Origin of the sequence: Actinomyces sp. HMT897 (genome assembly GCF_016626125.1) — a bacterium.
GTDB lineage: Bacteria > Actinomycetota > Actinomycetes > Actinomycetales > Actinomycetaceae > Actinomyces.
The window spans coordinates 1,321,237-1,378,907 of record NZ_CP067336.1; the positions used below are offsets into that span (position 1 = coordinate 1,321,237).

The 57,671-nt window shown below is 67.5% G+C and carries 49 protein-coding genes, 3 tRNA genes, 1 other RNA gene and 2 pseudogenes (1 of these 55 running past the window's edge); 29 read left to right on the forward strand and 26 right to left on the reverse strand.

From position 1 onward, the window contains the following. Window positions 1-358: 358 nt before the first annotated feature. The 3 genes from JJJ15_RS05300 to JJJ15_RS05310 all read right to left on the reverse strand — a co-directional run bounded on the left by JJJ15_RS05300 (window position 359) and on the right by JJJ15_RS05310 (window position 4,186). A complete protein-coding gene (locus JJJ15_RS05300) occupies window positions 359-1,522 on the reverse strand; it encodes a hypothetical protein (protein ID WP_200511690.1) in 1,164 nt (387 codons plus the stop codon). Between the two features lie 4 nt (window positions 1,523-1,526). After that, window positions 1,527-2,918, reverse strand: a complete 1,392-nt coding sequence (locus tag JJJ15_RS05305) for a TadA family conjugal transfer-associated ATPase (RefSeq protein WP_200511938.1) — start codon at window positions 2,916-2,918, stop codon at window positions 1,527-1,529. An 89-nt stretch (window positions 2,919-3,007) separates the two neighbouring features. Next, window positions 3,008-4,186, reverse strand: a complete 1,179-nt coding sequence (locus JJJ15_RS05310) for a cobalamin biosynthesis protein CobQ (RefSeq protein WP_106109796.1) — start codon at window positions 4,184-4,186, stop codon at window positions 3,008-3,010. Window positions 4,187-5,570: 1,384 nt separating this feature from the next. Between JJJ15_RS05310 and JJJ15_RS05315 the strand changes: the two genes are divergently transcribed. Then, on the forward strand, window positions 5,571-5,798 hold the full coding sequence (locus tag JJJ15_RS05315) for a helix-turn-helix transcriptional regulator (RefSeq protein ID WP_246742159.1): 228 nt from the start codon (window positions 5,571-5,573) through the stop codon (window positions 5,796-5,798). Between the two features lie 316 nt (window positions 5,799-6,114). On the opposite strand, the gene JJJ15_RS05320 is transcribed toward JJJ15_RS05315, so the two are convergent. Continuing rightward, entirely contained in the window at window positions 6,115-6,339 is a 225-nt protein-coding gene (locus JJJ15_RS05320) for a hypothetical protein (protein ID WP_200511692.1), read from the reverse strand. Window positions 6,340-6,929: 590 nt separating this feature from the next. Between JJJ15_RS05320 and JJJ15_RS05325 the strand changes: the two genes are divergently transcribed. The 3 genes from JJJ15_RS05325 (at window position 6,930) to JJJ15_RS05335 (ending at window position 7,688) form a co-directional block, all read left to right on the forward strand. Then, window positions 6,930-7,160: a hypothetical protein gene (locus tag JJJ15_RS05325; RefSeq protein ID WP_200511693.1), complete on the forward strand. Its 231-nt coding sequence runs from the start codon at window positions 6,930-6,932 to the stop codon at window positions 7,158-7,160. 137 nt (window positions 7,161-7,297) lie between these two features. Then, window positions 7,298-7,447: a hypothetical protein gene (locus JJJ15_RS05330; RefSeq protein WP_200511694.1), complete on the forward strand. Its 150-nt coding sequence runs from the start codon at window positions 7,298-7,300 to the stop codon at window positions 7,445-7,447. A gap of 64 nt (window positions 7,448-7,511) precedes the next feature. Beyond that, a complete protein-coding gene (locus tag JJJ15_RS05335; RefSeq protein ID WP_200511695.1) occupies window positions 7,512-7,688 on the forward strand; it encodes a hypothetical protein in 177 nt (58 codons plus the stop codon). Between the two features lie 170 nt (window positions 7,689-7,858). Here the strand turns inward: JJJ15_RS05335 and JJJ15_RS05340 are convergent. From JJJ15_RS05340 to JJJ15_RS05350, 3 genes are all read right to left on the reverse strand, one after another. Next, window positions 7,859-7,934: transfer RNA gene (locus tag JJJ15_RS05340), tRNA-Thr, on the reverse strand. Between the two features lie 186 nt (window positions 7,935-8,120). Then, window positions 8,121-9,074, reverse strand: coding sequence for a thioredoxin domain-containing protein (locus tag JJJ15_RS05345; protein ID WP_200511696.1), 954 nt, complete (start codon window positions 9,072-9,074; stop codon window positions 8,121-8,123). 332 nt (window positions 9,075-9,406) lie between these two features. After that, window positions 9,407-11,482: a serine/threonine-protein kinase gene (locus tag JJJ15_RS05350; protein WP_246742160.1), complete on the reverse strand. Its 2,076-nt coding sequence runs from the start codon at window positions 11,480-11,482 to the stop codon at window positions 9,407-9,409. A gap of 219 nt (window positions 11,483-11,701) precedes the next feature. Between JJJ15_RS05350 and ugpC the strand changes: the two genes are divergently transcribed. Further along, on the forward strand, window positions 11,702-12,829 hold the full coding sequence (ugpC, locus tag JJJ15_RS05355) for a sn-glycerol-3-phosphate ABC transporter ATP-binding protein UgpC (protein WP_106109805.1): 1,128 nt from the start codon (window positions 11,702-11,704) through the stop codon (window positions 12,827-12,829). 195 nt (window positions 12,830-13,024) lie between these two features. Then, on the forward strand, window positions 13,025-14,401 hold the full coding sequence (locus JJJ15_RS05360) for a DUF4032 domain-containing protein (RefSeq protein WP_200511697.1): 1,377 nt from the start codon (window positions 13,025-13,027) through the stop codon (window positions 14,399-14,401). An 83-nt stretch (window positions 14,402-14,484) separates the two neighbouring features. On the opposite strand, the gene JJJ15_RS05365 is transcribed toward JJJ15_RS05360, so the two are convergent. Then, window positions 14,485-15,480: a Fic family protein gene (locus JJJ15_RS05365; RefSeq protein ID WP_246742161.1), complete on the reverse strand. Its 996-nt coding sequence runs from the start codon at window positions 15,478-15,480 to the stop codon at window positions 14,485-14,487. Between the two features lie 35 nt (window positions 15,481-15,515). Here JJJ15_RS05365 and JJJ15_RS05370 point away from each other — a divergent pair, with 35 nt between their 5' ends. The 5 genes from JJJ15_RS05370 (at window position 15,516) to JJJ15_RS05390 (ending at window position 20,467) form a co-directional block, all read left to right on the forward strand. Continuing rightward, window positions 15,516-16,412 (forward strand): hypothetical protein, encoded by an 897-nt coding sequence (locus JJJ15_RS05370; RefSeq protein WP_200511698.1) that lies wholly within the window; start codon window positions 15,516-15,518, stop codon window positions 16,410-16,412. A gap of 260 nt (window positions 16,413-16,672) precedes the next feature. Then, entirely contained in the window at window positions 16,673-18,253 is a 1,581-nt protein-coding gene (locus tag JJJ15_RS12975; protein ID WP_246742162.1) for a hypothetical protein, read from the forward strand. Window positions 18,254-18,302: 49 nt separating this feature from the next. After that, window positions 18,303-19,052, forward strand: a complete 750-nt coding sequence (locus tag JJJ15_RS05380; protein WP_200511942.1) for an AzlC family ABC transporter permease — start codon at window positions 18,303-18,305, stop codon at window positions 19,050-19,052. Continuing rightward, window positions 19,042-19,362 (forward strand): AzlD domain-containing protein, encoded by a 321-nt coding sequence (locus JJJ15_RS05385; protein WP_106110741.1) that lies wholly within the window; start codon window positions 19,042-19,044, stop codon window positions 19,360-19,362. Before JJJ15_RS05380 ends, JJJ15_RS05385 begins: the two co-directional genes overlap by 11 nt. 187 nt (window positions 19,363-19,549) lie before the next feature. Beyond that, entirely contained in the window at window positions 19,550-20,467 is a 918-nt protein-coding gene (locus tag JJJ15_RS05390) for an alpha/beta hydrolase (protein ID WP_200511699.1), read from the forward strand. Between the two features lie 55 nt (window positions 20,468-20,522). Here JJJ15_RS05390 and nth read toward each other — a convergent pair whose 3' ends face one another. Beyond that, window positions 20,523-21,233, reverse strand: a complete 711-nt coding sequence (gene nth, locus JJJ15_RS05395) for an endonuclease III (protein WP_200511700.1) — start codon at window positions 21,231-21,233, stop codon at window positions 20,523-20,525. A 145-nt stretch (window positions 21,234-21,378) separates the two neighbouring features. On the opposite strand from nth, the gene JJJ15_RS05400 reads away from it, so the two are divergent. Beyond that, window positions 21,379-22,056 (forward strand): Crp/Fnr family transcriptional regulator, encoded by a 678-nt coding sequence (locus JJJ15_RS05400; protein ID WP_106109810.1) that lies wholly within the window; start codon window positions 21,379-21,381, stop codon window positions 22,054-22,056. 406 nt (window positions 22,057-22,462) lie between these two features. Here the strand turns inward: JJJ15_RS05400 and JJJ15_RS05405 are convergent, their stop codons facing one another. Both JJJ15_RS05405 and JJJ15_RS05410 read right to left on the reverse strand, forming a co-directional pair. Next, window positions 22,463-22,621, reverse strand: coding sequence for a DUF4177 domain-containing protein (locus JJJ15_RS05405; RefSeq protein WP_106109811.1), 159 nt, complete (start codon window positions 22,619-22,621; stop codon window positions 22,463-22,465). A gap of 18 nt (window positions 22,622-22,639) precedes the next feature. Further along, entirely contained in the window at window positions 22,640-22,963 is a 324-nt protein-coding gene (locus tag JJJ15_RS05410) for a WhiB family transcriptional regulator (protein WP_200511701.1), read from the reverse strand. Between the two features lie 393 nt (window positions 22,964-23,356). On the opposite strand from JJJ15_RS05410, the gene JJJ15_RS05415 reads away from it, so the two are divergent. The 4 genes from JJJ15_RS05415 (at window position 23,357) to JJJ15_RS12980 (ending at window position 28,345) form a co-directional block, all read left to right on the forward strand. Beyond that, window positions 23,357-25,831, forward strand: a complete 2,475-nt coding sequence (locus JJJ15_RS05415) for a transglycosylase domain-containing protein (RefSeq protein WP_200511702.1) — start codon at window positions 23,357-23,359, stop codon at window positions 25,829-25,831. A 91-nt stretch (window positions 25,832-25,922) separates the two neighbouring features. Further along, complete coding sequence (locus JJJ15_RS05420; protein WP_246742163.1) at window positions 25,923-27,035, forward strand: metallophosphoesterase; 1,113 nt, start codon at window positions 25,923-25,925, stop codon at window positions 27,033-27,035. Between the two features lie 68 nt (window positions 27,036-27,103). Further along, window positions 27,104-27,180 (forward strand) — tRNA-Pro (locus JJJ15_RS05425). A gap of 769 nt (window positions 27,181-27,949) precedes the next feature. Beyond that, window positions 27,950-28,345, forward strand: coding sequence for a hypothetical protein (locus JJJ15_RS12980; protein ID WP_246742164.1), 396 nt, complete (start codon window positions 27,950-27,952; stop codon window positions 28,343-28,345). Between the two features lie 854 nt (window positions 28,346-29,199). Here JJJ15_RS12980 and JJJ15_RS05440 read toward each other — a convergent pair. From JJJ15_RS05440 to JJJ15_RS05465, 6 genes are all read right to left on the reverse strand, one after another. Next, window positions 29,200-30,012 (reverse strand): replication-relaxation family protein, encoded by an 813-nt coding sequence (locus JJJ15_RS05440; protein WP_200511704.1) that lies wholly within the window; start codon window positions 30,010-30,012, stop codon window positions 29,200-29,202. Window positions 30,013-30,198: 186 nt separating this feature from the next. Beyond that, entirely contained in the window at window positions 30,199-32,349 is a 2,151-nt protein-coding gene (locus JJJ15_RS05445) for a type IV secretory system conjugative DNA transfer family protein (protein WP_200511705.1), read from the reverse strand. Between the two features lie 222 nt (window positions 32,350-32,571). Further along, window positions 32,572-32,760, reverse strand: a complete 189-nt coding sequence (locus JJJ15_RS05450; RefSeq protein WP_200511706.1) for a hypothetical protein — start codon at window positions 32,758-32,760, stop codon at window positions 32,572-32,574. A gap of 12 nt (window positions 32,761-32,772) precedes the next feature. Then, a complete protein-coding gene (locus tag JJJ15_RS05455; RefSeq protein ID WP_246742165.1) occupies window positions 32,773-33,468 on the reverse strand; it encodes an MT-A70 family methyltransferase in 696 nt (231 codons plus the stop codon). Window positions 33,469-33,844: 376 nt separating this feature from the next. Then, complete coding sequence (locus JJJ15_RS05460) at window positions 33,845-34,162, reverse strand: hypothetical protein (protein WP_200511707.1); 318 nt, start codon at window positions 34,160-34,162, stop codon at window positions 33,845-33,847. A gap of 123 nt (window positions 34,163-34,285) precedes the next feature. Continuing rightward, window positions 34,286-34,585, reverse strand: a complete 300-nt coding sequence (locus tag JJJ15_RS05465) for a hypothetical protein (RefSeq protein ID WP_200511708.1) — start codon at window positions 34,583-34,585, stop codon at window positions 34,286-34,288. Between the two features lie 249 nt (window positions 34,586-34,834). Between JJJ15_RS05465 and JJJ15_RS05470 the strand changes: the two genes are divergently transcribed. Next, window positions 34,835-35,716, forward strand: a complete 882-nt coding sequence (locus JJJ15_RS05470) for a hypothetical protein (protein ID WP_200511709.1) — start codon at window positions 34,835-34,837, stop codon at window positions 35,714-35,716. Between the two features lie 266 nt (window positions 35,717-35,982). Here the strand turns inward: JJJ15_RS05470 and JJJ15_RS05475 are convergent, their stop codons facing one another. Beyond that, entirely contained in the window at window positions 35,983-36,363 is a 381-nt protein-coding gene (locus JJJ15_RS05475; RefSeq protein ID WP_200511710.1) for a hypothetical protein, read from the reverse strand. Between the two features lie 171 nt (window positions 36,364-36,534). On the opposite strand from JJJ15_RS05475, the gene JJJ15_RS05480 reads away from it, so the two are divergent. Further along, a complete protein-coding gene (locus JJJ15_RS05480) occupies window positions 36,535-40,320 on the forward strand; it encodes a hypothetical protein (RefSeq protein WP_200511711.1) in 3,786 nt (1,261 codons plus the stop codon). A gap of 80 nt (window positions 40,321-40,400) precedes the next feature. Next, window positions 40,401-40,715 (forward strand): annotated as a pseudogene (locus JJJ15_RS05485) (hypothetical protein); the annotation flags it as partial. Between the two features lie 16 nt (window positions 40,716-40,731). On the opposite strand, the gene JJJ15_RS05490 reads toward JJJ15_RS05485, so the two are convergent. After that, window positions 40,732-42,339 (reverse strand): IS1634 family transposase, encoded by a 1,608-nt coding sequence (locus JJJ15_RS05490; RefSeq protein ID WP_200511712.1) that lies wholly within the window; start codon window positions 42,337-42,339, stop codon window positions 40,732-40,734. 99 nt (window positions 42,340-42,438) lie between these two features. Between JJJ15_RS05490 and JJJ15_RS05495 the strand changes: the two genes are divergently transcribed. Continuing rightward, window positions 42,439-43,353: a hypothetical protein gene (locus JJJ15_RS05495; protein ID WP_246742166.1), complete on the forward strand. Its 915-nt coding sequence runs from the start codon at window positions 42,439-42,441 to the stop codon at window positions 43,351-43,353. Window positions 43,354-43,522: 169 nt separating this feature from the next. Next, the gene (locus JJJ15_RS05500) at window positions 43,523-43,768 is read left to right on the forward strand and encodes a helix-turn-helix transcriptional regulator (RefSeq protein ID WP_200511945.1); all 246 of its coding nucleotides are present in this window, start codon (window positions 43,523-43,525) and stop codon (window positions 43,766-43,768) included. 306 nt (window positions 43,769-44,074) lie between these two features. On the opposite strand, the gene JJJ15_RS05505 is transcribed toward JJJ15_RS05500, so the two are convergent. The 5 genes and pseudogenes from JJJ15_RS05505 to JJJ15_RS05520 all read right to left on the reverse strand — a co-directional run bounded on the left by JJJ15_RS05505 (window position 44,075) and on the right by JJJ15_RS05520 (window position 48,731). Continuing rightward, window positions 44,075-45,661 (reverse strand): hypothetical protein, encoded by a 1,587-nt coding sequence (locus tag JJJ15_RS05505; protein ID WP_200511713.1) that lies wholly within the window; start codon window positions 45,659-45,661, stop codon window positions 44,075-44,077. 13 nt (window positions 45,662-45,674) lie between these two features. Further along, a pseudogene (locus JJJ15_RS13425) lies at window positions 45,675-45,974 on the reverse strand (transposase); the annotation flags it as partial. A gap of 370 nt (window positions 45,975-46,344) precedes the next feature. Continuing rightward, window positions 46,345-46,530 (reverse strand): hypothetical protein, encoded by a 186-nt coding sequence (locus JJJ15_RS12990; protein ID WP_246742168.1) that lies wholly within the window; start codon window positions 46,528-46,530, stop codon window positions 46,345-46,347. Window positions 46,531-46,566: 36 nt separating this feature from the next. Beyond that, complete coding sequence (locus JJJ15_RS12995; RefSeq protein ID WP_246742169.1) at window positions 46,567-46,743, reverse strand: hypothetical protein; 177 nt, start codon at window positions 46,741-46,743, stop codon at window positions 46,567-46,569. Between the two features lie 1,295 nt (window positions 46,744-48,038). Continuing rightward, on the reverse strand, window positions 48,039-48,731 hold the full coding sequence (locus tag JJJ15_RS05520; protein ID WP_200511714.1) for a helix-turn-helix domain-containing protein: 693 nt from the start codon (window positions 48,729-48,731) through the stop codon (window positions 48,039-48,041). Between the two features lie 463 nt (window positions 48,732-49,194). On the opposite strand from JJJ15_RS05520, the gene JJJ15_RS05525 reads away from it, so the two are divergent. The 3 genes from JJJ15_RS05525 to JJJ15_RS05535 all read left to right on the forward strand — a co-directional run bounded on the left by JJJ15_RS05525 (window position 49,195) and on the right by JJJ15_RS05535 (window position 51,301). Next, window positions 49,195-49,671 (forward strand): type II toxin-antitoxin system antitoxin SocA domain-containing protein, encoded by a 477-nt coding sequence (locus JJJ15_RS05525; RefSeq protein WP_106109814.1) that lies wholly within the window; start codon window positions 49,195-49,197, stop codon window positions 49,669-49,671. Continuing rightward, complete coding sequence (locus JJJ15_RS05530) at window positions 49,668-50,066, forward strand: hypothetical protein (RefSeq protein WP_200511715.1); 399 nt, start codon at window positions 49,668-49,670, stop codon at window positions 50,064-50,066. Before JJJ15_RS05525 ends, JJJ15_RS05530 begins: the two co-directional genes overlap by 4 nt. A gap of 488 nt (window positions 50,067-50,554) precedes the next feature. Continuing rightward, on the forward strand, window positions 50,555-51,301 hold the full coding sequence (locus JJJ15_RS05535; protein ID WP_200511716.1) for a hypothetical protein: 747 nt from the start codon (window positions 50,555-50,557) through the stop codon (window positions 51,299-51,301). A 194-nt stretch (window positions 51,302-51,495) separates the two neighbouring features. Here the strand turns inward: JJJ15_RS05535 and JJJ15_RS05540 are convergent, their stop codons facing one another. Further along, complete coding sequence (locus JJJ15_RS05540; protein WP_200511717.1) at window positions 51,496-51,723, reverse strand: hypothetical protein; 228 nt, start codon at window positions 51,721-51,723, stop codon at window positions 51,496-51,498. A 78-nt stretch (window positions 51,724-51,801) separates the two neighbouring features. Between JJJ15_RS05540 and JJJ15_RS05545 the strand changes: the two genes are divergently transcribed. The 3 genes from JJJ15_RS05545 to JJJ15_RS05555 all read left to right on the forward strand — a co-directional run bounded on the left by JJJ15_RS05545 (window position 51,802) and on the right by JJJ15_RS05555 (window position 54,471). Continuing rightward, window positions 51,802-53,190: a Mur ligase family protein gene (locus JJJ15_RS05545; protein ID WP_200511718.1), complete on the forward strand. Its 1,389-nt coding sequence runs from the start codon at window positions 51,802-51,804 to the stop codon at window positions 53,188-53,190. Between the two features lie 35 nt (window positions 53,191-53,225). Then, a complete protein-coding gene (locus JJJ15_RS05550; RefSeq protein WP_281433040.1) occupies window positions 53,226-54,005 on the forward strand; it encodes a glutamine amidotransferase in 780 nt (259 codons plus the stop codon). Between the two features lie 378 nt (window positions 54,006-54,383). Further along, window positions 54,384-54,471, forward strand: a tRNA-Ser gene (locus JJJ15_RS05555). A gap of 238 nt (window positions 54,472-54,709) precedes the next feature. Here JJJ15_RS05555 and JJJ15_RS05560 read toward each other — a convergent pair. Further along, window positions 54,710-55,351, reverse strand: a complete 642-nt coding sequence (locus JJJ15_RS05560) for a hypothetical protein (RefSeq protein WP_200511719.1) — start codon at window positions 55,349-55,351, stop codon at window positions 54,710-54,712. 202 nt (window positions 55,352-55,553) lie between these two features. On the opposite strand from JJJ15_RS05560, the gene ffs reads away from it, so the two are divergent. Both ffs and JJJ15_RS13430 read left to right on the forward strand, forming a co-directional pair. Beyond that, window positions 55,554-55,649: signal recognition particle sRNA small type (gene ffs, locus JJJ15_RS05565), an RNA gene on the forward strand. 153 nt (window positions 55,650-55,802) lie between these two features. Continuing rightward, window positions 55,803-57,671, forward strand: the 5' end (the start) of a protein-coding gene (locus JJJ15_RS13430) for a DUF4011 domain-containing protein (RefSeq protein ID WP_200511720.1). It continues 3,840 nt past the right edge of the window; 1,869 of the gene's 5,709 nt are visible here — the first part of the coding sequence; it begins with the start codon at window positions 55,803-55,805; its stop codon lies beyond the right edge, outside the window.

Below are 57,671 nucleotides of genomic sequence, written 5' to 3' on the forward strand. Positions count from 1 at the left end.
AGGCGGGGCGCACCGGCCCGGCTGCGACCGACCCCGTAGCCCGCCGGCCACGTACACGGAGGCAGGGCGGCGTCGATCAGCACCCTCACCCACGGTCATCGCCACCGGCCACATACACGGAGGCAGGACCGTTATGGTGCACCAGGCCATGGCGCGCACCGTCCCGGATCCGGGCAGACCCGGATACCACTGCCCACCGAGGTGCTCCCCCGGGTCGAGAAGCTGACTTCGCAGACGCACGTTCTCTCTAAGCGTAAAACAAGGCGACCAACGCGGAACGCCGCTCCCCCGTGCACCGGCTCAGCCGCACGAGCCGGAGAGGCCCGGCAAGCGCGGGCAGCTGCTCCCGTGCCCCGGCTCAGCCGCCCACAAGCCCCGCCCCCACTGAGACAATGACCGGCACAATCCCTAGGAGGACGAAGGCAGGCAGGTGGCACAGCCCCAGAGGCACCACCAGGCGGACCGCCAGGCGCTGGGCCGCCTCCTCGTCCGCGGCCGCCCGCCCGTCCCTGACGCAGGCGGCGGTCGCAGCCAGGAGCGGGCCGGGCGAGGCCCCGTCCTCCCAGCCGGGGCGCAGGCACCCCTCCAGGCGGCGGTAGCGCCCACCCAGGTCGTCGTCCTCGGGCGCCCGCCAGGCCTCCTCCCAGTCAGCCCCCAGTACCAGAGCCCGCCCCACCACGCCCAGGTCATCGTCCTCCACCGCCGGTCCCAGGGCCTCCAGGACCCCGGGGACGGAGGCGCCAGCGGCCAGCGCCGCCGAGGCCAGGTCCAGGACGAGGGCCTCGTCCACGCGCGCCTGCCTGCGCTCAGCGGCCTGGACCAGGCGGCGGGTCAGGACGTGCCCCAGTCCCATGAGCCCGAGCCCGACCAGCCCCAGGGTGCTGCCCCACCCGCCGTCCAGGAGCACGTCCAGGGGCCGCGCCCCCACCATGGCCCCCAGGGCGAGTCCCAGGAGCGGCAGGGCCGCCAGGAGCCGGGCCGTGGTCCTGGGACCGCTCAGAGCGGCCGCGCGCGAGGCCTGGGCCCGGCCGGACTCGGCCACCCCCGCGGCCACGGCCTCAAGGACCCCGGCCAGGGGCGCCCCCAGCACCTGGGTGAGGCGGCAGGCCGCCAGCGCACCGGGCACGGCGGCCCTCAGCGCCCGCCGACGCTGCTCGGCCGGGCCCCGGGGCAGCTGCCACGTCCAGCGCCCGTCGTGGCGGCGCGGCAGCCAGGCGGAGGGGGTGGCCGCCAGCGACGCCAGGGCGGGAGGGGTGCCGTCGGGGCCGGGCTGGGCGCCCTGGGTGACCCCCGCCCGTTCCAGGGTGCGTCCCCAGGCACGCGACGGCGTCGCCCCGGCGCGCAGGAGGGTGGCCACCTCGGTCAGGAGCAGGCCAATGTCCACCTCGGGGGTCGAGGCGCCCCGAGAGGCCGGGGCGGGGCGCCGTCGGGGCCCGGCAGGAATCTCCCGACGCGCGGGCAGGAGGAGGACGGCGCAGGCCAGGGCCAGGAGCAGGGCCACCAGGAGGGTGTTGGCGTCCATGTCCTCACCGCCTCCCCCGGCCGGTGTCGCGTCCGCCACGCGGGGCCGCGGCCTGGGGCTGACCTCCGTTCTGGGGCAGGTGCTGGTCGCGTCCGCCACGCGGGGCCATAGGCCCGTCCCACGTGGTCTCCCGGGCCAGGCCGGTGTCGCGTCCGCCACGCGGGGCTACGGCAGGACGCACGTCAGGCGGGCGGACGGGCGGGCCCTCACGCTCACGGCGCGGGGCAGCCGCACCGCACCCGCCGCCCAGGGCGGCCTCCACCGTGTCCCGGCCGACCAGGGCCACCAGATCCTCCACGGCCGGCCCCGCCCTGAGCACGCCGTCGTCCACCCTCAGCGCCTCCTGGCACAGGAGACGGCCCCCGGCGGGACGGCGCAGGGTGCCAATGCTCGTCACCAGGCGCCGGGCCCCGCCCGGGGCCTGCTGGCGCCTGAGGTGGATGACGGCGTCCAGGGCGCTGACCGCCTGGGCGGCGACGGCGTCCTCGCTCATGTCCGCCAGCGCCCCCAGCGCCGTGAGCCGGGCGGGCACGTCCGCCGGGGAGTTGGCGTGGAGCGTGGCCCAGCCGCCCTCGTGGCCGGTGTTCAGGGCGGTCAGGACGTCACGGACCTCCGGGCCGCGGCACTCCCCGAGCACGATCCGGTCCGGCCGCATGCGCAGGGCGGTGCGCACGAGCGTGGTCATGGGGACCGCGCCCACCCCCTGGATGTTCTCACCCCGCTCCTGGAGGTGGACCACGTGGGGGTGGTCGGGGCGCAGCTCGCTGGCCTCCTCAATGCACACGATCCGCTCGGTGGCGGGCACGAGGCTGAGCAGGGCGGCCAGCAGGGTCGTCTTGCCGGTTCCCGTGGCGCCGGTCACCAGGCAGGAGGCCCGGTGCGACACCAGGGCCGCCAGGACGCCGTCGAGCCCGGCCGGGACGGTCCCGGCGTCCCTGAGCTCGGCCAGGGTGAAGGCCCGACGGCGGCCGGTACGCAGGGCGATAAGCGTCCCGTCAGCACTCAGCGGCGGCAGGACGGCGTTGAGACGGGTACCGTCGGCCAGGGTGGCGTCCACAATGGGGCTGGCGTCGTCCAGGCGCCTGCCGCAGGCCGCGGCCATGCGCACGGCCAGGGCCCGGGCGTCGGCCGGCGCGAGCCTGGCGGAGCGGACGGGCTCAAGCCCGCGGCCACGGTCGATCCAGGTGGCGTCACCGGTCACGAGGACGTCGGTGACGCCGTCGAGCTCCAGGAGCGCCTGGAGCGGCCCGGCACCCTCGACGTCGGCGTGGACGGCCCGGGCCAGACGCGCCAGGGTGCCCGCCCCCGCCGCCTGACGGGCCCCGGCGCCGATCGCGCTGCCCAGGTCCTCGCCCCGGGCCAGGGCGACCCGGACCCGGCCCACGTCGCCGACCATGTCATCGGGGTCACCAGGCAGGCTCCCCACGGTGGGCGTCATGCTGCCGACGGCGTGGCGGCCGCCGCGGACGGTCCCCGACACGGCGTTCACAACTCGTCTCCGTACTGGCTCGCGGACTCCCCCATCTCCTTCAGGAGGACGTCGGCCAGGGCCGCCACGGCCCGGTTCCACCGGCTGCGGCCGCTGGTGGGGTCCAGGCCGCGGGCGACCCGCTGGGCCAGGGCCTTGTCAGTGGGCAGCTGGGCAAGGATATCGGCCCCTGCCAGGTCCTCGATCTCGCTGCGGCTGAGGTCCTCACCGACGTCCCGCAGCAGGAAACGCACCTGGGTCCCCGACTCCTGGGAGCCCAGGGAGTAGGCCGGTCCCCGCAGGCGACGCACCAGGCTGACAGCGGCGCCCACCACGTACAGCTCACGGGAGGTCACCAGGAGCACCTGGGCCCCGGGGGGCGGGAGCTGGCCCCGGGGCAGGTCGATAATGACCAGGTCGTGGACGGCGGCCAGGGCCAGGATAGCGGCCTGGGCCTGCTCGACGGTGGCGCCGGCACGCCCGTCACCGGTCAGCAGGGCGGCACGCCAGAAACGGGGCAGGCCCGCCACCAGGCGGTCGGCCCGGTAGGCGACCTCCCCGGGGGGCAGGTCCGCCCAGTGCAGGCCCGGCCGCGCGTCGTTACCGGTGAGCAGGCCCAGGGGGCACCCGGGGTCGCAGTCGACGATGGCGACGTTGAGCCGGGAGGCCAGCTCCCTGGCCAGGCCCAGGACCAGGGTGGAGACGCCTAGGGCGCCTCGGGCGCCGACGACGGCCAGGATCTGGGCGCGCGCCGGGTGCTGGGCCGCCATGAGCGCGGCGATAAGGCGCTCAGGACCGCTGACGGCGCTGAGTCCGCGCAGGTCCAGGGTCCTGGACCCCGGTGGCAGGTTCCGGCCCTGTGGCCCCTCGATCAGGTAGAGGGTCTGCCTGCTGGACTGAGGCGCTACCTGCAGGAGTATCTCGGGGTCGTCCGGCTCCGGGAGGACCAGCGGCGGGCGGCCGGTACAGATGCGCGTCATCTCCAGGCACCAGTCCGGGGGCTCCTTCAGGAGGCTCAGGACGAGGACGTCCGGGGCGATGAGGGTGGTGTCGGCCGGGGTGTCCGGCCACTGGACGGAGGCCGCCCTGTCGTAGAGGGCGTCCTCCTCAAAGAGGTCGTACCTGCCTTGCCACCCGAGGCCGGCAGGCCCGCCCTCAGGAAGCTCGTCGTAGGTGTCTGGGTAATCGTGGTCCATGGCCCCTCCCAAGGCTGAGCCAGGCCAGGCGCCTGGCGGATGGCACCAGAGTGTGCTGCCGCATCGACAGGACGCATCTCAGTCATCAGAGCCTGTGGAAAACCTGTCGGGAAGCGGCACCTGTGTGCTGAGTGACGCCGCATGATCTCGCCAAAACACCGTCAACAAGGCTTGAGAAGCAAGGTTGACGGATGAGGCCAGGACGGCATCGGTCAGGCGATTGTAGTCTGAACCGGGGTCTCTCAGGAGCACGGGACCGCACCTCGTTCATCCCTGGTAGCGAAGCCGCTGCGAGCAGGGTCAGGAGCAGGCGCGTCCGGCACGACACGCCGGGGTGGCGTAGCGCCCCGGGAGACGCCGGGGTGGTACGACGATGACGCAACGATGGGAAACCGAGTCAAGCGGGCCCTCGTCAGGGGTGTCGTCAGGACGCTGTCAGCGGGCGCGGCAGCTGACGCCGGTGCCCTGGTGCTCCGGCGCTCTGGTGCTCCGGCGTGCTGGTGCCCGCCGGGGCAGGCGGACGCCGGACGCCTCCAACCGCTCCCCGAGCACCTTTCCCGTAACTACAATACATGCCTGTTCAAACATTACATGTTATGTTTGACATTTTTTCGTGAGACAGTATTGACGAGGTCTTAGAACGTCTGACGACACACACCGAGGATATCATAAATTATTACACACATACTAACATCTTCCGAGATTATTAAGGAGTTATTAGGTCTGCGACCGACTGAGTGGACGCCACAAATAGGAGCTGTGCGCACCGAGCACCCAGCCCACCTGGGACGACGGCCTGGACCCCGGCTGAGCCCCCGGGAGTGACGGGCCCACTGTCGACCGGCAGCGGGACGAGCTATGGGTAATAACCATATTGTGATCAGCACGTTAATCGCGTGCCCGAACGCCAGGAAGAAAGATAAACAGCCTGAAACACGAGCTTCAAGACCGTCTGAAAGACGTCCAGAAGTCCAGCGGCCATGAACAACCTCCTGTCCCGGCTCACCAGGTCCTGGAGCCCCTTGGGCGCCTGAATGACCACCTGCCCCGGGTCGGTGCTGAAGGGCGAGTAGGTGGGGATGTCGTACACGACACCAACACGTTCACACCCCACCGCTAGCGGACAGGAAGGACGTCCCCGGGGCCTTCCTAACCGCACCCGACTCGCACCCCCACCACCAGCGGGCGGGGAGGGCGAGCTGCAGCAGGTTAGGACCAGCACACCACAGGCGCGGACGACGGTCATCAGGGTTCTGGCTCGGCGGGGCATGGGGTTACCTCTCGTTGTCTGTTGGGTTCCGAGCCGACTCTAGCGGAAGTCATCGGTTCTTGTGGAAGTGATGAGTACCTGGAAGCAGTGGCTTCCGGCACTGACGATAGGAGCGTGTCAGAGCCCCTGAGGAAGCGCCTGGGCGCCAACCTACGCGCCGAGCGGCACCGCCGCGCCCTGACACAGGAGGCCCTCGCCGAGCACCTGGGAGTGACGGCCCGCTACCTGGCGGGCATCGAGCGCGGCGAGCGCAATCTGACCCTGGACTCCGTCGACGCCCTGGCCAGCCGCCTCGACCTGGACGCCCTCGGCCTGCTCACAGGAAGACCTCCGCGTCCGTAACGACCCCGGGCCGCGCCCGGCGTCAGACTCAGCGCCGAGGCCACCACGTGTTCACGAACGCCACTCCGCACACCCATCCCCGCCCCTCCTCACAGTCAAAAGACCGGTGCTGGGATGGTTGCTCCTGGCCGCCCCCTCGCAGCCCGAGAGACCGGCCCGGGCGTCCCAGCCCTAAGAGGACGCACGCAAGCAGACCGGTCTCGGAACAGGACCCGAGCTGCCGTCGGCGGTTCATACGCTATAGGGCAATTTATATACCTGCACCTCCCTTTAGGCCTATAACAGATGTCACGCGTCTACGATTACTCTCAATCCTTCAAGCGTTACGCCCACGGATGACTGCGGCACGTATCGCGCTCTTGGACAGACCCGTCTCCTGGGAGAGCCGGTACATGGTCACGCTGGCGTCGCAGGCCTTGGCCAGAGCGTCGTCGCGGGTTACAAGGACGGCGTCGGCCACCTCCCGCGCCTCTCGCTCCTTTTTCGTGAGCTCGACAGCCCTGACCAGCAGAGCTCGCACCTCAACAGTGATGTCTGCCATAACGCCCTCCTTTACCGCACCTGCATCTGATACAGGTACTCTTCTTCTTTGGCTTCGTCATAATCATATAATCCGCCTATAAACCTATGGGTGCACATCCATATTCCATGTAGTCATCTTACTCTCACCCTCGACGCCGAGCCAGGCGGCCACGTCTTCCAGGGCCGCCCAGGCCCGGGCCAGGTCGGCGCACTGGTAGCCCATGGTCGCAGCAACCGTGCCATGCCCATGATCGTGCCCCGTACGGACAGGGGCAGGAGGGTGTACCCATCGTATCCGTCCCCGCACCCGCCCTCCTGGCAGAGACGCCCAGAGGCGCCGCCAACCGCCGCACCACGATCTTCGTTGCCACCCCCTACGAACTGTGCGACGGTTACATCACGTCCGCCCTCACGGCAGGGCCCCCAGAGCGTGACATCTCCATCAGCGCCCGCCACGCCACCACCTCCAGCTGCGACCGCCTCCGCTCCCAGGTCACTCAGGCCACAGGCCCCCGCCTGGAGACCTGGATCCGGGTCACCGCTACTACCCTGGACCAGGAGCTCCCGCACCGGGCGGGAACATGACGAAGTGACAGAGGGGAGCACATGGTGACCAGGGGAGCAGGGAGGGCGAGCGCCGAGGACCGACTCGCAGCCCTCATTGAGCTGAAGCAGGCCGCCACCGCGGACAGGGCCGCCCGCAAGGACGCAGCAGCAGCGCGGGACCGGCTGCGCGCGGCCGCCCTGGCCGCCGTGGACGCGGGGGCCACCGCGGTGGAGGTGGCGGAGCTAGCCGGGGTACGACGCGCCACCATCCACGAATGGAGCCGCACCATGTGAGCGGCTCACCCCTCTAGGTAGTACGTCAACTAGACATTATAAATACGTTTAACGTACACGATAATCATCGCGAGGATGGCAAAGCCTGACCGAACAACTACATAAAATGATGGTCTCCCATCGGCACCATTGGCCTGGTGCTCACCGTGATCAGCACGGTCCTCACCGCGATCGGCCTGGTGCTGGAAACCCTGTTCCGGATCGGCCCGAGGAAGGCACGGGCGTCACTGCAAGCCGTCACCGCGAGTAGCGGCGTCAGTGACCCTCGTGGGGCGGGCTGGAAGTAGTACTAGTACCTCCAGCCCGCCCCCACCAGGCTACCCCACCACGGAGGACAGAGAGGAGGAAGGCATGAGCACGAGCAGGTGGATCGCGGTGACCGTCCTGGCCGCCACGGTCGTCATCGGCGTGGCCCTGTACCGGGTCAGCCCCGGCATCACCAGCCGGGGCCTCCTGGCCACGGTCTGGGCCGTCTGGGGCGTCAACCTCGGCGTCAACACCACCGTCCTGGTCCTGCACCGGGACTGACAGGGACTTTCTCACCGGTTCCGGTAAGGCCCTGTCAGGCGCGCTGTCCCGCGTCAGGCGCGCTGCCCTGCGGAAACGGCCGACGGAATGGCCGACGCGGCCCGGGCGGGAGGCCTCGGGATCAGGAGCGGCAGCACCCACCTCCCGGCGGAGTACCGCCGCTCCCGCCGTGGAGCCGCTTGTCGGACTCGAACCGACGACCTGCTGTTTACAAGACAGCTGCTCTACCAACTGAGCTAAAGCGGCGTGAGAGGCTCTCACCGGGGCCCGGCCACCGAGGACCCGGAGGTCACCACGACCGGCCGGACCGGGGGCCAGGTCTCCGGCCTGCGACCCCGGGGCTGCCTGCCCGTCTCCTGGCCGCCCGGGAGCAGTCTGACACACCTGACCGCCCCTGCGGAAACCGACCTGTCGGCGCGGGACCAGCCCCGGTCAGCTCCCCCCGTCGCCGGGAGCCTGCGAGGGGGTGCCCGTGCCGCCGGCCCCGTCCGTGGGCCCCGGGCTGGCCTGCCCGGGCGTGGAACTGGCCTGCCCGGGCGTGGGGCTGGCGCCGCCCGCCCCGCCCCCCAGGACCTCGGTAAAGGCCTGGGTGTTGGTGAAGAAGCTGTTGTCGAGCTTGAGCTCCTTGCCGTCCAGGAAGGCCTTCGGGGTGGAGTCCAGGTTGTAGCTGCGGAAGGTCTTGTTGCCGGCCTCGAGCCAGTCCCTGTAGGTCTCCCTGGTGACCTCCGTCTCGATCCTGTCCGCCAGGGAGGCGGACAGGCCCGCGGACTTGGCCACGGAGACCACGCCGTCCAGGGTGTAGTTGGTGGTGTCCTTGGTCTGGTAGATCCGGGCCAGGGCCTCCAGGAGGGCGCTGTGGACCGCGAGCACCTTGTCAGGCTCGTTGTCCAGGGCCAGGCCGACGGCGGTCATGCACCAGTCCGTCCACGCCTGGCCGAGGATCTTGGCCGGCTGGAAGACCAGGGTGATCTTCTTCTCGGCCACGAGCGTGGAGAACTCCTCGGCGTGGGCGACGTCGAGGTTGGCGCAGAAGTGGCAGGCGTAGTCGAAGATGATCTTCAGCTCCCGGGCGCCCTCGTTCACGGTCCCGATCCCCTCGGCGCCCACGGACCACGAGCCGTCCTGGACGACGTGCCTGGGCAGGGAGAGCCCCTGGCTCTCCCGCAGCTCCCGCCTCTCCTTCTCCTTCTTCCTCTGGTCTATGACCAGGAGCGTGCCCGCGGTGGTCCCGCCCACGAGGACCAGCGCCCCGCCCGCGATGAGGGCGCGCCGGGTGACCTTCCGACGCTGGGCCCGACGTTCTTGCTCCGCGCGCAGGGCCCGGGCCCGGGCGCGGGCGGCCTCGCGACGCTCAGCCTTGGTGGGGCGGGACTCGTATGAGGGCACTGGGCACTCCTCAGCTCTGACGTCACCAGGCCGGTGACGGCTCGATAATCCGACGACGGCGGACGCTAGCCATTGTGCCTGACCGCCACCTGGGAGGACGCCTCCGGCCGGTGCGCCACGCCTCACACCCACCCGCGCCCCGGGGATTCTGGCCCCTCCCGGCACCCCGCCGGGCGGGCCCCGCCTGCGGCCGGCCCGTGTAGGCGTCGCCGGTGGCTCCGGCGCCACGCCAGGCCAGCGCCCCAACCCCGCGTCCCCCGTCAGCACCGCACCCGCCCGCGGCCCTGAGCGTGACGAGGGGCTCAGGGGCGAGGGGCTCAGGGGCGAGGGGCTCAGGACGAGGGTGACGGGATGGTGTACAGGGGCTCCAGGGTCGCCGCGGGCAGGACCTGGCCGACGAAGAGGAGGATGAACACGCCGGCCAGCAGGAGGAAGGCGAGGACGAGGCCCGTACGCCCGCCGCTGCTGGGAGCCACCATGTCGACAATGCTGGCGGCCCCCCGCCGGGTGGCGGCCGCCCACGGGGCCAGCCAGGCGCTCAGCAGGAACAGCGCGGTGACCACCGCCATGCCGATGCCGTCTATCCGGTAGGCGACCGCCGGCTCGTAGGCGTCCGCCCCGTTGGCGTTAATGATCCCGGCCAGGACCAGCAGGACCAGGAAGCCCACGAACGCCCCCATCAGGACCGCGAAGACCGCCGAGACAATGGACCGCAGCAGGTACCAGGGCATGGCCGCCCACATGCGCGAGTCGTCGGAGCGGCTGACGCCGCCCACGCGCAGGCGGTGCCAGCGCCGGGCGTCGGTGGCGCGCCCGACGACGCCGGCCAGGAGCATGAGGACCAGCGCCAGCAGGCCGGCCACCGCCGGCCGCCACAGCCCCATGGCGCTCAGCACCACGCCCAGGGCGAAGACCGTCCCCGGACGCCTCTCGGGCTCGCGCGCCCACGCCGGCAGGACCCCCGGCGTCGGCCGGGGGGCCACCGGGGCGTAGCGGCGGACCGGTGCGGGGGCCGGGACGGGCGGGGGCACCGGTGCCGGCCGGGGGGCCATCGGCTGCTGGGAGGCGACCGGAGGCTGCGGTGCGGGGGCCGGGGCGACGGGGCGGTGCGTGGCCCCCGCCTGGGGGAACTGCCCGTAGACCGTGCCGTAGTCGGAGGCGACGCCGGGGGTCCGCGTACGGGGCTCGGGGTAGCCCTCCTGGGGGCGCTCGCCCCCCCAGGAGGGCGGGGAGCCCACGACGTCCGCGGAGGCGGTGGAGCCGCTGGGGGCGAAGCTCGGCGGCAGGGGCGCCGAGGCCCAGCGGTCCTGGTCCGTCGGCCCGGCGACGTCGTCCTCAGGTTCCTCCTCGGCCTGGGTCACCCAGTCCGGGACGGCGTCCTCCTCGGCCTCAGGGGGGAAGATGCCGTACTTGTCGGGGAAGACCCCGTAGGTCATGACCTCGTCCACGGCCTCCTGGCCGAGGTAGACGGCCAGGGCCCGCTCGCCGGTACCGCCCGCGGCCACCTCGTCCAGCACCGAGAGGACCACCCCGTGGGGCAGGCGGTAGGCGGCCTCGGGGGCCAGGGCCAGGGTGAGGCAGTGGGCCAGCACCGGGTAGGTGTCCGGGAGGCTGCCGAGCTCGGGCCGCCCGGTGTAGACGCGCCGGAAGACGCTCTGCCACGGGCCCGAGCCGAAGGGGGCGGAGCCGGTCAGGACGAAGAGCACCACCCCGGCCCAGGCGTACCAGTCCACGCCCTCGTTAGGGGAGGCGCCGTCGAGCATCTCGGGGGGCAGGTAGCCGGGGGTGCCGGTGACCTGGCCGGTCTGGGTCAGCCGGACGTCGTCGGCCACCTGGGCGATGCCGAAGTCGATCAGGACGGGGCCCTGCGCGCCGAGCATGACGTTGGAGGGCTTGAGGTCACGGTGGATGACCCCGGCCTCGTGGACCGCCTCCAGGGCCTCGGCCAGCCCGTGGGCGAGGTCGGCCAGCTCGGTGCTGTCGGTGGCGGGGTCGTAGACGCCGTGGTCGTCGATCTCGGCGCTGAGGGTGGGGCCGTCCACGAGCTCGGTGACCACGAAGGTCAGCCCGTCCCAGGAGTCCGGGTCCTCCCCCTCCCCGGTCTCGATGTCCAGCACGCGGGCCACCCGGCTGTCCTTGACCCGGGAGATGACCGAGGCCTCACGACGCAGGCGGAGCCGGGCGGTGGCGTCGGCGGCGACCTGCGGGTGGAGGATCTTCATGGCCACGCGCAGGCCGTCGGCGTCCTCGGCCTCCCAGACCGCGCCCATGCCGCCGGCGCCGAGGCGACGCACCAGACGGTAGCCACCTGCCAGACCGCCCTCGCGCAGTGCCGTCCGGGATCCGGAGGTCACGGCACTGGGCGTCTCGTGACGGCGGGGCCGGGCGCCAGGAACGGAGGTGCTCACGTGGCCCACAGTACCGGGGACACCCGACAGCCACATAGACGTGCGACACATCACAGTGTGTGATGGTAAGCTAGGTGGTTCCATTGGCGCCGTCCTGTATGTCATGATCAGCCTATGTCCTACCGGAGCCTACTGGTGGACATGTGTCAGTGCGGACACGCATTCGGCACCTTTCATGCGGATCGTCCGGCACGTACCTGCCGGTGAAGGGACAGCAACATGGCAAGCGTGACTTTCGACCACGCCACTCGTATCTACCCAGGTAATGACCGCCCGAGCGTGGACTCCCTCGACCTGGAGATCGCCGACGGCGAGTTCCTGGTCCTGGTCGGCCCCTCCGGCTGCGGGAAGTCCACCTCCCTGCGCATGCTCGCAGGCCTCGAGGACGTCAACTCCGGCCGCATCCTCATCGGTGACCGCGACGTGACCGACGTCCAGCCCAAGGACCGTGACATCGCCATGGTCTTCCAGAACTACGCGCTCTACCCGCACATGACCGTCCACGACAACATGGGCTTCGCCCTGAAGATCGCGGGGACCCCCAAGGACGAGATCGACGCGCGGGTCCGTGAGGCCGCCAGGGTCCTGGGCCTGACGGAGTACCTGGACCGCAAGCCCAAGGCCCTGTCCGGCGGCCAGCGCCAGCGCGTGGCCATGGGCCGCGCCATTGTGCGCAAGCCCAAGGTCTTCCTCATGGACGAGCCGCTGTCGAACCTGGACGCCAAGCTGCGCGTCCAGACCCGCACGCAGATCGCCTCGCTCCAGCGCTCGCTGGGCGTCACGACGGTCTACGTCACCCACGACCAGACCGAGGCCCTGACCATGGGCGACCGCATCGCGGTCCTCAAGGACGGCGTCCTCCAGCAGGTCGGCACCCCGCGCGAGATGTACGACAAGCCCGCCAACGAGTTCGTGGCCGGCTTCATCGGCTCGCCGGCCATGAACCTGGGCCGCTTCACGGTCTCCGGCGACGTCGCCACCCTCGGCGCCGCCAAGATCCAGCTGTCCAAGGCCACCCTGGACGCCATCGCCCCCGAGGACGGCGGCAAGGTCACCATCGGCTTCCGTCCGGAGTCCCTCGAGGTGGTCTCCGCCTCCGCCGAGCACTCCATCCCGGTGCGCCTGTCCTTCGTGGAGGAGCTGGGGAGCGACGCCTACATCTACGGCGAGCTCGTCGGCGCCGAGGGCTCGGAAGAGAAGCTGGGCTCCGGTGAGGACTCCAGCCAGATCATTGTCCGCGTCCCCCCGCGCACCGCGCCGGAGCCGGGCGAGACCGTCTACGTGCGGATCAAGCCCGGCCAGGAGCACATCTTCTCCGCCTCCACCGGCGAGCGCCTGCCTGCCTGACCGGCACGTACCCGGGCCCTGCCCGGCATGAGGAGCCCCGTCCCCGCGGCGGGGCTCCTGCCCGCCCCGGCTCTCCCGCCCGGGCCAGCACGCCCCGGCGCCGCGCGCCGCTCAGGGCGCGGACGAGGATGTCGCGCGCCCAGCACGCCCCGCTCCCACCCGGCACGGACCAGACTTACCTGAGACAATGACCCCATGCCCCAGTCCATACAGATCACCGCGGCGACGATCGACCCCGCCCTGCTCGACCTGCCGTGGGAGCTCCCCCTCCAGGAGTGGCCCGCCGAGGTCCTGGCCGCCCTTCCTCGTGGCCTGTCACGGCACATTGTGCGCTTCGTCAACCTCTCTGAGCGCGTCATCGCCGTCAAGGAGATCGGCGAGTCGGTGGCCTACCGGGAGTACGAGCTCCTCCGTAACCTGCTGCGCCTGGGAGCCCCCTGCGTCACCCCCACCGCCGTCGTCACCGGCCGCACGGACCTGAGCGGGCAGGCCCTCAACTCCGTCCTGGTCACCGAGCACCTGTCCTACTCCCTGCCCTACCGCGCCCTGTTCAGCCAGTACATGCGCCCCGAGACGGCCACCCGCCTCATTGACGCCCTGGCCGTCCTCCTGGTGCGCCTGCACCTGCTGGGCTTCTACTGGGGGGACGTGTCCCTGTCCAACACCCTCTTCCGCCGCGACGCAGGGGCCCTCGCCGCCTACCTGGTGGACGCCGAGACCGGCGAGCTCCACACCGAGGGGCTCACGGAGGGCAAGCGCCTGTACGACATCGACGTCGCCCGCACCAATATCATCGGCGAGCTCATGGACCTCCAGGCCGGGGCCCTGCTGGAGCCCAGCGTGGACACCATCGAGGTCGGGGACCGGATCGTCACCCGCTACACCGAGCTGTGGAACGTCCTGACCGCCGAGGAGTCCTTCTCCATGTCCGAGCGGTGGCGCGTACGGCACCGTATCGAAAAGCTCAACGAGCTGGGCTTCGACGTCGGCGAGCTCATTATGCGCACCGACGAGCGCGGTAACCACCTGGTCATCCAGCCCAAGGTGGTCGACGCCGGCCACTACCACCGTCAGGTCATGCGCCTGACGGGTCTGGACGTCCAGGAGCGCCAGGGCCAGCGCATGCTCAACGACCTGGAGGCCTACCGGGCCATGTCCGGGCGCAAGGACGACCCCATCGAGCTGGTGGCCCACGACTGGCTGGCGGAGGTCTTCGAGCCCACCATCCAGGCCGTCCCCATGGAGATGCGCCGCAAGCTGGAGCCGGCGGAGATCTTCCACGAGATCCTCGAGCACCGCTGGTACATGTCCGAGCAGCAGCGGCGGGACGTCAGCACCAAGGAGGCCGTGGACGACTACGTCGCCCACGTCCTGCCCCAGCACCGCGACGAGCAGTCCTTCCTCTCCCTGGGGGACACCCAGGAGATGGCCGCCATCTTCGACGACACCGCCCCGGTGGACGAGCCCCTGGGGGACGACGCCGAGTTCGCTGCCCGCGACGAGGAGACCGCCGCCGCCTACGAGGCCAACCCCCTGGGCTTCACCGCCGGGATGCGCTTCAAGGGAGAGTGAGCCGCCCCGGCATCCGGGCCGGGCCATTCCGCAAGGACTAACTCCTTATCGAGGAGCCGTGGCCGCCCCTGGGTGGTGCGCCGCTACGCCGTCGTCCCCGCCTGGACGGCACGACACAGCGCCTGGGCCTCGGTGACCCCCACCAGGAGCGCCTCGGCCTGCCACAGGATCCAGTCGGTGACCCCCTGAGATGTCCCCGAGGCGTAGGCCCGGGCCGCGGCTGAGTAGGCCCCGGGGGCCTGGGCGGCGTACTGGTCGGCCACCGCTGTGCCCGTGGGCTCCAGGCCGTCACGGGTCACCAGGTGCCTGACCACCAGGCGGGCCACGGCGGCGTTGCCGGAGGTGAAGGGACGGACCGTGATCAGCTCGCCGTGGACGACGGCAGCACGCACCAGGGCGGGCAGGCCGGGGGCCTCAATGAGCTCCAGGAGGGGGTCCAGGCGGGCGGCAAGAGCCCCGCCACGGGGCGCGTCACCCGGTCCCCCCTCACGCAGGGGCATCGCCTCCTCACGAGGAGCACCCACCTCACCAAGGGGGATGACCCCCGCACTCGCCAGAGGCCCGGTGACGTCACGGTGGAGGGTCGCCAGGAGGGTCCGGGCACTCGGCTGGGTCGGACGCAGGTCACCGCGCAGGTCAGGCATCCAGGCCACCAGGCGGGTCCCGGCCCGCCAGATCCCGGCGACGGCGTCGAGCGCGGGGTCCGCGCTGGTCGGCCTGGTCAGGTCGGCGGCCGCCACGTGCTCACGCAGCAGGGAGGCCGGCACGGGCGCCCCCTCGACCGCCCCGGAGGCGACGGCGCAGCGCACAGAGGCCTCAGCCCGCGCCTCCCGCCAGCGACGGCGCAGGGCCTCGTTCCAGCGCAGTGCGGCGGTCGCCTCGTCCAGGGCCTCCTGGGCCCGGACCACCCGGGGCTGGGCGGCCAGGGCACGCAGGACGGGAACCAGGGCAGAGGCGGCCCGCGGCTGCGCGGCCGTCCCCGGAGCCGACCGCGGCGGTCTCAGGGCCGACCCCGAGGCCGGCCCCGGAGCTGGCCCCGGACCTGGCAGGGGTCGTGGGCCCGTGCTAATACCAACCACGGCCCCACTGTCCCACACCACACTAGGATCAGTCTGTGACCACCATCCCCGCACCCCCGACGCCCTCACGCGGACTCCCCGCCACCCCTCCCCAGGGGCGACGCCGCGACCACCTCCTGGTCTGCGCCGAGAGCCTGGCCCTGGTAGCCCTGGTCCTGGTCGGAGCCAGGGGCGCCTTCGTGAACGTCATGACCGGGGACCACACGGAGGCGGTCATCACCATGGCGGTCATCGGCACCGCCTGCCTGCTGGCCCAGATCTCCTTCGCGCGCCGCTCCTCCCTGGGAGGGCTCGTCGGGGGGGTCGCCGCCCTGGCCACCAGCCTGCCGCAGCTCATGGCCACCTCCCCCAGGCAGCTGCCCGAGTGGTGGCTCACCACCATATCGGTGGACCACAGCCTGTACGTGGGGGCCCTGCTGCTGGGAGGGAGCCTGGGAATGCGCCAGGCACGCCGGGCAGGACGGGCCGAGGCCCGCACCGCCCGTCAGCTCGCCGCGCAGGACCGGCAGATGGGTCAGCAACCGGCGGCCCCGCCCTCGCGACGCCGCAGCCACCTGCTCTCCGGGGTGCTGACGCTGGCCGCGGCCGGTGCCGTCGTGCTGCTGCTGCGTCAGGACGGGCCCCTGGCCACCGGCTACGGCTACGTCCTGGTCTGCGCCCTCATCCTGCTCCTGGCAGCGGCGGGGACCGCCCGATCGACCCTGGGAGCGCGCGTGACCGGGACAGTCCTCATCCTGGCGGGCCTGCCCAGCCTCCTGTGGGGCTCCCTGCTCCCCAGCGGCCCGGCCGCCCCGCTCCTGCCCCAGGACCCCACCGGCACCACCCTGGTCCTCATGGGGATCCTCCTGTCAACGCTGGGATGGGGCGCCCACGCCGCCCGACGCCAGGGCCGTACCGCCCAGGCCGCCGCCCTGCACGCCCGCGAGGCCTGAGCAGGGTCGGCGCACTCCCTGGGCACCGCCGCCCTGCACGCCCGCGAGGCCTGACGCACAGCCCCGGGCCCGACCCGGGCCCCCACCTGGGCACTCGCCCCGCAGCAGGGCCCGGCACAGGGGCCAGGGTGTCGACCAGGGGGCACCGACGCACCCGCGTCAGCCCCCAGGCCACGGGAAGATCACCCACCGCCGCTCCGGCACGCCTCCCGCGCTCGCGGCCCCCGCACCACTACGGTGTCACGCAGAAGGAGGGCCTCTTGAGCACTGACAACCCGCGTACCCCCGCCAACACCCCGGACGAGCTGATCACTCCCGACATCGTGCCCGTACTGGACGAGTCCGGCCGGGTCGTTGAGACGGTCACGGCCGCCACCCCCGCCTCCCCGGGCACCGAGGCGCACGACCGGCACCTCCTGATCCAGGACGGCGACGTCCCCGGCCCCGCGCACAGCGCCGACGGGGCACCCCCCTCCTACCCGGTACGCCGTCGCCCCGCCCCGGGCGGTACCGCCTCCGCCGGCTCCACGACCCCGCCCGGTGCCGCCTCAGCCGGCCCGCGGCGTCGGCCCCGTCCGGGACCGGGGTCAGCCCCCGTGTTCACCTCCCGCTCCGCGCCCTCGGCGCCACGGGCCGGCTCGGCGGGCCCGGTCGACCCGCCCGTGTTCGCCCCGCACTCCGCGCCCTCGGCTCCCTCAGCGCCCTCGGCCACGCCGGTGGCACCGGCGGCGCCGACGTCCCTGTTCACCCCCGACTCCCCGCCCTCGGCCCCCTCGACCGGCTCCGCGCCCTCAGCGGCCCCCGTCACCCCCTCAGCGGGCCCGGGCTCCGCCCCCTCGGCCACCTCAGCACCCTCCGTCACCTCCCGGTCAGGCCGCCCGAACCCCGCCAGGGACCTGCCGGTCCAGGCCGGCGACCTGCCGGTACGGGCCGACGAGCCTCCCACCCCGGCTCCCCGCACGCGCAGTGAGCGCTCCGGGCGCCTGGCCACCACCCACTCACCGGACTCACCGGACTCCACCGCTATCCGCCGTCGGTCCCTGTTCACCGAGGCGATCAGCGACCGTGACGCCCAGGCCTCCCCCCCGGCCGAGGCCGCCATCGACCAGCTGGCGCCCGGACCTGCCAGGGCGACCAGCCACGCCGCCTCCGCCCACTCCCCGGAGCCGGGCCCAGCGGCCGCGCCCGCCGCCCCCGCCTCACCCGCTGCGGCGGCCTCGGCGGCCTCAGTGCCCGCGGCGGCCACGGACACCGCGGACACCATGCCACCCTGGCTCAGACGCACCCCCGTGCCCACCGGTGAGCGCAGTGAGGACGACGTCCTCCTTGACGGCTCCTCGGTCGTGGGCCAGCTGGCCCCGCGCACCGCCGTGCACTGGGCCTCGGTCCTGGTCGCCGTGGTCCTGGTCCCCCTGGCCTGGTTCTTCCTGCACCTGGGCGCCGCCCACCAGACCGCAGCCGCCGCGAGGCTGTCCTTCGCCTTCTCCGCCAGCGGTCTCGTGGCGCTCCTGGTCGGCGCGGCCTGCCTGGCCCTGGCCCTGTGGATGGCGCAGCGCTCCTCCCTGGGCAGCTTCGTGATTGGCGCCGTCTCCGTGGTGCTGGGCCTGCCCTTCCTGCTCCTCCCGGGCGTCATGACCAGTGTGCTCACCCCGACCCTGGAGCACCTGAGCACGCACTCCGACCTGGGGGTCGACCTGGCCACCTACCTGTGGCACGACGCCGCCAGCGGCAAGTTCGTATCCTTTGGCGTCTTTATGATCATGGTGGGACTCGTCTCACACACTGCCCGTCGTGCTGGCCGCCGCGAGCAGGAGGTCATTGACCGCGTCCGCCGTGTCTGAGGCCACAACGCGCCCGACGCCGCCTCCCGGCGCCACCACCGTACCGGGGCTGACCACCTGCCGGGACGCCCTGCACGACGTCGTACCGGTGGTGGTCGGCTACCTCACCCTGGGCACGGCGGCGGGGACCCTGCTGGTGGCCCAGGGCCTGAGCTGGTGGTGGGCGCCGGTGTGGAGCCTGGTCATCTACTCGGGGACCATGCAGATGGTCCTCGTGCCCCTGGCGGCCACGGGTGAGCCCCTGGCGGCCATCGCCCTGTCCACGGTGTTCGTCTCGGGGCGGCACGTCTTCTACGGCCTGGGATTCCCCCTCCAGCGCGTCCGCGCCCGAGGGGGCTGGCGCGCCTACGCCGTGCACGCCATCACCGACGAGGTCTTCGCCCTCCTGTCGTCCAAGGACGAGGGGTCCATGAGCAGCCGCTACGTCCTGACGGTGGAGGCGGCGGCCCAGGTCTCCTGGCTGCTGGGCACCACGGCGGGGGCGCTGGTGGGGCTGGGGCTGGCGGACCTGCTGGGGCAGCGGGTCACCCTCCTGGGGTTCGTCCTGACGGCCCTGTTCGTGGTCCTGGCGATTGAGAACTGGCGACACCACCCGGATCTGGCCGTGCTCCTGGTGGGGGTGGCGGCGGGAGGCGGGGGCGTCCTCGTCGGGGGCTCGGCACCGCTGCTGGTGTCCCTGGCCCTCCTGGCCCTCGGGCTGAGCCTGCTCTACCTGTACCGACGTCGTCGGGCGCCCCTGCCAGGAGCGCCTGAGGACGAGGACCCGGACGGCACAGGTGGTGGGGCCCGTGCCCAGTAACCCGCAGATCGGCCTGGCCGTCATTGTGGTCGCGGTCATTACCTACATCTGCCGTGCGGCACCGTTCGTGCTCCTGCGCCGTAAGCAGGACGTCCCTCTCCTCACCTTCCTGACCCGGGCCATGCCCCTGGGGGTCATGGTGGTGCTGATCGCCTACACGGTCGGCGAGGTGGGACCGGCCCCCTCCAGCTGGCTGCCCCCGCTGGTGGGGATCGGCACGACCGCCGGCCTGCACCTGTGGCGAGGCAGTATGGCGCTGTCCCTGGTAGGCGGCACGGCGGCCTACGTCGCCGTAGGACTCCTGCTGTAGCAGGGATCCGACCACACGCGCGGCGTTCAGGAGCCTACGGGTCCGCGGGACTCCCGCTGTATCCGACCACGGCACGCCCCGGCAGCCCCCACGCGACGCAGCCGGGGCGGTCGGGGACGTGCCCGGCGCCCCGGCCCGGAGGCGCCCCGGGCAGGGTGTCCGCCTTAAAGACGGCTAGGCTGCAATCATGCCTGTGCGTGTCAACCTGCCCGGCCCCTGGACCCACCGCGACCTCACCGCAGGGGGCACCCGCTTCCACGTGGCCCTGGCCGGCCCGGAGGCGCCCCTGCGCCTGGAGAGCACGCAGGCGGCCCCGGAACAGCCCCTGGTCCTCCTCCTCCACGGCTTCCCGGAGTGCTGGTGGGCCTGGCGCCACGTCATCCCCGCCCTGGCCCAGGCCGGTCACCGCGTGGCGGCCGCGGACCTGCGCGGCTTCGGCGGGAGCGACCGCCCGCCGTCGGGCTACGACCTGTCCACCACGACCCAGGACGCCTCCAGGCTGGTACGGGCGCTGGGATACGAGCGGGCGGTGGTGGTGGGCGCCGGCTACGGGGGGCAGGTCGCCTGGGCGCTGGCCTCCTCACAGCCGGGCACGGTCGCCGGGATCGTACCGGTAGGGGCACCGCACCCGCTGGCGGTGCGCTCCCTGCGCGGGCGGGCCTTCTCCGGGACGGCCCTGCAGACCACGGCCTTCAGGATCCCCCACCTGTACGAGCGCAGGCTGTCCACCCGGGCGGGCGTGGAACGGTTGCTGCGTTCCTGGGCCGGGGCCGCCTACGGCGACGCCGTGGCGCAGGGGGCGGGGTACTACGCCGAGCTCCTGGCCCGTCCGGGCGCCGTACGCTGCGCCCTGGAGACCGTGCGCCGCAGGAGGCTCAGCCGCGCCGAGTCCAGCACCCTGGAGCGCAGGGTGTCGGTCCCGGTCCTGTCCGTGCAGGGGGAGGTGGACCCGCTGCAGCCCGCCCAGGCCTACGCCCGTGACACCCACCACGTCGTAGGCACGCTGCGGCAGGTGACCGTCCCGCAGGTGGGGCACTTCCCGGCCGAGGAGGCCCCCACCCAGCTGGTGGACGCCCTCCTGCCCTTCCTCGCCGAGGTCGGGTAGGCGCCTCAGAGCCCGGGCGGGGCAGCCGCGGTGGCGTCCCCGGGCCCCAGTGGCCTCAGAGCCCGGCCTGGGGGCACAGCCCCTGGTCCAGCAGGGCGCAGCTGGCGCAGTCGGGCCTGCGGGAGCGGCACACCCGCCGCCCGTGGGCAATGAGCCGGTGGCAGCCGTCGGTCCAGCGCCACGGCTCCCACAGGTCGGCAATGTCGCGCTCGACCCTGAGGGGATCGGTGTGCCGGGTCCACCCCAGCCGCCGCGACAGCCTGCCCACGTGCGTGTCCACGGTCAGGGCCGGGATACCGAAGGCGTTGCCCAGGACCACGTTGGCGGTCTTGCGTCCCACGCCCGGCAGGGAGGTGAGCTCGGCGCGCGTGGCCGGGACGACGCCGTCGAACCGCCCGGTGAGCTCGGCGCCCAGGGCCACCAGGCGCCGGGCGCGGGTGCGCTGCATCCCCAGGGGCCGGACGACGTCCTCCACGTCCTCCACCCGCGCGGACCCCAGGGCGGCGGCGTCGGGCCAGGAGGCGAAGAGGGCGGGGGTGACGGTGTTGACGCGGGCGTCGGTGGTCTGGGCGGACAGGACCGTGGCCACCAGGAGCTCGTAGGCGTCGCGGTGGACCAGGGAGCAGGTCGCGTCGGGGTAGAGGACCATGAGCGCCTCGTCGACCGCCGCGGCCGTCTCGGGGGTGGCCCGGAGTGCTGGCAGCGAACACCGTGCTGGCGCAGGCGTTGAGGCCGGCGCAGGCGCCGGCACGACTGGCGTGACCATCGAGCTCCTTCGTACAGTATTTGACCTAACCCACAGTGAGACTACAATGCACGGCGGCGTGCCATATGTCACAAGCCATGGCAGGATAGGAACAGGGCTGCCCGTTAACGCAGGGCTGGCCGACCATCATTACAGGAGGTCCTTCGTGGAAGACAGCATCATCGCCCGTATCCCCCTTTTTGAGAGGATGACCTACGAGGAGCAGGACGAGCTGCGCAGCATGATGTCGCGCACCACCCTGCGCCGCGGGGAGACCCTTTTCAACGAGGGGGAGGACGGCGACCGCCTCTACATCCTCGTGTCGGGCAAGGTGAAGCTCGGTCACACCAGTCCTGACGGCCGCGAGAACCTGCTGGCGGTCCTGGGCCCCGGCGAGATCGTGGGCGAGCTGACCCTGTTCGACCCGGGCCCGCGCTCCACCACCGCCACCGCGGTGGCGCCCACCGAGCTGCTCAACCTGGAGCACGGCCAGCTCATGAGCTTTATCGAGACCCACCCGGCCCTGGCCAAGGACATGCTGCGCGCCCTGGCCCAGCGTCTGCGCCGCACCAACACGGCCCTGGCCGACCTGGTCTTCTCCGACGTCCCGGGCCGTGTGGCCAAGGCCCTGCTGGACCTGGCCGACCGCTTCGGCTCCACCACCGACGACGGCATCCACGTCCCGCACGACCTCACCCAGGAGGAGCTGGCCCAGCTGGTGGGCGCCTCCCGGGAGACCGTCAACAAGTCGCTGGCGGAGTTCGTCTCGCGCGGCTGGATCCGCCTGGAGGGCCGCGCCGTCACGCTGCTCGACGTCGACCGCCTGCGCCGCCGCGCTCGCTGACTCCGGGCTCCGGGCTCCGGTCTCACCCAGGGCCGGCAGGCCAGCGTGAACCACCGTCAGCCAGGCTCCGGCCTACCCGGGTCCTGGCGACTGCGGCCTGCCCGGTCCGCCGTCCCTGGTGAGGGGCCCCGCACCGGGGGTCCCTCACCAGGGACGGCACGTCTCGCAGGAGGCCGGAGCCGCATAAGTAGTTCTCTGACAGAGAAAACAGATCGGAGGGCAAGCGGTCCAAAATTAGGTCCTAGGACCTAGGTTCTCTAACGGAGAACACACGTGGTCGCACGTCCGCTCCCTCCCCCCGTCGGGTGTGGGCACCTCGCCCCAGGTCCGCGTCGTCGCAGGTCGCCGGCGTGCCCGTCCCTCGTGGTCGCGCACCGGGCAGGTGCACGACCACGACGTCGAGGCGCTAGGCGCGGGGGCGCTTGAGGTAGGCGACCAGGTTCTCCGAGCCGGTCGGCCCGGGGACGACCTGCACGAGCTCCCAGCCGTCAGCGCCCCACTGGTCGAGGATCTGCTTGGTGGCGTGGGTCAGGAGGGGGATGGTGGCGTACTCCCAGGTAGTCATGCCCCCACCCTACGGGCGTCAGCGGGTGCGGGCGAGGATCCGCGGCGCACGCCGGGCCCGCAGCTCAGCGAGCATCTCGTTGTCCACCTGGCGCAGCCAGGCCGACCAGTCCGTGACGTCGGGGTACTTGCGCACCAGGGCGCGTCGCTCACGCTCGGTCAGCCCGCCCCAGACACCGAAGACGGACTCGGTCTCCAGCGCCTCTATGAGGCACTCCATGCGCACCGGGCAGCTGAAGCAGATCGAGCGCGCGTCCCGCTGCTCCGCCCCCTTCCCGAAGAGACGGTCCGGCGCGATTCCGGCACAGGCCGCACGCGTTGCCCAGGTTGGGTCACTCACCATAACTTCTACCCCTCTCTACGATCGAAGCCACTGTCAGCCGCATCACATAGACGTTAGATCACAATGGCTCCCGACACAAAATCCGCCATCCGGTCGGTCGCCGCCGCGAAGACGGGGGTACCCCGGCCGCCCCGGACCCCGGCACGGGGGCGCCGCGACCGCCGACACATCACCCGAAAGCCCCGCCCATCCCCGCAACCGTGCGGGAAAGCGGTCGGGGCGCCAGGCCGCCCGCTCGACGTCCCGCCCCGGGCGGCCCGGTCCGGTGACCGCCGCGCCGTGCCCGCCGCCGTCGCCCCCTGACCCCGGACGCCGACGCCCCGGACGATTTCCCCGCGACGCCACCGGGCGACCTCACAGCACTACCGGCCACCTTCCACGTACGCTGGAGGCATGTCCTCCTCCTCGCGACGCCCCATCAGCCCGGTCAAGGCCCTGTCCCTGGTGCTCGTCTTCCTGCTCCTCTCGACGGCGGGCGGCATCCTGGCGGCGGGCTTCGCAGCTCCCTTCGTCGGCGCGACCTCGGCGATCACCAACGCCTCCAAGGAGTTCTTCGACGAGCTCCCCGAGGACTTCACCATCCTGTCCCCCTCCCAGATCTCGGTCATGAAGGCCTCTGACGGCACCGAGATCGCGCAGTTCTACGCGGAGAACCGCATTGTGGTCTCCCTGGACAACATCAGCATCAATATGCAGCACGCGATCGTCGCGGTCGAGGACAAGCGCTTCTACCAGCACAAGGGAGTCGACCCCACCGGTATCCTGCGCGCCCTGGTGTCCAACAGCAACGACGGCTCCACCCAGGGGGCCTCGACCCTCACCCAGCAGTACGTGCGCAACGTCCTGGTGGAGGCGGCCACCCAGTCCAACGACAAGAAGGCCATGAAGGCGGCCACGGAGAAGACGACGGCCCGCAAGCTCCGGGAGATCAAGTACGCGCTGACCCTGGAGCAGAAGTACCCCGACGCCAAGCAGAAGATCCTCGAGGGCTACCTCAATATCGCGGCCTTCAGCCCCTCCACCTACGGCGTGGAGGCCTCCGCGCAGCACTACTTCTCCCACTCCGCCAAGGAGCTCACGATCCCCGAGGCGGCCCTCCTGGCCGGCCTGACCAACGCCCCCAGCGCCTACGACCCCATCACCCACCCCGAGGAGGCCAAGAAGCGTATGGACTGGGTGCTGGAGAAGATGCTGGAGGAGCAGTTCATCACCCAGGAGGAGCACGACGCCGGGGTGGCCACCACCATTGACTCCATGCTGCACGTGACCAACGAGGTCGGCGGCTGCGGCACCGCCGGGGACGCGGCCTACTTCTGCAACTACGTGGTCGGCGAGATCGAGAACTCCGACCTCTACGGGGCCTCCCTGGCGGAGCGGCGCAAGCTCCTCCTGCGCGGCGGCCTGTCGATCACCACCACCCTGGACCGGGGCAAGCAGGGTGCCGCCAACTCCGCCGTCCAGGCCTACGTCCCCACCAACGACCCCTCCGACGTCAAGGCCGCCCTGGTCTCGGTGGAGCCGGGTACCGGCAAGATCCTGGCGATGGCGCAGAACACCAACTTCGGCGACTCCACCGCGTCCGACCCCTCGGCCACCCAGATCTCCTTCGCCGCCGACGCCAAGCACGGGGGCCTGAGATCCAACGGATTCCAGCCCGGCTCCGCCTTCAAGCCCTTTGTGCTCGCCGAGTGGTACGCCCAGCACAAGTCGGGCTACGCCTCCATGAACACCGACCCCACCGTGTTCAATATGAGTCAGTTCACCGCCTGCGGCTCACGGCTGGCAGGTGAGAACTGGAAGGTGGGAAACTCCAACAGCAGCGAGGGCGGCACCCACAACGTCATCCAGAACACGGCCATGTCCATTAACGTGGGCTACGTCAGAATGCTCGCCCAGCTGGACATCTGCGACGTCTCCAAGCTGGCCGCCACCCTGGGGGTGACCAAGACCGACGGATCCGAGCTGGAGGCCCGTCCCTCGATCGTCCTGGGCGCCCAGGAGGTCACCCCGATGGCCATGGCCAACGCCTACGCCACCTTCGCTGGCCACGGCGTCTACTGCAAGCCCATTGCCATTAACTCCATTAAGGACGCCTCCGGCAACGACATGGCGGTACCCAGCGCGGACTGCTCCCAGGCCCTGGAGGCCACCGCCGCCGACCAGGTGGCTCTCACTCTGACCAATGTGCTGACCTCCAAGGGGACCGCCCCCAACGCCGCCCTGGCCGGACGCCAGGGCGCGGGCAAGACCGGCACTACCGAGGAAATGGACAACGCCTGGTTCGTGGGCTTCACCCCCCAGCTCTCCACCGCCGTCTGGCTGGGGCACTCCGACGCCTACTACACCATGGCCCACCAGACCATTGGTGGACACTACTACTCCACCATGTACGGCTCGGACGCCCCGGCATCCCTGTGGAAGACCTACATGGACAGCGCCCTGGCCGGCCAGCCGGCCCAGGCCTTCAACCAGGTGGGCCTGGGCGCCGGCGGGGCCTCCAACACCGCGGGCAGCGGCTCCACCAGCGACCAGGGCACCACGCACGAGGCCAGTAGCGAGGCCACCACCCCGGCCCCGGGCAGCGCCACCGGGGGAGCCACCTCCGTGGCCACCGAGGCGCCTACCAGCGGCACCTTCGAGGCCACGCTCCAGGCCAGCACCCCGTCCGCTGACATCACCCAGCCCACCAGCGCCCCGACCAGTGCACCCACCGGCACGACGCCGACCGGTGGCGCCACCCCGTCAGGCCAGGAGAGCGGCAGCGTCTCGGCGGGCACCACCGAGCTCTCCGCAGGCGGCACCTCAGGAGGTGGGGGCCTGGCAGGCGTCGGCACCGTCCCGGCCGTGCGCAACGAGGAGGACAGCTGAGATGGCGGGTACTGGTACGGGGCGCACGCCTGCGGGCAGTGACCGCCGGGCCGCGCCCCACGCTCGCCGCCCCGGCCGGACCCTGAGCAGAGTGGCAGGTATCACAGCACGGGGTATTGGGCTGGGCGTCGGCCTGGGCGCGGTCACCCTGGGCTACAGCCTGCTGGAGGCCCGCTGGTACGTCCTGCGCCGCATCCAGGTCCCGGTCCTGGCCCCCGGCGAGGAGCCTATCCGCCTGCTCCACCTCAGCGACCTGCACCTGACCGACCACACCGAGGCCCGTGTGGCCTGGGTCCGCTCACTGGCGGGCACCCGTCCCGACGTCGTGGTCAACACCGGGGACAACCTGTCCTTCGCCTCCGGCGTCGAGCCCCTTGAGCGGGCCCTGGAGCCCTTCCTCAACCTGCCAGGGGCCTTCGTCATGGGCGACCACGACTACTTCACGACGGTCTTCCGCCCCCCCACGCGCTACCTGCGCCGCGACCCCCGCACCGCCGACTCCCCGGAGAAGCAGGCGGAGATCCAGGAGCTGCCCTGGCAGGAGGTCCACGACATCCAGGCCCGGGGCGGGTGGGTCGACCTGACGAACACGCGCGGGAGCCTGACGGTCCGCGGACGGCGGATCGACCTGGTGGGCGTGGACGACCCCCACGCCAAGCGGGACGTCTTCCCCGCCTCCGGGCGGGGCCGCCACCGGGCGGACGCCGCCCCCGGCGCGAGCGGCGGGACCGCCAGGACCACTACCGGCGCGCACCGGGGTCCTTCGGAAGCGGTAGGCCTGCCCGCGGTCCAGGACGCCCGGCGACAGGACCTGCGCCTGGGGCTGACGCACGCCCCCTACACGCGGGTCCTGGACACCATGGCGGCCGACGGCGTGAGCCTGGTCCTGGCGGGGCACACGCACGGTGGCCAGATCTGCCTGCCCGGCGTCGGGGCCCTGGTCACCAACTGCGACCTGGACCGCCGTCGGGCCTCCGGGCTGTCCACCTGGCCCGGAGACGCCCTGCGCGGCGTCCACGGGGACCGCGCCCTGCTGGGGCCACTACCGCAGCCCGGACTGTTCCTGCACGTCTCGGCGGGCCTGGGCACCAGCCCGTTCTCACCGGTGCGCCTGGCGTGCCGCCCGGAGGCCACGCTCCTGACGCTCGTGCCGGCCCAGGAGCCGGGTGAGGGCCAGGAGAAGGCCGGGACCAGCCAGGAGTGAGACGCAGGACTCAGCCGGAGGATTTCGCAACAGCGCGCTCGTGCCGCTAGTATTGGCGCGCTGCAACACGGGGTGTGGCGCAGTTTGGTAGCGCGCTTCGTTCGGGACGAAGAGGTCGTGGGTTCAAATCCCGCCACCCCGACCAAGTGTTCGACACTCAAACCCACGTCCTGAGAGACCTCAGACGTGGGTTTTTGGGTTGAACACGGCTTGTTCTGGACGGTTTTTGGTGGTTTGGGGCAGCTCTGCTGGTTCGGAGGCTGCATGCCAGGTCTGGTGTTTGCGACCTCATGACCCCCTGCGACCTCGTGACCCCGTGGTACTGGGAGGGTCCGTGCTGTGCCTGGTGGCTGTGGTGTGTGGGACTGGTCACGGTACTGGCTCTTGTTCTCGTCGAGACCTGTTGTGCTTCCTGAGCTCCAGTTCCCGTCCTCGTCCCCGCCCAGGCCTAGGATGCTGTCGAAGGGTGGCATGCATGTGGCGGTGGTGGTGAGCTGTCTGGTGTCGTCGTGGGGGACGAGGTAGACGTGCTCGAAGAGCAGCTGGTTGAGCATGCGTCGGATGTGGTTGGGTGCGTGGTGGTAAGCACTGGCCATGTGCTGGGCGATGTCTAGTGCTTGGCTAACTAGTTCTTCTTTATCTCCTAGGTCCTGTTCCAGGGTCTGGATACGATGGTTGGCAGCGGTTAGGCTGTGGGCAATGCGTTGTTGTTCCTTGCGTAGTAGCTCTACGGGGATGGCGTTCTCGTAGTGGGCCTGGAGGAGCTTGTGCTGCTGGTGCTCTAGCTTCTGCTGGGTGGCGGTGATCTGGGTCAGCTGCTGCTGGGTGTCCTGGATCATGCGGGCTAGTTGGCGGCGGAGTGCCTGTTCCAGCTCCTCGCGCAGGGTGGGCCGCAGGTGGATGCGTTGGTAGAGGTGTTCAACCTCGTCCTCTACGGTCTCGGTCAGGGTGGCGTGGAAGGTGCAGTCCGGCTGTTTTCTGGAGTGGCGGCCCAGGCAGACGAAGTACTGGTAGGTGGTCTTCTTGGGTCTAGCGGTGGTGATGATCAGGCGAGAGTGGCAGATGCCGCAGTAGACAGTGGACTTCAGATAGTGGGGGTGGCGGATGGTTCGCTCGCCGTTGACCTTGCCGGCCAGGATGGCCTGGACCTGCTGGAAGGTCTGCTGGTCCACCAGCGCCTGGTGGGTGCCGGGGTAGAGGCAGTCGCGGTAGACGACCTGGCCGGTGTAGAAGGGGTTGGACAGGATGCGGTGGAGGGACTGGACGGAGGCGGGTCGGGAGGGCAGGTTGGCGGTGGCCTGGGTGGTTAGGCCGCGGTCCTGGAGTTCGGCGGTCAGGGACTTCAGGGTGTATCTGCCGGTGGCGTAGGCGTCAAAGGCCCAGGTGATGAGCTCGGCCCGGTCCGGGTCGATGGTGGCGACGTGGGCCTCGCGGCCGTTACTGGTCGTGGTGGTGTTGCGGTATCCCAGGGGCGCCTTGCCGATGCAGCCGCCGTTGCGTGCCTTCTCGCTCATGCCTTTCTTGACCTCGCTCGACAGGTTGTTCGAGTAGAACTCCGAGATGCTGGCCATGATGCCGTGCAGCAGCATGCCGCCGGGGGTCTGGTCGATGTTCTCGGACGTGGAGATCAGGCGGGTGCCGAGCTCGTCGAACCGCTGGTTGAGGACGACGTCGTCGGCGCGGTTGCGTGCTAGGCGGTCGAGCTTGTGGACGATGACGTAGTCGATGGTCTCACCATCAGCGACGGCCTCCTCCAGGTAGCGCAGCATGGCCTGCAGGGCCGGGCGGCGGGTGGAGGTGCCCGAGGCGCCGCGCTCGACGAACTCCTTGACAATGGTCGCGCCGACGGTCTTGGCCTTGCGCTTGTTGGCCGCCCGCTGGGCGGGGATGGAGAAGCCCTCCTCCCTCCCACCGCGCTCGGCCTGCTCACGGGTCGACACCCGCAGGTAGGACACAGCGCGCTTGGGCATGAGTTCTCGGGCCAGGAGCCCGATCGGCTCTGCTGCTGCCGTTGGCAATGATTGACCTTTCATACTTCCATTGACACTCTCCTCGGCCGAATTGTCCAGGGCGTCACCCGATTCAGCCGCTGGAGATCCATCGAGCCCGGCAGCCGGATGCCGCTGCGGCGACTGCGGAGCGTCAATGTCGTCGGGATACTGCGTCATACGGCACCTCCTCTCACATATTCATTGCTCGGTGGCCCACCAGTAATGGTCTCTGCGATCTGCTGAGCAGTGATCACCGCAAACAGGCGCGAATCCAGATCCGGCTGTTCCGTGATGTAGTGCCACAACTGCTCGCGGCGCACGTCATGGGGCACCACCCACAGGGTTATGGGAAAGACGCCGGTATGCCGCTGCTCGGCACCAGTGGCGTAGTACGCCTGGTAGCGGTGGCAGGCGGAGATAACCCGGGCCGGGTTTTCGGTATCGCGATCGACTTCGATGAAGTAGTGGTCCTGGTAATCGGGGCCGGTCACGACGACGAATAGGTCCGGCCGCACGGTCACGGTCTGCCCACCAGTTCCCAGGTAGTGACGCCAGCAATCCGGCTCTGCCACAATCTGAGCGGTGGTATCCGGCAGCTGGCGAACGGTCTCATCGATGATCATCCGCGTCTCCGTGATCGCCAGCAGATGGGCTAGGAAGCTGGTCGATACCGCCTGGTTGCGCATACGCAGTGTCTGCCCAGTCAGCGCGTGCAGTCCTCTGGTGGTCAGCGCCCAGATGCTCGCGCTAGAGCCGCCCTGCCAGCCGCCGATGCGGCGCTCCAGGTGCAGCACCAGTCGCTCCTTCAGGAGGCGGTTGAGGTGGCGCAGCGTCTGACGAGTGGCTGAGCGCATGGTGGCGTAGCCATCGCTGGTCAGCCGGGCCAGCTGTGTGGTAGTGGCGAAGCGATGGACACGCAGGAGGTCCATCAGGCGGCGGTAGATCGGGTGATCGAGCACCGCGAGTGGATTGAGGTTCTGGTTCATATGACTGGTCTCCTTTCTCCTTGGTGTAGTGATCTAGGTCCGGTGGTACCGCTGGCGCTGGGTCACGAGACGCCGCCGTGGCGGGGTCAGTCACCGCCACTGGTGGCGGCCTTCTGGCGACTGTCCGGGGACAGCTGGCGGTGGCTTACGGCAGTGATCCGTCTGCCCGTCCGTCGCCCGGGCCGTCTACGGTGGCTCCCGCCTCAGGCGCCCGATCGGGGCGGGTCCGCTGGGTTCATCTGGTGGTCTCGGCTGCAGGTCGGGCGGATCACCTGATCCGGTCAAGGCGCGAAGCTCGCGCTCCGTCTGAGCCGCTGACACGCCGTATTGCTCGTGGCTGGCGGCGTACAGCGCAGCGGGCGCCTGCCTGGCTGGTGGTGCGGGCTTGGTCGCGATCGAGATCCAGCCAGTGGACTGCCCACGCTGCATGACGCTGGCATAGGCGTGGTATGTCTTCAGTTGCATGAAGTCTTGGGCATCAAGCTCTGGTGCCAGATGCGCGGCAGCGGCAGCATCAGTACCGGACATACCGAAGTAGATCTTATTCCGGGCATTCGTGTCGATGGCCTGCACCATTGCTGGCGTGAGTTGTGCCCGGTACTGGTGCGCCATATGGAAGGCCCCACCGAGGGAGCGAGCCTGAGCAAGCGCATCAGACAAATCGCCTGGCAGCCCATTGATAAAGTCATGGACCTCATCAATATAGATGCTGACGATGTGACGACGTTCAGCGGGCACTGCCTGCCGGGCCAGGAGATGTGTCCACAACTGGCTCACCAGCAGACTTCCTACGAGCCGTGCGGCCTCCGCACCGAGGAGCCCACGATTCAAATTGACGACCACGATCCGCCGCCGGGTAAACAGATCTGCCATGGCGAACCGTGGCGCAGATTGTCCCAGGACAGCCCGTAGATGCGGTCGCATGATCAGCTGCCGTAACTTGTTGAGCGCCGGAGCGATTTCAGCTGCCTGGGCCTGCGGTGTCTTGGCGTCATAGGCCGACCAGAAGGCACCGGTGCCCAGCGGATCATCGTGCGCGGCGACAATCCGGCGCCGGAAGCTCGGATCGGTCAAGAGCGGTGGCAGCCATAACAGGTTCGCCCCCGGCGTGCGGGCCAGCGTCAGCAGCGAGGCACTGAGCACATCAGCGCTGCGGATACCCCAGTGCTCCCGGAACAGCGCTGACAAGATCCCCAGAACCCCATCAGCGGTGACCGGCGCTAGGCTGGCAGGGCTAGCCAGCGGGTTCAGGCCGACCGGTGCGGGATTGGTCGGATCGATCACGACGACGTCGCGGTGTCGCTCCGCCGGGATGCGAGCCAACAGGTCGATAGCCAGATCCCCCTTGGGGTCGATCAGGAGCACACCGCGCCCCGCACTGACATCAGCTAGGGCCAGCGACAGCAGCACCGTCGACTTACCGGTCCCGGTCGGCCCCAGGAGGTGGGTGTGGAAGGCGGCGTCGTGGATCGGTATCGCGATGAGCTGGCGGCACCCCGGTGCACTGGCTCGGCCGATCACCCGATCCGCCTGGACCAGCCCCTCTGGTGGTGGTAGCTGACGCGGATGGAGATCGCCCAGCAGCGGCAACGGTGGCTCACCGATCGGCCAGCCGCAGACGGCTGCCAGCTGCCCAGATCGCAGCCGAAGCGGCCAGCGCCACGGCCGAGTCGCCCGCGCCAGGTTGTCCGAGGCGTCAGCGCTGAAGCGAAACCGAGCCTCAGTAGTCTCGACCGTCCGCAGCGCCCCGAGCACCTGCGAGAGCAATCGATGGGCCTGCTGCGGCGCTCCGGTGACTCCCAGGCGCAGGCAGGCCATGGCGCCATGCTGCTCGTCAGTCGCCGTGGCCGGACGGGCTGCGGGCTTCTGGATGGAGGTACCCAGCAGCAGCTCTCGCCAGCCCGGCACGGGTGGCGCCGTGAAAAACGACGACGGCAGGCGACGACCGATGACCAGCTGCAGCACGACGTGCTGCCCGCCGCTCAGGTCGCTCAGCGTGGCGTAGAGCGCCCGGGTCGCCGCCATGATCCGCTCGCTATCTGCGCTGACCTGGTCACGGCGCACCTGCAACCGCACAGCGTGGGCGACTGGAGTCCGTCGATGCTCAGGCTGGAACACCTGTACCGGAAGCTGGTGCGTCAGAACGTGCCTCAGCTGCGCAGCCCGATCCGGTCGGCAGCCGATCAGCCAGCGCACGCCATCGGACCAGGCCCGTACTTCCAGCACGATCGGGCCCAGCTCGGTCGCCGTGGTCAGGCGCTCCATCGCTGCCACAGCGGTTGCTGGCGTCAGCGGACTCCGCCAGGCGACTTCCTGCCACCGCCAGACCCGGCTCATGACTGGCCTCCACCTGGGTGATCCGCGCTGGTGTCGGCTCGCTGGGCCGTCGGCGTACGGCTGGCGACGTCGTGTCCAGCCCGGTGCAGCGCCAGCATCAGCAGCGCCCGCGCCAGCCCCTCGATATCTACCGTCTGGCGCCACGACGCCACCGCCCGATACCGTGGCTGACGAGCCGCACTCTTCCGGCGCCTCATGACACTCGCCCCCGTCGACGTCGGTTTACCACCGCCGGAGATACCAGCGCACCCCGACCACGATGGCCGCGATGACGCCGACGACCGCGATCGCCCACCAGTATTGGCAGATCAGGTTCATCGTCCAGGTCAACAGCACGACGCCGCCGAATAGGTACAGACAGTTCCTCCAGAACCTCGCCGCGAGCGAGCGCGTCCCGCCATTGTCCGACATGTTTGATTCCTCTCATGATCCGCTCCTCCGGTGTGAATGGCTGGTATTGCCATCTCCGGCAACCCGTCCGCTATACCGCGCCACCCCATACCCCGGAATCCGCACATCGGAGACCACCTCATTGCCCCAGATCGCCCAGTCCTGGTTGGATTCCGGCCGCCGGCGGGCGAACAGCTCCAGGAATGGTCCTCGGCTGATCCGTTCAATGATGGCGAATTGCTCCGCCGGCTTACGAGAATGTTCGGTGACGGGTGCGTTAAACCAGGTTGGCTGGGAATGGCTGCCCAGTGGGGCTTTCCCTCTGGTGCAGAACAACAACTGTTCCGTGGCATTACGCAATTGGTACCGTCCTGACAGGCCCAGTCGGAACTTCACCCAGGTCAACGGACTCTGTGCCGTAAACCCCCAGGCCTGGGCCACCTCATACGCCCTGGGCAGCAGGGCATTGGTCGTCCACAGCCACAAGTGCGCATCCGCTGCTGCCAGCTCCACCACTGGCATCCCCATAATCCGTTCCAGACTCATCGTCTGGTAATGCGCCTCACCACTCTGTGCCTGCCACGGTGGATCTGCCAGGATGGTGCGGAAGCCGCCGGGTGGCAGACCAGGGATAGCCCTGACTGATGCGCCAGTGCCAGGGGCCGCCTCATCTCGGCGGGCGACCGTTCCGGCAGCACCTGATGCTGCGTGTCTCGTATTCTGCTTCATAGGTGCCCCTCCTTATCTTCACTAGCTACTTGCATGCGGGCGAGCGATCCGCTGGCATTTCACACCACGGCATGTCATCGCCCTTATCCCATACATTCCACGAACATCCACCGAGCGCAACCCCACTCATCTCGCCACTCCGACCGATACGACACCATGAGCCATGACAGTCACCAGCCCAGATTCGCCCTCGGCAACAATCTGGACGTCAGCGCCAATTAATGGCAGCGAAAGTTGCTGTAGTAGTTTTTGCAACAACGTGGTCTGGCACGACTATTTAGGCACCGCCTGAGCCAGATCCGTAGCTGGCCGAGTTGCGGCAGTTGGTGCGTCAGGTCGGCAGTAGTGGCTCGTCTGGCAGGGCGCCGGGACCGGCTCAGTCATCCCCGGTTGGGTCATCCTGGGCAGGGCGCTGCCCGCCGCTGACGTCCGTGCTGGCAGCTGTGGCCTGCTGGTCGCGCAGCACCTGCGCCATCGCCGCCTGCATGGCGTGGCTGGCCTGGTGGCGCTGCTGGCTCAGCTCACTGCCCAGCGCCTCGACGGTGGCCCACGGCAGGGCGGGCGGATCGCTGGTCGTCGGCGACGTTCGAGGCGGCTCGGCCAGGCCATCCCGCACGCCCTGGATGACCAGCCAGGCCACACTGACCACCACCGTCAGCCCGATAAGCGCCAGCAACCACACGATTGCCATCATGATGAAACCTCCAAAGAATGAGAAGACGAAGTGATACGAAGAAGAGCCGAGCCAGCAGGCGGGTCCGCTACTCCGGTGGAGCACCCCGCTACTCCCGTCGCGCCGGCTCATGGCATACGGCGCCTACAGCCGCCCGATCCGCTGACCCGCGCCCAGGGCGTACCCCGTGATGATCGCCTCGTACAGCTGGGCCCCACCCGGTGCGATCCGGGTCTGCGCCTCGGCCTGCGTCACCAACGTGGCGATGTTGGTCAACACCTGCGAGGTCAAGAAGGCGCGGGCCTGCTCGGCTTGGGCGGCGACCTCCGCCTCGGCCGCGACCTGCTCGATCTGACGGCGGGTCTGTCGCGCCTGGCCAGCGCCGAGCACCACCCCCGTGCCGGTGCGCTCGGGTGAGAAGAGACTGAGAGCGGTTGTTGCCATGATGAGTTCCTTCCGAAGCGGAGGGCCGGTACCGACGAGCGCTCTGACTGAGAGCAGATCTCGTCACACCGTCCGCGAACGATGTCTGCGGCCGTGACGGCCACCCAGACTGAACTGACCCGCGGCTGCGGATGCTCGGCCTGGCAGAACTAGGAAAGCCCGCCGCTCCCGCTGGCGTCGTGACAGAAAAGTGCACCGTGCGGTGCCAAGGCCGCACGGTGCGTGAAACAGGTGGTCAAGATAGAGGTCATGAGCACGTCCCAGGAACCCGAGTCCCGCCCGTCGCAGGAGGTCTTCCCGGTCGGGGACGCTGACGCCGCCGAGCAGCGCGTCGCGCTGGAACGGCAGGTGCTGAGCGAGCTGCTGGCCCTGCGCAAGGCCTACGGCCGACTGACGGTGCAGAAGTTCAGCGCCTTCACCACCTTGCGTCAGGTCTGCGGTGGCGACGACCTCCTCGACGCCTTCTTGATGTTCCAACGTGAACTGACCCGCTACCAGCATGGCGGTCGGACCGAGGCGGCCGCCGCCTGGTCTCTGGTGGCCCCGGCCGACACCGTCCTGGACCGCCTCCAGCTGACTGCCGAGGCGCTCTCCCCAGACGGGGACTGGCGGGACCAGCGCACTGCCCGGCGCTGGAGTGATGCTGGTATGCCGATGATCGCGCGCGACCTGGTCTACTTCGCCCAAGTCGCCGGACGCCTGGGCACCGAAACGCTGAGCATCCAACTCGGTGGCCAGGGCACTGAATTGGCGGTGGTCATCGACCAGATGACGACCGTCGGCCTCCCGACCAAGGCACCCCTGATCCAAATCTGGCACTATCCGTCCAGCGATGATCCACGAGACGTCACGCTCAACATGGAGCGAGCGGTCAGCGCTCAGGCCACGCAGGGTGATCTGTCAATGCGCCGCTACCGCCTGGCGCTTGAGCTGCCCGACATCGGGCCCGTCGAACCCGACGACGTCGCCCTGGCCGTCACCATAACGGGGCAAGACGCTCCCATGCGCACCGTCTTCTACCAAGACCACAGCCAGCTCCCACGCGGACTCCACACCCGCATGAGCACCTACCGCACTATTGTGATGGTTGAGGTGGTAAGGGATGAAGAGATAAATTCACCTGAAACGTGATCTGTCAGCTTGCTGAAACAGCAAACCTTCTAAAGCCTCTTGACATTCTGGCCAGGAAGCATATGCTACATACAGACACGGCTTGATCGCCATGTCGTCAGAGTCTCCGGCATGTAGTTTTCACGCTACCCCGCGGGGGACTTTTTGTTTGGTCTAACTTAGCGAGGACTTCTCGCACAACAGAAGGACTTCTCAACCAAAAAGAAGAGGCGTGGCCTCCGCAGAACCACGGTGGCGACGCCTCTTCTTTACCTAAAGTAACAAACTCACTTCGCTTTGTCAACAATTTTCCCATTCTTCGTGATGATCAGAAGCCGTTTGACGCTTCGTATGTCGGCGAATTCCTTCTCCAACTTAGGCAGATTGGCTTCGTCCGGAATCTTAGAACTCCGTAAGTCAAAGATAATGTTCGAAGACTGCCTGGAGGCGCTCTTGAATGCCCGCTTGATCGTATGCGCACTCCGGCCCTTGGGGCGCTTCATCTCCCAGTCGAGCCCCAGCATGCGTATATCTGGTGTATGCGCACCCTTGCGGCGCTGCGGTGGGATTAGTGACACATCAAACCCTTGCTGTGTCAAGAACACCACAGTTGAAATCTCATGCTGCTGAAGAATGACTCCGTTGGCGGTGATATGTCCTTGGCTCATAAGATAGTTTCCAGTATAACATGAATTCTACTACTCAAAGAAGGTGGTCCAACCATCCTCCTCGCGCATCACGGAGCAGCACATACCGGGGGGGATCGTCCCACCGACCAATCACCCTGTACCCCATCCAATGGACTCGCAGTGGTGACCATTCAAAGCTATAATAGGTGCATGGCGACCATTCCTCGGATCCCCCAATCCCTACCTCCAGCGTTCAACAGCAATAGCCCAGAGCTCATCTTGGCGATCGAACTCAACCAGTGGGCCGACCGGAGCGATTCCAAGACTTCCTTCCCTGAGCTCGTGCGGCGTCTGCTCGCTCAGACACCCGGCATTAGCAATATTGAGGTACGCGCCCATGAGGGAACAGCGGCACCTGGGTGGGATGGCAGAACCACCTCAACAGGGAGTGCCTATCTGCCCGCTGGTGAACTTCGCTTTGAGTTCGGCACCAATAAAGATGTAAAAGGTAAGGCCGACAGCGACTACCGCAAGCGCGTTGAAGACCTGGGCGATGAAGCTCATCGGTATGTTTACATATTTGCGACGCCGCGAAACTGGTCCACCGGTCAGCAATGGGCCGACAAGCGGCGCAAGGAACAGACGTTCGCCGATGTCAAAGTCATCGACGCCCACACGCTTGAGGGGTGGTTGCAAGCAACCCCAGCCGTCCACTACTGGATTTCTGAGCAACTCGGCCGTCAGCCACGAGGCGCAACAATGCTCTCGGCTTGGTGGGGTCGTTTCCAAAAGGAATCGGATACCACCATTCCACTCCAGTTCTTCCGCGCTCGGCGCGACAAAGAGGTTGAGAAACTTCTGAATGATCTTCAAACCGACGACTCCAGTAGACCAGTCTCAATTGAGTCAACTGGCATCGAAGATGCCCTGGCGTTCACTTACGCGGTGCTCTCAGATCACAACAGACTCCTTGACCGCACCGTTCTCGTGACCGATCAAGCGGCCTGGTCGCATCTTGTTGAGAGCACGACGCCGCTGTTGCTAATTCCACGCTTTAGCAATCCAGATATCGGCGCTGCAATGGGACGAGGGCACCGCGTCCTGACTATTATCAATGATGCCACTGAATACAGCGCAGACGATGCGACGATATCCCTTCCAAAGATCGGCCGCCAGGAGGCAGCGGAGCTACTGCGACAGGAAGGAGTGGATTTTCGTCGTGCCGAACGGCTAGTCGCGCTCGGACGCCGAAGCATGACAGCGTTCATTCGTTCGATCTCACGCAATCCAGTCAAACAGAAGCCTGCGTGGCTGACCGACACCGACACAGCAGCTATTTTGGCGCCACTGGTGCTCGTAGGAGCCTGGGAGGACGGCAATACGCGCGATGAAGAGCACGTCCGGACTTTCGTCGGCATGCCAATGAAAGACATTCACCGTTTGCTGGTCTCACTCTGCCAGCAAGCGGACGCACCGTTCATGCAGTCAGGTGGACTGTGGCGCCTCGTGGATCCTGTCGATGCTGCACGGCTACTTCTACCGAGACTGGAACACGAAGTAGTTCAGCGATGGGAAGTATTTGTACGCGGCGTACTTCTCGCTGATGACCCGTACCGCAGCCTCGACACAGCCGAGCGACTGAGAGCTCAGTTGCAAGGCTTGCCTCCTGGGCGCAGCGAAGCGCTTCGCGACCATGTGGTCGAAGGTCTCGTACTAGCAGCGCTATCGTCAGATGAACTTGCACGTGCCGCCAGCGGTATCGTGAAACGACTCCTTGATGAAGCCTTCGCAGACGACACCGGTCAAGTTCTGGGGACGTTGGCCCCGGCACTTCCTGTCTTGGCAGAAGCGGCACCAGATGAGTTTCTCACTGTAGTGTCTGCAGATTTGAGCAAGTCGAGCCCAACAGCACGCACACTCTTCCGAGATTCCGAGAAGGGTACTTTTGGTCCTTCCTCGCTTCATCCGGACCTCCTGTGGGCGTTAGAGAACCTTTGTTGGTCGTCAGACTACTACGGTCGATCCGCGATGGCACTAGCAGCTCTTGTGGATGTAGATATCGATCGAGATGACCGTAGAGGTAACCGGCCCATTGAGAGTCTCGAAAAGATCACCGTAGGATGGACTACCCAGAGCGCGGCGAATATTGATGACAAGCTCAAAGTAGTTCAGGTGATCAATCGGCGCTATCCGGAGGTCGGTTGGGAGCTTACGCTACTCCTACTTCAGCCGGGGCATTCATCTATCATTTCTTCCACCGGACCTCGTTATCGCGATTGGGAACTGCCAATTGAAAAGGTCAGCTATGAGGAAACAGCTAAATATTATGCCACGTTGGCCGATGAGATTGTCGCAGCCGCCACTGGTCGGGCAGATCGTTGGACCGCTCTTATCGATGCTGGAAATCGCATTCCAGCGGAGGCTCGGATAAAGATTCTCGACCATCTTGCACGCGAGGCACCCGTTGGGGTATGGAACTCCGAAGACCGGCACACCGTTTGGGCCGCGCTGACTCAACAGATCGATCGCCAGCAGCGCTATGCGGACGCAACCTGGGCGATGACCGCTCAGGAGATCGGACAATTGGAAGAGATCGCGCAGACGCTCGAAGACCCCGATGACCCTCGTCGGTATTCGTATCTGTTCCATTGGGAATGGCATATGCTCATCGATGGCCATCGATACGATGATGACGGTTTTGGGGATAACGCTGACCGGGCCCGTCGTAACGCGATCAAGAATGTTGCAGAAATCGGCATCGATGCAGTTCGTTTGCTGGTCGAGGACGTTGAGCGCCCCGATCTCGTCGGTGCCTATATCGCCATAACTGAGTCCTTAGACGACGAAAGCGTCATGGGCTGGATAGACGAGGAGTCTGGAGCGCTGCAACAAGCCGCCGCGTGTTACGCGCGGAATCGCTTGGACGTTGATGGCTTCGCTTGGCTGAAGAAGATGCTAGGCGCAGGAGACATGTCTCCTGCGGGTAAACAGAGGTTGCTCGCCACACTGCCCATAGCCAAGAAGTATTGGACGCAGATCGACTCGCTCGGGGATGATCTAGTCGCTGCGTACTGGCGCTCCGCCAGTTGCTTGTACGTTCCGGACGAAGAGCAGCCAGAAGCGATTGTTCTGCTCCTTCAGCACGGTCACCCGTGGCGAGCACTTGAGGTCCTGCGTCACGTACTGTATCGCCAGGCACCGTGTGATAGTGCTCTAGTGAAGCAGGTGCTCAGCGGCCTTCTCGCCGCAGCACCAGACTCCGCCGCTCGACACGACAGCTATGGGGTAGCGCGGGCTCTGAAGTGGCTTGAATCAACCGTGCCTGACGACCCTGACTTACCGGGACTCGAGTTTCAGTTCTTTGACATTTCCCCCGACCATAAGCCGTCAGATGCGCTTTACCGGGCTTTCGGCGCAAGTCCGAGCGACTTTGTTTGTCTCGTCAGTTCCATATATCGTGCTGAAGATGACACGCAGACGACACGAACCCCAGATGAGCATACGGGAGCATATGCAATGCGAGCCTGGAGTGTTCTGCATAACTGGACACGCATCCCAGGACTTCGGGACGATGGATCCATCGATACCGAGCATCTCAACAATTGGGTGACAGAGTGTCGACGGCTGCTAGCGGAAAGCGGGCACGCCAGGGTCGGCGACGGTGAAATCGGGAATGTGTTGTCGCGCTGCCCGGAAGGACGAGACCGAATTTGGCCTGCAGAGGAGGTTCGTGGCCTTCTCGAGGAGTTGAAGAACCCTGAGATTGAGAGAGGTCTTGCTCGAGGGCGCTACAACCAGCGCGGAGGCTCTGTCCGTGGAGCCTATGACGGTGGCGTTCAGGAGCGCGCTTTAGCGCAGCAGTATGCGGCTGACGCAAAGGATCTCGAATTGAGATGGCCACGTACCGCCACAATCTTGCGAAATATGGCCAAGAGTTACGAGGCAGATGCCCAGTATTTCGACAGAGAAGACGAACGCGATGCAGATGAAGGTTAGGCCAAGATCTGTTGTCCGCATCTGAGAATGACCAAGTAGGAATGTGCATGACTACCTTCATTTTGCTATACTGGAGGTGAATGGCAGGCAATTCCGCACCATCACCCCTGCATCGCCTCCGCCGCGTCAAAGCGGCCCTGCTGGCTGTCTCACTGACCTTGGCTGGCATCCTCCTGATGATGTCGGCTACCTGGCTCGACCGCCTCGACTTCGGCACCTGGAACTGGCTGCACAGCTTCCCACTCACTGAGCTTGGTGGCACCCTGTTTGGCGCTGGCGTACTGTCTACCTTGTTTGAGTACACCTTCCGCCGCGACCAAGAAGAGTCCACGGTGGCGCGCTTCCGGCAGACCATCCATGACGAGGCACCGACCTTGCGCGACGCACTCATTGACCTGAGTTGCACAGTTTTTAGTGCCCTGTCGGGATGTTTAGGGCGGTGAGGATTTTCTCGGCTTCGGGGGTCAGGGGGTCGGCGGCGGTGAGGTGGTGGCCGTTGAGGTTGATGGTGACGTCCTGGAGGGGCTTGAGGGCACGGATGATGCGCTTGACGCTGATCCCGGTGGTCTCCTGAAGATAGCGGGCGACGGCCAGGGCGGCCATGACCACCGTCAGGTGCGCCTCGATGGCATCGCGGGTGTGGTGGAACACCGGCCGGGCTCTCAGATCGTGCTTGCTCATCCGGAAAGACTGCTCCACGTGCCACAGCTCGTGATACGAGGAGACGACCTCACCGGCGCCCATCAAGCGGGACGGAATGTTGGTGACATACCCCTTGAGCCCCACCAGCGACCTGGCCCGGGCCAGGGACGCCTCATCGAGGACCTGATCGCCTTGATGGACGGTGACAAAACGCGTGCCCTTGGGACGCTTCTCGCCGGCGATGACGGCCCGGGCCTGGTTCTCCTGGGCGGTCAGGGTCTGAGTGTCCCGGGCCGCGCGCTTCTTGGAGTAGGCCCACACCGCCCGCCACGACCCCGGATACTCGACCGGGTCCCAGATGGGCTCAGCCCTGAGGCTCTTATCCCGCTCGGTGTTCGAGCCCCTCTTGGGGGTGATGGTGTCAATGAGCTGGCCGTCGGTGAAGGCGTCACCGGCCCAGTGGAAGTGCGCCTCAAGGTCACCTGGGGCCCGGACCTGGCGGGCCCCGACAATGAACCGCAGCCTCGCCTCATCCAGGGCCGTCAGGTTGGCGGCCGAGAGCATGCCGGCATCAGCGACGATGACGAGCTCCTCAATGCCGTGAGCGGCCTGGAAGGCCTCCACGATGGGGATGATCGTGGTGGTCTCGGCCTTACTTCCTTCCCAGCGCCCGATTCTCAGGGGGAAACCACGGCGGTCGACCAGCAGGCCGACGATGACCTGGGGGTCGACCCGCCTCTCCTTGGAGTAACCGACCTTGCGTAGGTCGTCCTCCTTCTCAGCCTCGAAATAGAGCGTGGTCACGTCATAGAGGCACAGGGACAGACCGAAGGTGTTGGTGACGTGCTCGAACAAGGCCCCAGACAGGCTCTCACGGTAGCCCCGCTCGACGCAGCGGCCCAGGGACGCGTACAGGGTGTTGCGGTGAGCCGGGGCCGGCCAGCCGATCTCGGACAGGACCCTGGGAGTGTCGGCCTTGGAGGTCGGCTCGATCAGACGAGCGGCGACCATCTGCTCAAAGGCCCGGTCACCCCCGACCGCCTCACCCAGCCCCAGACGGGTATAGGCCGTCTTGATGGCCTCGATCAGCCAGCCCGACCTGCGCGAGACGATCTGCGGCCTTCGCACCGCACCACCGTCACCGGGTGCCTGACCACCCACCTCGTCAGCGTCGTCGTTGAGTGCCGGCCCTAGGTCCAGGACCTGCTGGCCGGCCAGGAGCCGCTGGCGCCCCAGGCGCATCAGCGCAGCCAGCTCGGCCTCGTCATGGGCCGACCCCAGGTGCTCCACGATCCGGCGCACACCATGGCCCTTGGCCACGACCTGCACGGCCGTGGCTCCCGAGGCTGTCTTGACCTGACGCAGGTACGGACTCACCCACCAGATCCTACCGCCGCCTTAGTGCCCCGAAACGACCACCCCACCCCCAGAATCCCAACGAAAAACCCCACTCTGAAACACAAACCACTCCAACCTGTGCAACTCAGGATTGAGGCCTTCCGCTTCGATCGAGAGGACCTGCATCGCATCGCCACACCGGAGCTGCTGGACGACCTGGCGCGGACCAGTCTGGGCCTGCGCTTCGGGGATCCTGCCTTCGGCCAGGAGGTCTACGCTGACATCAAACACCAGGCGATCACAGCGGAGGAACGGTGGTATGACGCCCGCGTCGACGCAACTCTTGGTATACCAAGAGTAAGGAGCAGTGCTCCTTACTCGTTCTTCGACCTAACGGTTCGCTGGAAGTACACGGTGGTGCCGAAGCACCGCTTCCGCAAGTTCGCCGTGGTCAGTGACCGTCAGCGCTACGACGAGCTGGTGGCGCAGCGTGGTGAGACCAGTGTCTGGTGCCGGCGCCCCACGCCAAGCTTCGACGTCAGCGACCCAGCGGTCTTCACACTGGAGCAGTTCACGATCGATGGCGTCGAGGTCGCCTTTCAGCGCCAGGCAGACGAAGCGTCGCAGGTCTACGTCGTCGACATGGGCGAGGAGGTCATCCGGGCAGGCAAGCCGGTGGTCGTGGCGTTTCGGTTTCGGACCACCGTGTCTCGTGAGGGGCGGAGCTTTCACCTAGGGATCGATCGCCCGACCAAGGACCTGGACGTCGAGCTCACCTACGACCCTGACGTCGTGGGGCAGGTTTCTCTGATGGACTTCGCCTCGCGGGGCGATGGCGGCAGGGTCTCCGACGAGCCTGACACCTCTGCCTTGCGCTACCGCTACGACGGCTGGCTGTTCCCGAGGGCTGGTTTGGTCTTCGTCTGGACGCTCCCGAGCGAGGAGGCTGCTGCCCGGGCTGCCACGCCCGCGAGCTCGGCCGAACAGCTTCCAGCACACCACCGAGCTCCGTCGTCCCCGCAAGACAACGCCCGCCGGACGAGAGCCGTCTGACGGACGCCGCCGCAGCATGCCACCACGGACACACCGCACGAACTGGGGTCACAGGCTGCCGCCCATAGCGCTCACCTCCTCGATCGGCTGGATCGGGCAGCAGCAGGATACATCGTCTTGAGACTCATCGTCTCTGGATCGAGAGTCATGAGACCTATGGGATGTGGTGGTGCCGAGCCCCAGCCCCAAGTCGCCGCTCTCCGCCATCACCGGCGAGTTCGGCAGGCGGGTAGGCCTGCGCCGCGAGGAGCTGGGATTGTCCCAGGAGAAGCTGGCCGAGCGCTGCGAGCTGCACTGGACCTACATCGGCCAGGTTGAGCGTGGCCAGCGCAACCTCAGCCTGCACAACATCGTGCGTATAGCCAAGGGCCTGGAAAGTGATCCAGGGGAGTTGGTGCGAGGGCTGGAAGAATAATGGCTGGCCATAGTTGGCCATGATGACTGTGCCGACATCCTCGGTGGGGCAGTTGGACAAGCCCGGATGGTCGAAGTAGGCTAAGATGTCGGCCCTGCGGAGGCAGTCGTCCTAGTGGGCGTCGATCATCTGTAGCAGAGAGCCCCTCCCTTAGCGGCATCGTCAATTCAACAACGCTGCCAGCATCTTGTAGCCTCACGACGATCTCTGCCGTTTCGATCCCGCACCATACAACCAGCCAAGACGAGACTCGTTGACTACAAGTACGTCATCTGACCTACACGTACTCCTCAAAAATGCACTACTTCACCCACAAAGAAATGTTGTGATCTGTGAGGGAACTTCGCCTAACCATTTCCAAAATGGAGATGTAAGCGGCCAGTTCCACCAGAAACAACATGCGACAAATGCGGTCATTACGCTAATTATTCCCCATACCCGCCTATTATACTTGCCTCGAGTCCCGCGCCTCCACACTTCAATCCGAATAATATCGAGAAGGAAAAACATAAAGATTAGGAACTCGATAACGACACATAAAAAGAGTACGACCTGGAGCGTTCCGTCAGAAGAATGATCGGCCTTACTGATCGCAAGAATCGTTGAAAGTATAACTGAGAGGACTGCACTCACTGTAAGGAGTATGCGCCGGAAACCTAGAGCGAAACTGACTGTCTCGTGCTCGTTCGATACGATGACTCTTGAACCGATGAACGCAGGTATCAGTGTTGCCATCGGAGCCAATGTGGGAAATGAGGACATGGAGTCGCATGAGTCATCCATCGAATGTCCCATTACATGATTTGCCAACAGTTGCGCGATGAAAAACGATAGAAATGCTGCGACGAGAGCGGGGAATGCGAGAATCTCCCGCTTCGGGTTCATGGTGATCTTCAGGTCAAAGTATGTGGAAGCGTCAAGGGTATTGGGAGAAACATATTTCGGCTCTACGGGCGGCGCATATACGGAGACAACTCTCCCGCTTTGCCGATGTGAAACACAATCGAAGTAGTCCTTGAGCTCTGGGATTTGATCGATTTCTGGCGTGATCGGGATAGCTTTGGCATCGTCGACTCGCATCCCGGGGGGTACCAGCATCCGTAGCCTAAGTGCTAGATCTTCATCGCTATTAGCCTTAGGAATAGTCAACGAGAAAGATCTGATCCCATAACGATCTAGGAATGCATCGAAGCGAGCTCTCTTACCTTCCGGTGGTGTACTTTGCGACATCCGATCTGAAAAAGAGTATGTGAGGGTCGCTTGAGCAATCGAATCGTCGTTGGGTATGGAGACAATAACAAATGTGGAGCTCTGTATCCACGTCAAAAGACGAGAAAAGCGATCATTCTCCGCATCGCAGTCAAGACGTTGAATAATCGTATCAGCATCGGTATCGATTGGGGGTTCAAGAAAAGTATCGAATACGAACTGAAGGGTATCCTCGTTGAGGTTTGGCATGCGCTTAGTGATCGATTTGGAGATCCCTCCGGCGAACGCGACGTGGGAAAGCAGCAATAGTGTCTTGAAGTAGGCTGCTTCATGTCGCGTCGCCAGACAAATCTGTCCGTTCCAAGGAGAGCCGAGACGCTCTGTCATATACGGCCGCTGGTCCAACACATCGAGTGGAAGAAGCAGCGCTGCACGGTCGTCTTGAACGAACTTATTTCCTTCAAGAGAGGAACTCAGTGAGCGAAGATGGGAAAAGTCGATATCATACGAGATTGAATGCGTGGCTGTTTCTCTGTCGAGATACTCGATTTGTTCGACTTTTCGGCGGATCCATTGATCGCGACTGCACCAAACCGCCCAGCATGCTTCGGCAGCAAAATCGATCGTTGATAGTGCTGGCGCCTCCTGATGACCGTCTGCGACTTCTATCGCATCATCCGACATGGTATGGCTGGAATTAAACAAGATCGGTGTGTGGTTGTGTGACTGGGAGGTGCTCGAGGTCGTAGTCGAAGGTGCGGTTGGTGATGTAGGTGGTGAAGGCCGTGAAGGTTTTCTCCGGGGTGTCGCGTTGAAGGTTGGCGATGTTGTTCTTGGCGGCGTTCCACACGTGTTCCGTGGGATTGTGGTCGGGGGCGTAGGGGGGAAGGTAGATGGGTGTTATGCGTTCCAGGGCCTGGCCGGGGGCGTATAGGTCGGTCAGGGCCCTGGCGTGGTGGAACCTGGCGTTGTCCAGGACGACGGCGATCTTCTTTCCCTCGTCGGTCTCGTGTTGGAGGCGGCCCCGTCATGAGGATGGTCTGCTCGGTGTTCTGGTTTCCCTCGATGGGGTAGATCCTCATTTTCCTGGTCGTCAGGCCCGGTGCCCCGAAGAACGACTGGCTCGCCTTCTCGCGGTCCACGTACAGTTTTGTCCTTCTTCCTCTGGGGAGCCACATGCGTCTTGTCTCGGCCTCGTGGCGGGCGCGGACCTCGTCGACGGTGTAGACCTCCCAGCCCTCCTGGAGCAGGTCGTTGACCTGGTGCCGGATCTCGGTCATCCGCCTGGTGATGGCCTCCTCGTCGCGGCGCCCCCGAACGGGTCGGGGCAGCAGAGGCTCATTCCCAGGAAGCGCATGAGCAGCAGGTCAGGAGGAGTCCGACCTGTACCAGGCGCCGAACCTGATCTGCACGACGTCCCTGAGGGCCGGGACGTCCCAGAACTCTGCTCTGACTCCCGACTCCGATGGTGGCTTACTGAGAATCTCCTCCAGCTCCTCCTTCTGCGCCCTCTTGAGTTTTGCGGCGTTCTCGTTTCCGGCGTGACCGGTCACCACGGATCCCAGCCTGTACCTCCGCCATTCCGAGAGTCACTCGCGTACCGTCTTCTCGGTCCGCTCGACCATCTCCGCGATAATGTCCAGGCCGACGCCACGGGCGGCGTACACAATCGCCTCCGCCCCCGTCCGCACAAGCTTGTGGGTGTCCAAACGCTTCTTCCACCTGATGAGGACGTCCCGCTCCTCGTCCGTCATGTCGATCTGCACGAGACAATCCTACACGAGATACTCCGAAGACGTCAACCAGGAACCCCGCAGAAACCACCCCAGAATACCATTTTGTTTAATTCCAGCCATAGATCAAGCTGCAGAGGTAGAATTCTTCGGGGTCTTATTTGGGCCTTTACGCGTTTGCAAGCGATAAATCGCTTTAGCTCTGCGCGCTTCGAGAGGCGTCGGCCTCCGAGGAATATGGACAATCCGAGAAGATGACACTCCTGGGTCGACCTCTATATTTCCTCCGGGAACGAGGACATCACTATAGGCTATTTCTTCTCCGTCGAACGTTACGATCGTTGGCTCGCTCATGACCGACTCTTCTCTTTCTTGTCTGCTAGCGAAGCTAGCATATGTGGTTGGAGGAAATTGTTGATCTGGCGTCTTCCAATGTACCTCACATCGGACTTCGATCGGTAGAACGTCCAGGAGCGCTCTTCCGATCCTGCGCCACCGTTTGCCGCTTCTCTGAGTGTCGAGATGCTCGGCGACTCCTGTGGATGGTGGCATCTCGCCAGCAAGGATTGGTGACTGATCGGCATTTTCATTCGGAATCTGTGTTTCTCCCGATGGTGTTGATAGACTGTGCTGACGCCTCTTTTCCATATACTCCACATATACCAATTTGTGCGCTTAAAGTCAATAACTTTAGGCAACAAACTGGTGTATTGCAACGTAGGATGGAAATGGAGGGTGGTGCCAAGAGGGACAGAAATATCCATCGACATAGCGGAGGGATAGAAGGCACAGCGGGTATGCCCGAACGACCCGTGTGGCTGTCGTTCGGCCTGCCAGGCAGTGGTCCTGGGGCTACGAAGTACGCTCATCTCTGCTGTCTCGGGTGATCGCTCATCGGTTGCGACCGGTCGTGATCAAGTGTAGGTGGTGAGTCATCCGCTCGGCTGGTGCCATGTCGCAGTCGTGTGCGGCCGGAAGCCTCATCGCTCTGAGGATGGTGAGTGACAGTGCTGTAGCCCCAGGCAGCCGGGCGGATCGGCTGTCCTGCCGTGTAGTCAAGGCCATACAGCATACATGCTTCACCTCGACCCAGCCGTGACCGTATCGTCACATGCGGTGACCGGTTGGTACTGGTCGGGCTGGACGAAGGTTGGTTACATGCGAGGTGACGCACTGAGTGGCGCAGGTCATAGACGATGCTAATGACGCTGTTCAGTGAAGAGCGATGCGGCACTGCTGTGTGGTCCGAGCGGTCCAGTTCCTGACAACACGTCGACTATCACAGCTTCAAGGGTGCCGATCCACCCACGCTGAGCAGGTCTAACGCCTCATCCCCGCAGCACCTTCCGCACCGTATCCTTGCTGACGCCGAGCTGCTGGGCTGTGTCCTTGACGGTCCCGATCGTCTCGTAGGTCTGGCGAACCCGCTGACAGAAGGCCTCGTCCGTGAGACTGGTCCGCAGCGTCAAGCCCGCCCGCTTCAGGTGGGTAGCCACCGTTTCACGGTGGAAGCCGAACTGCTGAGCGATCTCCTTGACCGTATGACCGCTGCGATGCAGCTGGACCATCTCCCTGGCGACCTCAGGCCTCAGACGGCGGTTGATGCGCCGAGGGGCGGGGCCAGTGGGCTTGGTAGCGCCGTCTGAGGGTGTGGTGGTGCTGGTCTCTGCCTGGCGTACCGGCTTGGCGTCACCGGGCTCGGTCCGACCCGCCGCTTCGGCACCACTGCGCGTCAACCGGCGGGAAGCCCCAGCGGCGGCTTCCTCGGGTACTGCTCCTTCGTTGGCAGCCATCCGCTGCTGCGCCTGCCGGAGCTGCCGCACCTCCTCCGGCGCATGCTGCATCACGTAGCGCCAGCACTCGTCCCAGAGGTTTGAGTGGGATAGGGCTGGGCCGACCAAGTGTTCGACACTCAAACCCACGTCCTGAGAGACCTCAGGCGTGGGTTTTTGGGTTGAACACGGCTTGTTCTGGACGGTTTTTGGTGGTTTGGGGCAGCTCTGCTGGTTCGGAGGCTGCATGCCAGGTCTGGTGTTTGCGATCTCATGACCCCCTGCGACCTCATGGCCTCAGCCACCAGGGCCCAAGGTGCACACAGGCACCGCCGCCCCGGCACCAGCGGCTCCCCACCCTCTTCCTCAGGGCGCCAGCCCGGGCCAGCTCCCGACGTCGCTCATGCCGCAGCCCCTTCGTGAGGCAGAGGGGTGACGGCTCTCCCCGCCCCCTGTCCGCGGCAGAGGAGCCGAGTGCTGGCACCAGCAGGCGCCACCAGGGCCGCGCACCGGCGACGGGACGGGAGCCGCGCCATCCTGACAAAACCTGCCCGTAGAGGGAATAACAAGCACGCCTTGTGGGTTAGCCTTGGTACAGGTGTTACCCAGGCTCCTCCCGGGAACCAGCCTCCGTCCCACAGGCTGCGCCCCGCCAGACGGAAGTGCCCGGAGTCCGGGGCACCGGGGAGAGGAAGGAGCGAGGTGAACCGTCATGGCCTACAGCCCCACAATGCTGGCCAACAATATCCTAATGCGGTCCTTCAGCGAGCGTCGCTACATCTCGCCCATGAAGCTCCAGAAGATCCTCTACTTCACCGCCGCCCAGTACGCCAAGCGCACAGGCTCCCAGCTCCTGGCCGAGCGGTTCCAGACCTGGGCGTACGGCCCGGTCGCCTACTCCGCCTACGACGAGTTCCGCCCCTTTGCCAAGAAGGGCATTAGACGCTTTGCACGCGACGCCGCCGGCAACGCCCTCGTCGTGGACGAGGATGCCGACGCAGACCTGCGTGACTGCCTCGACGAGGTCTGGGAGGCCACCAAACGCCGCAGCGCCATCGATCTCTCCGAGCTCACGCACGCAGAAGGATCCGCCTGGTACAAGGCCTACCAGGACGACCGCGACGTCCTTGACCCGGACGAGATCACTGCGGACAGGACCTACCTGGCCGACCTAGGGCTCACCTGTTGAGCACCAAGGAAGGGAAAACCACGGCCGAGGGCAGGAAGAAGCCCAAGGCGGTACCCGTCATCTCGGGAGAGGAGGACGTACGCCTCCAGCCCGCTACCTCACCAGACGGCCGGACCGGTGAGGCCAGGGCGGCGACGGTACCCGAGCCAGCAGCGAAGATGGCGCCAAGAGGCTACGAGCCCAAGAACCTGGGCGAGCACATCTCCCTCAAACGCCTGAACTTTGCCCAACAGCTTATTGGATTATGCGTGTTCCTCATCACCGTGCTCGCGCTGGTCGGCTACTTCTTCCCCCGGGAGTCCGACCTGCTCTCCGGCGCAGTAGACACCCTCAAGCTCATTGTCACCACCGCCCTGGGGTTCGTCTTCGCCAGGACCCTCGACCACGACAAGTAAGGAAACACGCCCAGAACCAGGAGCAAGGTGACATCCATCACCAGACCCGACAAGGTGTGGAGCCACGTGGCGCCGGTAGGTGATTATCACCATACGGCAGTCCCGGCTGATGACAGGGCACCCGGGCGTCCACGCTCGCGCCCAGCTGGCCCGGGCAGCCCCTGCCGCCAGGGGCCGGTGCACACGGGCACCGCCGCCCCGGCGCCAGCGGCTCCCCACCTCCTTCCCAGGCCCGGCGTCGGCCCAGCCAGTGCCGTGCGTGTCCCGTGCCGCCGGGCGCGGCACCCCGAGGAACCCATGCCCTGACCGTCGTTGACGCAGGTCAGGACGCCGCCTTAACCACCGCATGACGCACTGGACCACGAGGCAACTGGCTCTTGTCGTCATCAGTCCGTTACTATGCGCGAGCAGGAGAACCCCACCACCCCTGCCGTCCCGACGGCTACAACCGCCCTCCCGCCGGGTAGCACCACGACCGAGGAGGTCATATGAGTACCCGATTCCGTAACACCCTCGCCGTCTTCGTCCTCACCGGCTCCCTGGCCCTGGCAGGCTGCGGCTCCGACTCCAAGGAAGCCAAGGAGACCTCCACCCCCGGGACCAGCACGTCCCAGCAGGCACAGGGCGAGACCACGTCAGCGGCACCCGACGCGAAGACGTCAGCGGCACCCGACGCGAAGACGTCAACCGCACCCGACCCGAAGACGTCAGCCGCCCAGGGCACCACGGTCCCCGACGGTTACAAGGAGGTCACCGCTCCTACCGCCAAGATCACCTTCGCCGTCCCCCAGGACTGGGAGAACCTCGGGGAGCTCTCCGACAGCCAGCTTGAGGAGCTCGCCTCTAACGTGGACCAGAGCGTCGACCAGATAAAGACCCTGCTCGCTCAGCTCGACCTCTTTGTCATGGCTCAGGCGCCGGACGAGGCCGGCATCACCCCCAACCTCAATGTCGCCAAGCAGACCGTCCCGACCTCTGTGGTCCCGGACCAGAAGACGGTCGAGTCCCTGCTCCAGAAGCAGAACGCGACGCTGGACTCCTACGAGACCGTCGAGACCGCCAACGGCCAGGGTGTGCGCAGCGCCTACACCCTGACCCAGGCAGGTAAGACGATCAAGGGCGTCATGCTCATCCTGCCCAACGCCCAGAAGGCATTTACTGTGATCTACATCTCTGGGTCGACGGCGGAGGAGGTCAAGGGCTTCGCTGACGTCGTGGTGCAGACCGCTCACTGAACGTGCTGAGCGTCCCCCACGCAGCGGTCACGGTGGCACGCAGGGGGAACCACTCCTGAACAGGACCGACACCAGCCGGTGCGGGGTGCGGCAGTAGCCGTGCCCCGCACCGGTGCGGTCGACACCGGGTTCCCCTCACTCCCGAGGATACCTAGTCAGCAGGTTCCTCGCCCCTTGAAAGGCCCTGACGCCCGTTACCGGCCAGAACCTGCCCCGAGGCCCGCGGGCAGCCGGACCAGACGATCACGCAGGTGACGCAGGAGCTCCACGACCTCCCCCGCAGAGCTGCGGGCCCGGGTGTAGACGAGTCCCCGCAGAAAGAGGCCGTCAAGACCCAGGTGCAGCTCCCTGGCAGCGGCCTCCGCCGCGTCGGGCAGGGCCGCGCCGCCGTGGCGCTCACCGCCCGCATCTGAGTCCGCCACGCGCCCGAGCTGCCCACCACGCGCCCCCGCTCCTCCCTATACTCGGCTCCGTCCAGGCCGCTGACCGAGGGGACCACCATGACCGCACACTCACCGCGCTCGCGCGCCACAGTGGCCCTGGGACGCGCCGCGCGCCTCGCCGCCCGCCTGCGGGGTGGGGGTTCCGGCGGCACCGCCTTCCCCGGCCTGGTCATGGAGCGGGCCGACCCGGGCTTCCTGGCCCGGACCCTGGGGGCCCTGCCCCACGGCGTCATCGTGGTCTCCGGCACCAACGGCAAGACCACCACCACCAAGATGGTGGTCGACCTCCTGCGCGCGTCGGGCCTGCGGGTCTTCACCAACCGCACCGGCAGCAACTTCGTGCGCGGCGTGCTGGCCGCCCTGCTCACCGAGGTGGACGCCTCCGGCCACCTGGACGCCGACATCGCCGTCCTGGAGCTGGACGAGGCCCACGCCGTCCACTTCGTGCGGGCGATACGCCCACGCGCCTGCCTCCTGCTCAACGTCATGCGCGACCAGCTCGACCGCTTCGGCGAGATCGACTACACGGCCTCCCTACTGCACACGGTGGCCAAGGCCACCACCGGCGTCGTCGTGGTCAACGCGGACGATCCCCGCCTGGCCGCCTCCGCCTTCACCGAGGACCTCAGGGCGCGCGTCGCCTCCTTCGGCGCGGGGCCCGCGCTGCGCTCCCTGTTCCTGTCCGACGACGACCTGCGCACCGGCCAGGTGAGCACCCTGACCGACGCCGCCCCCGGCGGGCAGGCCACCGTCCTCCTGGAGTCTCTGCACGGCCAGGACGCCGTCCTGTCCCTGGCACCCCACGTGGCGCAGGCCCCGGAGGCCCCCGGCACACCGGGTGCCTCCGCCGCGTCCGGCACCCGCTCCACCCACGAGGTCACCTTCACCATCCCGGGTATCCACAACCAGCTCAACGCTTGCGCGGCCCTGGCCCTGGTCCTGGAGGTGCTGGGCCAGGACGCCGACGTCCCGGCGGCCCTGAGGGCCCTGTCACACGTCCAGGCGGCCTTCGGGCGCGGGGAGGTCCTCCACCTCGACGGCCGGGAGGTCCAGCTGAGCCTGGTGAAGAACCCGGCGGGCTTCCGCATGGGGCTGCTGACCGCGGCCACGGCGCCCGGCCCCGAGACCGTCATGATCGCCATCAACGACGAGTACGCCGACGGCCGGGACATGTCCTGGCTGTGGGACGTGGACTTCTCGGCCCTGCGGGCCGAGGGCGTCGCGGTGGTCACCGGCGTACGCGCCTGGGACATGGCCCTGCGCCTGGCCTACGACGAGGTGCCTGCCGCCGCCGTCGAGCCGGACCTGTCCAGGGCCCTGGAGCGGGTGCGTGCCGCCGCCCGCCAGGCCGACCGGCCCGTACGGATCTTCACTACCTACACGGCCATGCTGGCCCTGCGCGCCCGGCTGGGCGAGATCACCGACGTCGAGGAGGTCATGAAGTGAGCACCCCCCAGGCCAGTGGCGGCGCGTCCGGCGCCGTGCGCTACGAGCACACCACCGACGGCCCCGCCCTGGGCAGGCTGCGCATCCTCCAGCTCTACCCCCGGGACATGAACATCTACGGGGACTGGGGCAACACCCTGACCCTGACGCGCCGGGCGCAGTGGCGCGGGTACGACGTCGAGCTGCTCTCCTACGACCCCGGTGACAGCCTGCCTGGTGACGTCCACCTCCTGGTGGGCGGCGGCGGGCAGGACTCCGGCCAGGAGAAGATCAAGGAGGACCTCGTCACCCGGGGTGCGGACCTGCGGGCCTGGGCGGCCGACGGCCTGCCCATGCTGGTCATCTGCGGCCTCTACCAGCTCTTCGGCCACCGGTTCACCACCTCCGAGGGCGCCGAGATCCCCGGGGTGAGCATTATCGACGCCGAGACCGTGGGCGGCCCCAGGCGGCTGATCGGCAATATCACCCTGTCCACGGACCTGGGCACGGTGGTGGGCTACGAGAACCACTCGGGCCTGACCACCCTGGGACCGGGGGCCCGGCCCTTCGGGCGGGTCACGCAGGGGGACGGCAACAACGGCAAGGACGGTACGGAGGGGGCGCGGGTGCACCACGTCATCGGTACCTACCTGCACGGCTCCCTCCTGCCCAAGAACCCCGCCGTGGCCGACTGGCTGCTTGAGCAGGCCTGCACGCGGGCCGGGGTCGAGTGGGTACCGGCCCAGCCGCAGGTCCCGGTGGCCCTGCCGGACGGGGCGGACCTGGCCACCGAGGCCGAGCGGGCCCGGAAGGTGGCCCGCTCCCGCCCCCGCTGAGCCCTCCACCCCACCCCGTCCCACCTCCCGTTCGCGAGAACGGTACTTATTCGTCGCGAGAACGGTACTTGTTTGTCGTGAGAACGGTACTTATTGCTCGTGAGAACGGGGGCTGTGGCTGACGGCAGTGCCGGTGCCGGACCTGCCCTAAGGAGCGCCGGGCCCGTGCGGCTTGCCGACGCGGAGCGCACTAGCCCGACGTGGAGCGCACCGGCCCGAGGCGGGCACCACACCGGGGCGCTACCTGGGCAGACACGACAGGCGGGGCACACACCCACCCAACCGTGGGGCACGTCACCCTAGGCGAGTGGCGCCCGGGCATGACTGTCCGATATATTCCTACTCCGTTGCACGACGCCACGGCGTCGTGGAGCGCCTGGAGGATTCGCCTAGTGGCCTATGGCGCACGCTTGGAAAGCGTGTTGGGTGCAAGCCCTCGGGGGTTCGAATCCCCCATCCTCCGCCACCACCCCCGGGACCGCGACGGTTCCGGGGACTTGTTTTGTGTCCTTGTTCACACAGCGCCCCGCAGCTCGACCAGCACCTCGATCCGGCCGCCTGAGACCCACCCACGAGGGCACCCCTCCCACCAGCACGGGACGGAAGAGGTGTCCTGGTAGGTACGTCCCGTAGCAGACGCCGGCGTCGACCCCGGGCGGCAGGTCCTCTCGTGTCGGCGGACACCCTCGCACCCGGGACAGGGGCTAGTCGTCCTCGTCCTTCCTGTCCTGCTGGCGTCGGCTGGTCAGAGTCTGGGTCAGGTCCGGGATGGCGCTGGCCAGGGTCGTGGCCACGGGGAAGGACAGGACGGCGACACCCGCGCCGACGTCGTGCAGGACGAAGAAGCAGGCCATGGCCGAGGCCAGGCTGGCGGCGGTGAACCACCGCAGGAACCGGGAGTTCCTGCGGGTCTGCTCGATAGTGGCGTCCACCAGGCGGTCCTGCCGGCGCGACTCGTCGCAGGTGCCCGCGTCGTTCCAGGACATCATCCGCTCTCGGTCCTCCGGGAGGTAGTGGTAGAAGTCCGTCGGACTGGGCAACGCACCGGACCAGGAACGCCCCTGGCTGGCGACCACCATCTCCACGGCCCGGACGAGGGCCGTGTCCCCGTCCTCCGCGGCTACCTCTTGGGAGACGCCGCCCTGACCCTGGCGACCGAGATCCGCCCGCGCCGGTGCGTCAGGGACGCCTGACGACGCATCTCCTCGGCGGCCCGGGCACTCGACTCCCGTGCCGCGCTCAGGGCGGCACTGCCCAGGGTCAGCCTCACCGGGACTGGTGTCGGCGCTGTCGTCGGCCTGACCGTCATGGGGACCACCCTCCTCGTCACTGGGGACCTGGACCATGCATGGGAGTCTACGGGCAGACCACCCTGACGCCAAGCAACATGGGATGTACATCACATTAATGAGGGTCGCGGTAGGCCAACCGCCCGCGCCGCCCCACCCACGACCGTGGCGCCCTCGTCCCCCTCCCACGCCAACCACCCGCGCCCGCACCGCCCCACCAGCCGATTCGGCACCGCAGCCGTTGTCGGGTACACTGCTGCCCGGCCCCTCGTGCGGCGTTATCTCGCGAACTCCCCCAGGACCGGAAGGTAGCAAGGGTAAGCGGGCTCTGGCGGGTGCACGGGGGGTCCTTGACTCACCGCCGGTCCCACCCCCCGGCCGCACTCCTGCACCTTCTCACACATCTCACTGCGCCACCGCTCCGGACCGCACCGCCACGCTACCCTCACCCCGCCAAGGCAGCGACGGCGGGAGTCCCCAGACCCTGGTGACGCGGCGGAGAACGTCTATGAAATTTAATGACATCGTTGCCACGGGACTCAAAAATATTCTCCCGACACACCTAGAGCCCTACACCCGCAAGGTGCTCGGTGAGGCGGCGCTGACCCAGTTGAGGTACCGGACGGAGGCCGACGCCGAGCCCCTCAGGCTCTCCCGGGCGGCAGTCCAGCTGGACCTCCTCATTGACCCTCCCCACGGCTCGCGACAACCGGTGAGAATGGACCTGCGCAGCAAGCTGCGTGAGGCGCGCAAGCACCTCCATGACATAGACCACGGCCTGCCACTCACCTACGACCAGGCGCAGACAACTCTTACTCTTATTAAAGAGATTCTCAACATGGTCAACGCCCCGGACGGTGTCATCGCAATTGAGAAGCTTGCAGAGACGCTCAGACGCTCCACCAGCACCCCTCCTGCACCGTCCCGCACTAACCGCACCCAGCTACCGCCCCGCACCGACCGTACCCAGCAGAAGACCTCCTGGCCGCACCCGACGGACACACCCCGCACGCGCACCCCTGCAGGTGCTCCCCGTATGGAGCCCTCTCGCACGGAGGCACCCCGGCCAGGGCCGGGTGCCGTCCAGGTCACCGCGAGACCGGACCACCCCTCGGTGTCACCGGCCCCCTTCCGCCCCTGGGGCAACCCGTTCGAGGACGTCGTGGTCGAGGCCTGGTGCACCCCCGTCATCAGCTACGCCCACGCGGTGGTGGGCCGGGGACTGAGCATGACCGTCCGCGTGTCCGCGCCCGCCGCCCAGGACACGGGCGGCACGCCCAGCACCCCGCCGTCCGACCGCTCCACCGTACCCGGGCGCCCCCGCGGCGCGACCGGCCTGAACCGCTCCCACCTCGCGGCGCCCCCGGGCGGGCCGCTCGGCAGCCGCCTGCCGCGCACCGTCGCCGTCACGCTCAGGATCCGTCACGAGCAGGGGTACGAGCTCACCGAGCCGTGGCACCTGACGTGGGACACCGCCAGCCACCCCGTCCTGAAGGCGACCCGCTGCCTGTCCCTCAACCGGGCAGGCCTGTTCCGGGTGACCCGGGAGGGGCGCGCCCGCATCCAGGTCACGCTGGACGCGCGGCCCCAGGCCTCAGCCCAGCCGCGTCCCGGGGCCGGACCAGCCCCCTCGGCGACCCGTGCCCAGGCGACCCGCTACTCGGTGACCCGCCTTCCCGGCGCACTGACCGTCCTGCCTCCCCGGCGGTGGATACTGGCCGGGGACACGACGTGGGCCGGGGACGCCCTGGCCACCTTCGTCCAGCCGACCCAGTCCGCCGTCCGGACCCTGGCGGCCGAGGTGCTGGGGCGCCTGCGCCCGGGCAGTCCCGCCAGCCCACCACGGGCCAACACGCCACGCGCCACCACCCCGTCCCCGAGCGGCCCCGGCTCACCCGAGGAGGCCGACGCCCTCGTCTACGCCGTCCTGGCAGCCCTGCACCGTCGCGGGCTCCGGGCCACCCAGCCCCCCGCGCCGTGGGACCGCGTGGCCTTACCCATACGTCCGGGCGCCTCCCTGCTCGACCTGCGTCGGGGCAGCACGCTGGAGCTGGCCGTCCTCATCGCCAGCGTGCTGGAGCACCTGGAGGTACCCGCCCTGCTCCTCCTGACACCCACGCACGTCCTCGTGGGCTACCAGCGCCAGGCCGGGGCAGTGGCGGCCTCCTCGCCCGAGGCGGTCATCGACCTGGTCAAGCGGGGCGTGGTGGAGCTCATTGACCCCGCCCTCCTGGCCTTCAACGACCTCGCGCCCAGCCAGGAGGGCCCCAGGACGGTCCTCACCCCGGCGGACCTCGCGCTCACGGTCTCGATCGGCGCCGCACGGGCAGGCAGGATCCTCCCCCAACCCGATCCGGGCCACCAGGACCCCACGACG

Bases quoted from the DNA above. Each gene is read 5' to 3' on its own strand.
- JJJ15_RS05480 (WP_200511711.1), top strand. From the start codon at position 36,535: ATGGCGACCATTCCTCGGATCCCCCAATCCCTACCTCCAGCGTTCAAC.
- JJJ15_RS05545 (WP_200511718.1), top strand. From the start codon at position 51,802: ATGACCGCACACTCACCGCGCTCGCGCGCCACAGTGGCCCTGGGACGC.
- JJJ15_RS05525 (WP_106109814.1), top strand. From the start codon at position 49,195: ATGGCCTACAGCCCCACAATGCTGGCCAACAATATCCTAATGCGGTCC.
- JJJ15_RS05360 (WP_200511697.1), top strand. From the start codon at position 13,025: ATGCCCCAGTCCATACAGATCACCGCGGCGACGATCGACCCCGCCCTG.
- JJJ15_RS05465 (WP_200511708.1), bottom strand. From the start codon at position 34,585: ATGGCAACAACCGCTCTCAGTCTCTTCTCACCCGAGCGCACCGGCACG.
- JJJ15_RS05300 (WP_200511690.1), bottom strand. From the start codon at position 1,522: ATGGACGCCAACACCCTCCTGGTGGCCCTGCTCCTGGCCCTGGCCTGC.
- JJJ15_RS05450 (WP_200511706.1), bottom strand. From the start codon at position 32,760: ATGTCGGACAATGGCGGGACGCGCTCGCTCGCGGCGAGGTTCTGGAGG.
- JJJ15_RS05305 (WP_200511938.1), bottom strand. From the start codon at position 2,918: ATGGTCGGCGACGTGGGCCGGGTCCGGGTCGCCCTGGCCCGGGGCGAG.
- JJJ15_RS05390 (WP_200511699.1), top strand. From the start codon at position 19,550: ATGCCTGTGCGTGTCAACCTGCCCGGCCCCTGGACCCACCGCGACCTC.
- JJJ15_RS05415 (WP_200511702.1), top strand. From the start codon at position 23,357: ATGTCCTCCTCCTCGCGACGCCCCATCAGCCCGGTCAAGGCCCTGTCC.
- JJJ15_RS05320 (WP_200511692.1), bottom strand. From the start codon at position 6,339: ATGGCAGACATCACTGTTGAGGTGCGAGCTCTGCTGGTCAGGGCTGTC.
- JJJ15_RS05520 (WP_200511714.1), bottom strand. From the start codon at position 48,731: ATGCAGCCTCCGAACCAGCAGAGCTGCCCCAAACCACCAAAAACCGTC.
- JJJ15_RS05455 (WP_246742165.1), bottom strand. From the start codon at position 33,468: ATGAAGCAGAATACGAGACACGCAGCATCAGGTGCTGCCGGAACGGTC.
- JJJ15_RS05460 (WP_200511707.1), bottom strand. From the start codon at position 34,162: ATGATGGCAATCGTGTGGTTGCTGGCGCTTATCGGGCTGACGGTGGTG.
- JJJ15_RS05445 (WP_200511705.1), bottom strand. From the start codon at position 32,349: ATGAGCCGGGTCTGGCGGTGGCAGGAAGTCGCCTGGCGGAGTCCGCTG.
- JJJ15_RS05310 (WP_106109796.1), bottom strand. From the start codon at position 4,186: ATGGACCACGATTACCCAGACACCTACGACGAGCTTCCTGAGGGCGGG.
- JJJ15_RS05475 (WP_200511710.1), bottom strand. From the start codon at position 36,363: ATGAGCCAAGGACATATCACCGCCAACGGAGTCATTCTTCAGCAGCAT.
- JJJ15_RS05535 (WP_200511716.1), top strand. From the start codon at position 50,555: ATGAGTACCCGATTCCGTAACACCCTCGCCGTCTTCGTCCTCACCGGC.
- JJJ15_RS05440 (WP_200511704.1), bottom strand. From the start codon at position 30,012: ATGAACCAGAACCTCAATCCACTCGCGGTGCTCGATCACCCGATCTAC.
- JJJ15_RS05560 (WP_200511719.1), bottom strand. From the start codon at position 55,351: ATGGTCCAGGTCCCCAGTGACGAGGAGGGTGGTCCCCATGACGGTCAG.
- JJJ15_RS05505 (WP_200511713.1), bottom strand. From the start codon at position 45,661: ATGTCGGATGATGCGATAGAAGTCGCAGACGGTCATCAGGAGGCGCCA.
- JJJ15_RS05405 (WP_106109811.1), bottom strand. From the start codon at position 22,621: ATGACTACCTGGGAGTACGCCACCATCCCCCTCCTGACCCACGCCACC.
- ugpC (WP_106109805.1), top strand. From the start codon at position 11,702: ATGGCAAGCGTGACTTTCGACCACGCCACTCGTATCTACCCAGGTAAT.
- nth (WP_200511700.1), bottom strand. From the start codon at position 21,233: ATGGTCACGCCAGTCGTGCCGGCGCCTGCGCCGGCCTCAACGCCTGCG.
- JJJ15_RS05335 (WP_200511695.1), top strand. From the start codon at position 7,512: ATGAGCACGAGCAGGTGGATCGCGGTGACCGTCCTGGCCGCCACGGTC.
- JJJ15_RS05470 (WP_200511709.1), top strand. From the start codon at position 34,835: ATGAGCACGTCCCAGGAACCCGAGTCCCGCCCGTCGCAGGAGGTCTTC.
- JJJ15_RS05410 (WP_200511701.1), bottom strand. From the start codon at position 22,963: ATGGTGAGTGACCCAACCTGGGCAACGCGTGCGGCCTGTGCCGGAATC.